52 protein-coding genes and 2 tRNA genes (1 of these 54 running past the window's edge) are annotated in these 57,671 nt (G+C 63.0%); 22 read left to right on the top strand and 32 right to left on the bottom strand.

What is annotated here, in order from left to right:
* Positions 1-104, top strand: part of the annotated coding region (locus QM609_RS25185) for a lyase family protein (protein ID WP_283337593.1) (this coding region is incomplete at its 5' end). 747 nt of the annotated region lie to the left of the window's left edge; 104 of its 851 annotated nt are in view.
* Positions 105-153: 49 nt separating this feature from the next.
* On the opposite strand, the gene QM609_RS25180 is transcribed toward QM609_RS25185, so the two are convergent.
* Both QM609_RS25180 and QM609_RS25175 read right to left on the bottom strand, forming a co-directional pair.
* Positions 154-873, bottom strand: a complete 720-nt coding sequence (locus QM609_RS25180; RefSeq protein WP_076948324.1) for an NADPH-dependent F420 reductase — start codon at positions 871-873, stop codon at positions 154-156.
* Positions 874-932: 59 nt separating this feature from the next.
* On the bottom strand, positions 933-1,388 hold the full coding sequence (locus QM609_RS25175) for a nitroreductase family deazaflavin-dependent oxidoreductase (RefSeq protein ID WP_042920867.1): 456 nt from the start codon (positions 1,386-1,388) through the stop codon (positions 933-935).
* A gap of 340 nt (positions 1,389-1,728) precedes the next feature.
* On the opposite strand from QM609_RS25175, the gene QM609_RS25170 reads away from it, so the two are divergent.
* The 5 genes from QM609_RS25170 to QM609_RS25150 all read left to right on the top strand — a co-directional run bounded on the left by QM609_RS25170 (position 1,729) and on the right by QM609_RS25150 (position 6,553).
* Positions 1,729-2,295, top strand: coding sequence for a TetR/AcrR family transcriptional regulator (locus QM609_RS25170; protein ID WP_003945239.1), 567 nt, complete (start codon positions 1,729-1,731; stop codon positions 2,293-2,295).
* A gap of 97 nt (positions 2,296-2,392) precedes the next feature.
* On the top strand, positions 2,393-3,964 hold the full coding sequence (locus QM609_RS25165; protein ID WP_050656893.1) for an MFS transporter: 1,572 nt from the start codon (positions 2,393-2,395) through the stop codon (positions 3,962-3,964).
* Positions 3,965-4,061: 97 nt separating this feature from the next.
* On the top strand, positions 4,062-5,675 hold the full coding sequence (locus QM609_RS25160) for a serine hydrolase (protein ID WP_050656894.1): 1,614 nt from the start codon (positions 4,062-4,064) through the stop codon (positions 5,673-5,675).
* A gap of 17 nt (positions 5,676-5,692) precedes the next feature.
* Entirely contained in the window at positions 5,693-6,118 is a 426-nt protein-coding gene (locus tag QM609_RS25155; RefSeq protein WP_007726363.1) for a limonene-1,2-epoxide hydrolase family protein, read from the top strand.
* 30 nt (positions 6,119-6,148) lie between these two features.
* The gene (locus QM609_RS25150) at positions 6,149-6,553 is read left to right on the top strand and encodes a carboxymuconolactone decarboxylase family protein (protein ID WP_003945227.1); all 405 of its coding nucleotides are present in this window, start codon (positions 6,149-6,151) and stop codon (positions 6,551-6,553) included.
* A gap of 60 nt (positions 6,554-6,613) precedes the next feature.
* On the opposite strand, the gene phoH2 is transcribed toward QM609_RS25150, so the two are convergent.
* The 5 genes from phoH2 to QM609_RS25125 form a co-directional block, all read right to left on the bottom strand.
* Positions 6,614-7,981, bottom strand: a complete 1,368-nt coding sequence (phoH2, locus tag QM609_RS25145) for an RNA 5'-3' helicase PhoH2 (protein ID WP_007726365.1) — start codon at positions 7,979-7,981, stop codon at positions 6,614-6,616.
* 275 nt (positions 7,982-8,256) lie between these two features.
* Positions 8,257-8,973 (bottom strand): helix-turn-helix transcriptional regulator, encoded by a 717-nt coding sequence (locus tag QM609_RS25140; protein ID WP_007726367.1) that lies wholly within the window; start codon positions 8,971-8,973, stop codon positions 8,257-8,259.
* A gap of 26 nt (positions 8,974-8,999) precedes the next feature.
* Positions 9,000-10,433 carry an amidase gene (locus QM609_RS25135; RefSeq protein WP_007726369.1) on the bottom strand — a complete coding sequence of 478 codons (1,434 nt, stop codon included), beginning with the start codon at positions 10,431-10,433 and terminating at the stop codon, positions 9,000-9,002.
* A gap of 152 nt (positions 10,434-10,585) precedes the next feature.
* On the bottom strand, positions 10,586-11,893 hold the full coding sequence (gene glyA, locus QM609_RS25130; RefSeq protein ID WP_003945195.1) for a serine hydroxymethyltransferase: 1,308 nt from the start codon (positions 11,891-11,893) through the stop codon (positions 10,586-10,588).
* A 76-nt stretch (positions 11,894-11,969) separates the two neighbouring features.
* On the bottom strand, positions 11,970-13,166 hold the full coding sequence (locus QM609_RS25125; RefSeq protein WP_007726370.1) for a hypothetical protein: 1,197 nt from the start codon (positions 13,164-13,166) through the stop codon (positions 11,970-11,972).
* 172 nt (positions 13,167-13,338) lie between these two features.
* Here QM609_RS25125 and coaA point away from each other — a divergent pair, with 172 nt between their 5' ends.
* A complete protein-coding gene (gene coaA / locus QM609_RS25120) occupies positions 13,339-14,271 on the top strand; it encodes a type I pantothenate kinase (protein WP_003945270.1) in 933 nt (310 codons plus the stop codon).
* A 6-nt stretch (positions 14,272-14,277) separates the two neighbouring features.
* Here the strand turns inward: coaA and QM609_RS25115 are convergent, their stop codons facing one another.
* Positions 14,278-15,045: an isoprenyl transferase gene (locus QM609_RS25115; protein ID WP_003945211.1), complete on the bottom strand. Its 768-nt coding sequence runs from the start codon at positions 15,043-15,045 to the stop codon at positions 14,278-14,280.
* Positions 15,046-15,217: 172 nt separating this feature from the next.
* Between QM609_RS25115 and trhA the strand changes: the two genes are divergently transcribed.
* A complete protein-coding gene (gene trhA, locus QM609_RS25110) occupies positions 15,218-15,886 on the top strand; it encodes a PAQR family membrane homeostasis protein TrhA (RefSeq protein WP_003945269.1) in 669 nt (222 codons plus the stop codon).
* Here trhA and QM609_RS25105 read toward each other — a convergent pair.
* Genes QM609_RS25105 through mca form a run of 3 tightly spaced genes read right to left on the bottom strand, consistent with a single transcriptional unit; the run spans position 15,853 to position 19,089 of the window.
* On the bottom strand, positions 15,853-17,880 hold the full coding sequence (locus tag QM609_RS25105; protein ID WP_149357645.1) for a thioredoxin domain-containing protein: 2,028 nt from the start codon (positions 17,878-17,880) through the stop codon (positions 15,853-15,855). The genes trhA and QM609_RS25105 overlap by 34 nt on opposite strands.
* 19 nt (positions 17,881-17,899) lie before the next feature.
* Positions 17,900-18,214, bottom strand: a complete 315-nt coding sequence (locus QM609_RS25100) for a hypothetical protein (RefSeq protein WP_007726381.1) — start codon at positions 18,212-18,214, stop codon at positions 17,900-17,902.
* Positions 18,211-19,089 (bottom strand): mycothiol conjugate amidase Mca, encoded by an 879-nt coding sequence (mca, locus tag QM609_RS25095; RefSeq protein WP_283337594.1) that lies wholly within the window; start codon positions 19,087-19,089, stop codon positions 18,211-18,213. The genes QM609_RS25100 and mca overlap by 4 nt, the downstream gene beginning before the upstream one ends.
* Before the next feature lie 303 nt (positions 19,090-19,392).
* On the opposite strand from mca, the gene QM609_RS25090 reads away from it, so the two are divergent.
* Positions 19,393-19,818, top strand: coding sequence for a DUF4307 domain-containing protein (locus tag QM609_RS25090; protein ID WP_007726384.1), 426 nt, complete (start codon positions 19,393-19,395; stop codon positions 19,816-19,818).
* Between the two features lie 227 nt (positions 19,819-20,045).
* Positions 20,046-20,540, top strand: a complete 495-nt coding sequence (greA, locus tag QM609_RS25085; RefSeq protein ID WP_007726385.1) for a transcription elongation factor GreA — start codon at positions 20,046-20,048, stop codon at positions 20,538-20,540.
* A gap of 88 nt (positions 20,541-20,628) precedes the next feature.
* On the opposite strand, the gene QM609_RS25080 is transcribed toward greA, so the two are convergent.
* Positions 20,629-21,729, bottom strand: coding sequence for a C40 family peptidase (locus QM609_RS25080; RefSeq protein WP_003943296.1), 1,101 nt, complete (start codon positions 21,727-21,729; stop codon positions 20,629-20,631).
* A gap of 205 nt (positions 21,730-21,934) precedes the next feature.
* On the opposite strand from QM609_RS25080, the gene QM609_RS25075 reads away from it, so the two are divergent.
* The gene (locus QM609_RS25075) at positions 21,935-22,180 is read left to right on the top strand and encodes a hypothetical protein (protein ID WP_153211881.1); all 246 of its coding nucleotides are present in this window, start codon (positions 21,935-21,937) and stop codon (positions 22,178-22,180) included.
* The gene (locus QM609_RS25070; protein ID WP_003943281.1) at positions 22,177-22,971 is read left to right on the top strand and encodes an FAD:protein FMN transferase; all 795 of its coding nucleotides are present in this window, start codon (positions 22,177-22,179) and stop codon (positions 22,969-22,971) included. The genes QM609_RS25075 and QM609_RS25070 overlap by 4 nt, the downstream gene beginning before the upstream one ends.
* A gap of 6 nt (positions 22,972-22,977) precedes the next feature.
* Here the strand turns inward: QM609_RS25070 and ilvA are convergent, their stop codons facing one another.
* From ilvA to QM609_RS25055, 3 genes are all read right to left on the bottom strand, one after another.
* Entirely contained in the window at positions 22,978-24,141 is a 1,164-nt protein-coding gene (gene ilvA / locus QM609_RS25065) for a threonine ammonia-lyase (RefSeq protein ID WP_223304414.1), read from the bottom strand.
* A gap of 135 nt (positions 24,142-24,276) precedes the next feature.
* The gene (locus QM609_RS25060) at positions 24,277-25,449 is read right to left on the bottom strand and encodes a cystathionine gamma-synthase (protein ID WP_007728802.1); all 1,173 of its coding nucleotides are present in this window, start codon (positions 25,447-25,449) and stop codon (positions 24,277-24,279) included.
* A gap of 44 nt (positions 25,450-25,493) precedes the next feature.
* Complete coding sequence (locus QM609_RS25055) at positions 25,494-26,879, bottom strand: cystathionine beta-synthase (protein WP_003943292.1); 1,386 nt, start codon at positions 26,877-26,879, stop codon at positions 25,494-25,496.
* A gap of 71 nt (positions 26,880-26,950) precedes the next feature.
* On the opposite strand from QM609_RS25055, the gene QM609_RS25050 reads away from it, so the two are divergent.
* Together QM609_RS25050 and QM609_RS25045 are read left to right on the top strand one after the other, a co-directional pair.
* Entirely contained in the window at positions 26,951-27,922 is a 972-nt protein-coding gene (locus QM609_RS25050; RefSeq protein WP_042448870.1) for an SGNH/GDSL hydrolase family protein, read from the top strand.
* A gap of 121 nt (positions 27,923-28,043) precedes the next feature.
* A complete protein-coding gene (locus QM609_RS25045; protein WP_050657059.1) occupies positions 28,044-29,261 on the top strand; it encodes an acetyl-CoA C-acetyltransferase in 1,218 nt (405 codons plus the stop codon).
* A gap of 66 nt (positions 29,262-29,327) precedes the next feature.
* Here the strand turns inward: QM609_RS25045 and QM609_RS25040 are convergent, their stop codons facing one another.
* From QM609_RS25040 to QM609_RS25005, 8 genes are all read right to left on the bottom strand, one after another.
* Positions 29,328-30,083 carry an enoyl-CoA hydratase/isomerase family protein gene (locus tag QM609_RS25040; RefSeq protein WP_076948329.1) on the bottom strand — a complete coding sequence of 252 codons (756 nt, stop codon included), beginning with the start codon at positions 30,081-30,083 and terminating at the stop codon, positions 29,328-29,330.
* Positions 30,084-30,203: 120 nt separating this feature from the next.
* Positions 30,204-31,052 (bottom strand): Bax inhibitor-1/YccA family protein, encoded by an 849-nt coding sequence (locus QM609_RS25035; RefSeq protein WP_020970268.1) that lies wholly within the window; start codon positions 31,050-31,052, stop codon positions 30,204-30,206.
* A gap of 194 nt (positions 31,053-31,246) precedes the next feature.
* Positions 31,247-32,383: a class I SAM-dependent methyltransferase gene (locus QM609_RS25030; RefSeq protein WP_050657063.1), complete on the bottom strand. Its 1,137-nt coding sequence runs from the start codon at positions 32,381-32,383 to the stop codon at positions 31,247-31,249.
* Positions 32,384-32,456: 73 nt separating this feature from the next.
* Positions 32,457-33,143 (bottom strand): nitroreductase, encoded by a 687-nt coding sequence (locus QM609_RS25025; RefSeq protein WP_003943290.1) that lies wholly within the window; start codon positions 33,141-33,143, stop codon positions 32,457-32,459.
* 68 nt (positions 33,144-33,211) lie between these two features.
* A complete protein-coding gene (locus QM609_RS25020) occupies positions 33,212-34,117 on the bottom strand; it encodes a TIGR03619 family F420-dependent LLM class oxidoreductase (RefSeq protein WP_050657062.1) in 906 nt (301 codons plus the stop codon).
* Between the two features lie 3 nt (positions 34,118-34,120).
* Positions 34,121-34,972: an SDR family NAD(P)-dependent oxidoreductase gene (locus tag QM609_RS25015; protein WP_030536264.1), complete on the bottom strand. Its 852-nt coding sequence runs from the start codon at positions 34,970-34,972 to the stop codon at positions 34,121-34,123.
* A gap of 46 nt (positions 34,973-35,018) precedes the next feature.
* The gene (locus tag QM609_RS25010) at positions 35,019-37,409 is read right to left on the bottom strand and encodes a putative bifunctional diguanylate cyclase/phosphodiesterase (protein WP_050654543.1); all 2,391 of its coding nucleotides are present in this window, start codon (positions 37,407-37,409) and stop codon (positions 35,019-35,021) included.
* Entirely contained in the window at positions 37,402-39,705 is a 2,304-nt protein-coding gene (locus tag QM609_RS25005; protein WP_225320105.1) for a putative bifunctional diguanylate cyclase/phosphodiesterase, read from the bottom strand. The genes QM609_RS25010 and QM609_RS25005 overlap by 8 nt, the downstream gene beginning before the upstream one ends.
* 300 nt (positions 39,706-40,005) lie before the next feature.
* Between QM609_RS25005 and QM609_RS25000 the strand changes: the two genes are divergently transcribed.
* From QM609_RS25000 to QM609_RS24990, 3 genes are all read left to right on the top strand, one after another.
* A complete protein-coding gene (locus QM609_RS25000) occupies positions 40,006-40,683 on the top strand; it encodes a TerD family protein (protein WP_007728823.1) in 678 nt (225 codons plus the stop codon).
* A gap of 289 nt (positions 40,684-40,972) precedes the next feature.
* Complete coding sequence (locus QM609_RS24995) at positions 40,973-41,167, top strand: hypothetical protein (RefSeq protein WP_050654542.1); 195 nt, start codon at positions 40,973-40,975, stop codon at positions 41,165-41,167.
* A gap of 944 nt (positions 41,168-42,111) precedes the next feature.
* A complete protein-coding gene (locus QM609_RS24990; protein WP_007728826.1) occupies positions 42,112-42,798 on the top strand; it encodes a DUF8020 domain-containing protein in 687 nt (228 codons plus the stop codon).
* Between the two features lie 93 nt (positions 42,799-42,891).
* Here QM609_RS24990 and QM609_RS24985 read toward each other — a convergent pair.
* From QM609_RS24985 to QM609_RS24945, 8 genes are all read right to left on the bottom strand, one after another.
* Positions 42,892-42,982, bottom strand: a tRNA-OTHER gene (locus tag QM609_RS24985).
* A 920-nt stretch (positions 42,983-43,902) separates the two neighbouring features.
* Positions 43,903-44,814 (bottom strand): hypothetical protein, encoded by a 912-nt coding sequence (locus QM609_RS24975; RefSeq protein WP_143541184.1) that lies wholly within the window; start codon positions 44,812-44,814, stop codon positions 43,903-43,905.
* Between the two features lie 141 nt (positions 44,815-44,955).
* A tRNA-Leu gene (locus tag QM609_RS24970) sits at positions 44,956-45,032 on the bottom strand.
* Positions 45,033-45,066: 34 nt separating this feature from the next.
* Positions 45,067-46,032, bottom strand: coding sequence for a Ppx/GppA phosphatase family protein (locus tag QM609_RS24965; protein ID WP_050654539.1), 966 nt, complete (start codon positions 46,030-46,032; stop codon positions 45,067-45,069).
* Positions 46,029-46,574: a DUF501 domain-containing protein gene (locus QM609_RS24960; protein WP_003946286.1), complete on the bottom strand. Its 546-nt coding sequence runs from the start codon at positions 46,572-46,574 to the stop codon at positions 46,029-46,031. Before QM609_RS24960 ends, QM609_RS24965 begins: the two co-directional genes overlap by 4 nt.
* Entirely contained in the window at positions 46,571-47,182 is a 612-nt protein-coding gene (locus tag QM609_RS24955) for an FtsB family cell division protein (protein WP_003946294.1), read from the bottom strand. Before QM609_RS24955 ends, QM609_RS24960 begins: the two co-directional genes overlap by 4 nt.
* Before the next feature lie 134 nt (positions 47,183-47,316).
* Positions 47,317-48,603 (bottom strand): phosphopyruvate hydratase, encoded by a 1,287-nt coding sequence (gene eno / locus QM609_RS24950; RefSeq protein WP_003946309.1) that lies wholly within the window; start codon positions 48,601-48,603, stop codon positions 47,317-47,319.
* A gap of 214 nt (positions 48,604-48,817) precedes the next feature.
* Positions 48,818-49,630, bottom strand: coding sequence for a lytic transglycosylase domain-containing protein (locus tag QM609_RS24945; protein ID WP_030536268.1), 813 nt, complete (start codon positions 49,628-49,630; stop codon positions 48,818-48,820).
* Positions 49,631-49,770: 140 nt separating this feature from the next.
* Between QM609_RS24945 and efeU the strand changes: the two genes are divergently transcribed.
* Genes efeU through efeB form a run of 3 tightly spaced genes read left to right on the top strand, consistent with a single transcriptional unit; the run spans position 49,771 to position 53,099 of the window.
* Entirely contained in the window at positions 49,771-50,673 is a 903-nt protein-coding gene (gene efeU / locus QM609_RS24940; RefSeq protein WP_003946279.1) for an iron uptake transporter permease EfeU, read from the top strand.
* 14 nt (positions 50,674-50,687) lie between these two features.
* Complete coding sequence (efeO, locus tag QM609_RS24935; RefSeq protein ID WP_003946291.1) at positions 50,688-51,818, top strand: iron uptake system protein EfeO; 1,131 nt, start codon at positions 50,688-50,690, stop codon at positions 51,816-51,818.
* Positions 51,819-53,099 (top strand): iron uptake transporter deferrochelatase/peroxidase subunit, encoded by a 1,281-nt coding sequence (efeB, locus tag QM609_RS24930; protein WP_050654537.1) that lies wholly within the window; start codon positions 51,819-51,821, stop codon positions 53,097-53,099.
* Positions 53,100-53,114: 15 nt separating this feature from the next.
* Here efeB and QM609_RS24925 read toward each other — a convergent pair whose 3' ends face one another.
* On the bottom strand, positions 53,115-54,359 hold the full coding sequence (locus QM609_RS24925; RefSeq protein ID WP_050654536.1) for a DUF7159 family protein: 1,245 nt from the start codon (positions 54,357-54,359) through the stop codon (positions 53,115-53,117).
* A 153-nt stretch (positions 54,360-54,512) separates the two neighbouring features.
* On the opposite strand from QM609_RS24925, the gene QM609_RS24920 reads away from it, so the two are divergent.
* Together QM609_RS24920 and QM609_RS24915 are read left to right on the top strand one after the other, a co-directional pair.
* Entirely contained in the window at positions 54,513-56,351 is a 1,839-nt protein-coding gene (locus QM609_RS24920; protein ID WP_283337592.1) for a serine aminopeptidase domain-containing protein, read from the top strand.
* A gap of 269 nt (positions 56,352-56,620) precedes the next feature.
* A complete protein-coding gene (locus QM609_RS24915) occupies positions 56,621-57,580 on the top strand; it encodes a lipase family protein (RefSeq protein ID WP_283337591.1) in 960 nt (319 codons plus the stop codon).
* Positions 57,581-57,671 lie beyond the last annotated feature (91 nt).

Here is a 57,671-nt window from a genome sequence, read left to right as displayed (position 1 = left end):
TCCGTCAGGTCGTCATCGAGCGCGGACTCGTCCCGGACAAGCTGAGCGAGGAAGAACTCGACAAGCGTCTCGACGTTCTGGCGATGGCGAAGGTCAAGGACTGAACAAACAAAAGAGTGGCGGTTTCCACTTCGGAAACCGCCACACTTTTCCCTACACCGTAGTGGTTGCCCGCCACTCGTCGGTGCGATCGGGGCTCGCCTCGGCCAATGCTTTCAGCGTCGCTTCGCGATCGAAATCCTTGCCGTACACGGGAGTTCCCGGCTGCTGACGCCAGGAATCGTCGATCGTTCCCGCATCGACGGGATCGAAGCCCAACTGATTGATCAGATCGAAGACGACCTGCTTGTTCGCGTCGTCGTCGCCGGCGACGGGTAGCGCAATGCGCCCCTCTGCACCTTCGGGAAGGCCCTTCTCTAGGAGATGCTTCCACCAGATTCCGTTGAACGCCTTGAACACCGGTACACCCAGGTGTTCCTGCACCCATCCGCTTTCGGTCTGTCCGTCCTCGATGGCGGCGATCAGACCGTCACGCTGTTGCGGGTAGTAGTTGTTGGTCTCGATGACCGGGGCACCGGCGACCGCACCGCTGAGAATCCCCGCCGGTAGATCAACCACGTTCTTCTGCGGAATGCTCACGATGACCAGCTCGGCACCCTCGGCGGCCTCGGTGCTGCGGACTGCCTTCGCACCCGTCTCGGCTTCCAGTTCTGCAAGCGTGTCCGGTGTCCGCGAGTTCGAGACGCGCACGTCGTGACCGAGCGCAGCGAGCCTACGTGTGAGCGTGCCACCGATCTGACCGGCTCCGATGATTCCGATGCGCATGACCCTGCTCCTTCGTCGTGTGCAGTGGCGATCGCGCCACCGCTGCATTCGTCAACGACGAGAACGCACCGGGTCATTCCGCACCGGCCATTTCAACTCCCGTTGATTCAATCGGTTGACGAATCGAGTGCGAGTTTGATGCGAACACTGACCGGGTCGGTCTGCAATCCGCGAAAGGCAGAGGCCGTCAGCGCCGATCTGATCTTCCCCGACGCAAATGTCTTCACCCGCGCCGGCACGTCGTCGTCCGGCATGATCTGGGCCTGTCCGTCCACCCACTCGCCGCGGCGACGGATCCGAACCTTCGGCGTCGCAGAGATATTGGCACCCCACCCCGTGCCGGTGCCATGCTGCGCAATGACCCACGCCTCGTCACCGTCGTAGGTGATCGCAACGGGCACTCGGCGGGTCAGACCGGTTCGGCGTCCAACCGTCTCGATCTCGGTCATCAACGACGGCATCAAACCGATCCGATTCAATCCGGTGACCAGCGGATTGGCGAAATACTTCCCGACTGCGACTTCGATTCTTCGTTTTCGTGCAACTGACGTCGGTACCGGCATGTCGTTTCCTCTCCTCCGAAGCTGGTGCTCGAAGCAACAGCTCTATACCGCACGATATAACCACTGTTCGGGGAGTTTTGCCACCAAGAATCTCCGTCGATACCCACCACCTGCACACAACACTTGACTGTGTCTGTCAGTTACATCTAGTCTCAGATTCGTTCCTATACCGATCGACATACTGGGAGGCAGTGATGAACACACCTCGAGACGCCTCGTTGCCATGACCGGCCCGCAGACGCGTTGTCCGATCGCCGCAGCGCGTCGCAAGTGGGGAGTACCAAGAGAATCAGCGGCACCAGATGATTCGAACAGCACTGCGATTGCATACGATGGCGGGATGGCCGACTCCGATTCCCGCACTCTGATGCTGGTCGGCGCCATCAATGCCTTCCGTGAACACGGGATCGCGACGACCTCGCTCACCGAGATCGTCGAACGCTCGGGAGCTCCCCGCGGGTCGGTGTACCACTACTTTCCCGAGGGCAAAGGACAGCTGGCCGGCGAAGCAGTTGCCTACTTCGGCCGGGGCGTCAGTGCCGCCATCAGTTCGATGATCGCTCAGTCTTCCCCACCGGAGATCATCGACGCGGTTGTCACGATATTTCGAAACAGCTTGGTAGAGAGCGATTTCACCTCCTCCTGTCCGGTCGCAGCCGCGGCAGTGGAGGGCGCGTCGACGCCGGCGGCATTAACTGCTGCGGGCGAATCCTTCACCTCGTGGGAATCGCTTCTCACATCGTTCTTCTGGCAGCAGGGACAGCCGTCCGAGACTGCAGCACAGTGGGCAACCGTCGTGATCGCGTCAATCGAAGGCGCGACGCTGATGGCAAAAGCTCAGCACACCACGGCGCCTCTCGATCGCATCGGCGCTCACCTCAAGGCTCTGGTCTCGGCCCCGAGCTGACCAACCCTCTTTCTTCCAACCGCTGCTGCCGTCCGCGCAGGAGCAGAGATGGCGTACAAACATGTCTCACACACTTGCACCGGCGCCCTCGGCGCCCATGATGACCAAGTCACGTCGATTCACTGCGCTGATCTTCATCTGCCTCGCCGAACTCCTTGTCGTGCTGGACAACACAGTGGTCAACGTCGCACTGCCGACGATGAGCGTCGACTTGTTCGCCAGCGTCAGCGACCTGCAGTGGATCGTCGACGCGTACACGTTGACCTTCGCCGGGTTCCTACTCACTTTCGGCCACCTGGGTGACCGCTTCGGACGCCGCCGAGTGATGATCATCGGCTTGATCGGCGTCGGTGCGATGTCGCTCGTCGGCGCCTTGGCTTCCAACCTCGAACAGGTGATCATGGCGCGAGCCGCCATGGGTGTCTTTGCCGCAGCGGTCTTTCCGGCTACATTGGCCATGATCACCAACATCTTCACCGACGCCAGAGAACGAGCCATCGCCATCGCGGCCTGGACCGCAATGGCCGGCTTCGCGATTGCCATCGGCCCGACTGCGGGCGGCTGGCTTCTCGAGCACTTCTCCTGGCACTCGGTGTTCTGGATGAACGTTCCGGCAGCATTGTTGGTCATCGTGGGTGTGCTGCTGGTTGTTCCGGAATCGAAGGCGCTCCACGTCGGCCGATTCGATTTCGTCGGAACAATCTTGTCGCTACTGGGCATCGTCATTCTGGTGTGGACCATCATCGACGCACCACATCGCGGATGGGTGTCGACATTCAGCATCACGGGATACCTCTCTGCGACAGTGTTGTTGGCCGCATTCGTCGCATGGGAACTGCGCACCGACGCGCCGATCCTGAACATGAATCTCTTCCGAATCCGGCGGTTTTCTTTCCCCGCCTTGGCTATTGCTGTCAGCTACTTCAGCATGTTCGGATTCTTGTTCCTGATCACGCAGTACTTCCAGGGCGTTCGGGAGTACTCGCCGCTCGAATTCGGCATCCACTCTTTGCCTTTCGCTGCAGCTGTCGCCGTGGGCGCCCCAGTCGCCACCTTGGCGGCACAGAAACTCGGCACGACTGCAGTGATGGTGTTCGGCCTCCTGGTACTCAGCGGCGGGATGTACCTGGCGGGTCGGACGACCGTCGAGACGCCCTACCTCGGACCCGTCGTGATCTCGATGGTCCTCATGGGTCTGGGCCTCGCAATTGTCCAGGGACCGGCGACCGACTCCATCATGTCCTCGGTGCCCCTCGACGAAGCGGGGGCAGGTTCGGCAGTCAACGACACGACGCGTGAGCTCGGCGGGACCCTGGGCGTCGCCGTCATCGGTTCGATCGTCGCCTCGTACTACACGTCCAAGGTGGCTCCGATCGTCGACGCCATTCCCGACGCCGTGATGTCGGCGCAGGAGAAAGGCTTCGCTCGTGAGTCCGTGCTCAGCGTCATCGAAATCCGCTCCCGCGACATCAGTCCGCTCTTCGAGCAGCAGAAGGACAGTCTGATCTACACGATGAAGACCGCATGCCTGGAAGGCTTCGCCATCGCGTCGTACTTCACGGTCGGAGCAGCATTGATCACCGCTCTGCTGGTCGCGTTGTTGCTCCCTTGGAAGCCGGTCACGGAAGGCTCCATTCTCGGCAGTCTGACAACCAAGACCCCGAAGTAGCTACAAGGTTTCCCGATTTGTCCCAATATCAGCCCGCCGTTCCCCGATACTGGATTGACCGAGTGGTACCGACGACAACCCTGCTAGGGAGAATCTCGTGTCCATCACCAGTAGAAACAGCTCGCGACTGTCGGCAGCGGCGGTTCCGGTAGTACTGACGGTCGCCCTGCTCGCCGGATGCTCGTCCGATTCAGACACCACCTCGGCGCCCGGGCCGGTCGTCAGCGACGCCAGCCCGGGTCTCGACGCCGGGGTGCCGATCCCGGACGGGCAAATCGACGACGCGGTCGGGAAGCTCGACGACCTCGCGAACGATCTCATGGCAAGTTCCGGTGTTCCCGGCATGGCGGTGGCCGTGGTGCACGGAGGTAAGACTGTGTACGCAAAGGGATTCGGGGTTCGCGAGTTGGGTAAGAGCGCCACCGTCGATGCCGACACCGTGTTCCAACTGGCATCGGTGTCGAAATCGGTCGGGGCCACGGTGGTCGCCCACGAAGTCGGAATCGGGACCGTCGACTGGGACACTCCGGTGATATCGAAACTGCCGGGGTTTGCGCTTGCCGATCCGTGGGTGACCGACCACCTCACGATCTCCGATCTCTACACGCATCGGTCGGGGTTACCGGACCACGCCGGCGACGGGCTGGAGGACCTGGGCTACAACCGGGCCCAGGTACTCGAAAAACTTCGCCAACTACCGCTCAATCCATTCCGAATCACATACGAGTACACGAACTTCGGCGTCACAGCCGGTGCGGAGGCCGTTGCAGCCGCGGCGGGCACCGATTGGGAAACGCTGTCGCAGAACACGATCTACGGTCCGCTCGGTATGACTTCGACGTCTTCGCGGTTTGCCGATTACCAAGCCCGAGAAAATCGAACAGTCGGCCATATCCTCGAAGACGGAAAGTACAAGGTAGGGCCGGTTCGGGACGCCGACGCCCAATCCCCCGCCGGTGGAGTCAGCTCCTCGGTGAACGACATGGCCAAGTGGTTGGACATGGTGCTGTCTGGCGGTCGGTATCAGGGGCAGCAGGTCGTTCAGACGGATGCGCTCGTGCCCGCAGTCAACCCGGAAATCGTCTCGCGCCATGCGCAGGAAATCGGGGAACGTTCCGGCTTCTACGGCTACGGGTTCAACGTTTCCGACAGCGCGGCAGGCCGTGTGACCGCCAGCCACTCCGGCGCCTTCCTGCTCGGTGCCGGGACCAATTTCGTGACGATTCCCTCCGCTGACGTCGGCATAGTCGTTCTGACCAACGGCACGCCCACCGGCGTCGCAGAGACTTTGACCGCCGAATTCGCCGATCTGGTGCAGTTCGGGAAGATCACCCGCGAGTGGCGCCCGCTGTACGAAGCGTCCTTTGCCTCACAGGCCGACCCTGAGGGCGAACTTGCCGGGAAGACGCCGCCGGCCTCCCCCGCTCCCGCGCCACCGACAGACCAATTGACCGGCGACTACGGCAATCCGTACTGGGGTCCCGCGCTCGTGACGCAGCAGAACGGTGCGCTGACCTTGACCATGGGTCCCGCGGCCGCGACGTACCCTCTGACCCACTGGGACGGAAACACCTTCACGTTCCCGCTCAGCGGCGAGAACGCACCGGCCGGGACGGTCTCGAAGGCCACCTTCGACGGAAACTCGCTAACCTTGGAGTACTTCGATCACGATCATCTCGGTACCTTCATCCGGGCAACACCGGCCGAATAATCAGCCAAGGACACCCCATGAGTAGTTCGACAGCCACGGTGAACGCAATGTTCGCGGCCCTCACCGATTTCGACGTGGACGCCGCAGCCGAATTGATGACAGACGACATCGTCTGGCAGAACGTCTCGCTCCCCACCCTGCGAGGCAAGAAGACCGTCGTGCGAGCGCTACGTCTGGTCACCAAGCCTTCACTGAAATTCGAGGCGGAGATGCACCACATCGTCGGCGACGAGTCCACGGTGCTCACCGAACGCACCGACATCCTCACCGTCGGACCGCTGCGCATCGAGTTCTGGGTATGCGGAACTTTCGAACTGCGCGACGGCAAGGTCTGCGTCTGGCGGGACTACTTCAGTCTGCGAGACGTCGCGTGGGGCGTGGTGACCGCGGTCGGCCGCGCAGTCGTCGGGACCGGGACACGAAGTAGGCTTGCTCCGGCCTGAAATCACCTGCCGAAAGCGAGCGAACCTGCCATGTCCGAAAACACCACGCCTGACTCCTTCGACGCCGGATTGGCTGTGCGCACCGAAGTCATGGGGGCCGATTTCGTCGACGCCGCCTTCGAGCGCACCCGGGGAACGGACAGCGAAGAACTGCAGAACTTCGTGACGGCCAACGTCTGGGGTTCGGTATGGACGCGTCCCGGACTCGATCGCCGCAGTCGCAGTCTGATCAATCTGGGGATGCTGATCGCGCTGCGCGCCGAGAACGAACTCAAAGGCCACGTACGTGGGGCATTGCGAAACGGCTTGACGCGCACCGAGATCGTCGAAACCGTGATCCACGCGAGCGCGTATTGCGGCGCTCCGGCCGGACTGGCGGCGATGCGTGTGGTGCAGGAAGTTCTCGACAACGAACTGGGACCGCTGCAAAACTGAACAACTTCAAACCCAGGCATCTCCCCGTGCAGACCGAAGTCCGCACGGGGAGATCACTTCTCAGGAAGTGGGGCCGAACTCCTCGAGCATGTCGGTCACCAACTCGGCGATCGGCGAACGCTCACTGCGCGTGAGTGTGATGTGCGCAAAAAGCGGGTGCCCCTTGAGCTTCTCGATGACGGCCGCAACTCCGTCGTGCCTGCCCACTCGCAGGTTGTCACGCTGCGCGACGTCGTGCGTGAGGACCACTCGCGAGCCGGTTCCCAGACGAGAAAGCACTGTCAGCAGAACATTTCGTTCGAGCGACTGCGCTTCGTCGACGATCACGAACGAATCGTGCAGCGACCGACCGCGAATATGCGTCAGCGGCAACACTTCCAGCATTCCGCGGGCGAGAACCTCCTCGAGAACCTCTGGCGAGGCCAACCCGTCGAGAGTGTCGAAAACGGCCTGAGCCCACGGGCCCATCTTCTCGCTCTCACTACCGGGAAGGTAGCCGAGTTCTTGTCCGCCAACGGCATACAACGGACGGAAGACGACAACCTTGCGCTGAGTGCGGCGCTCGAGAACCGCTTCCAGACCTGCCGTCAGAGCCAAGGCCGACTTACCGGTGCCCGCCTTACCACCGAGAGAGATGATGCCGATGCTCTCGTCCATGAGGAGATCGAGCGCAATGCGCTGCTCGGCGGAGCGGCCGTGCAACCCGAACGCCTCGCGCTCACCGCGCACCAACTGGATGCGCTTGTCGGGAGTCACCCGACCGAGGGCGCTCGACGAACCACCGAGCAGGCGAAGACCCGTGTGACACGGCAGATCTCGCGCTTCGTCGAGGTCCAGGAAACCCTCGTTGAACAGCTCGTCGATGTCCGTCGAGGCGACGTCCAGCTCAGTCATGCCCGTCCATCCGGATGGCACGACGTCGTGAGCGTGGTACTCGTCGGCAGGTAGTCCCACCGCGCCTGCCTTCACGCGAAGCGGAATGTCCTTGCTGACGAGGACTACATCCTTGCCCTCCGCAGCAAGATTCAGCGCACACGCCAGAATCCTCGAATCGTTACTGTCCGTGCGGAATCCGACGGGCAGCACCGCAGGGTCGGTGTGATTGAGTTCGACCTGCAGTGTCCCGTTCTCGGTGCCGATCGGCACCGGACGGTCGAGGCGGCTGTATTCGATCCGTAGATCGTCGAGCATGCGGAGCGATTCTCGGGCGAACCATCCCAGTTCGTGGTGGTGCCGTTTGCCTTCGAGTTCACTGATCACGACCAGTGGGAGTACCACGTGGTGTTCGGCGAATCGAGTGACAGCCCATGGATCGGACAGTAGTACCGAGGTATCCAAGACGTACGTGCGAAGTGCATCTCCCGAATGATTCCCGGCTGATTGATCAGCCCGGGCCGAGTGGGCAGAGACGGAGCGTGATGCAGTCACGTTGGGCTCCTAGGTCTGCGCGGCACCCGCGCAAACTCAGCTCGCTGGGCCGGACGGCTCTGGTGTCAGGTGACGCTGTGTCAGCTGAAACAAGGGCCGGGCGCCGGCCCTCTCGTACTGAGTGTTTCAGTCACGATCAGAACCTCCCGCACAAGTAACTTCTGGTTACTCGTTACTGCCGACGGTACTGCGGATCGGACACTCGCGCCACGGAACGAGCCGCACATCTGGTGAACGCCAGGTAACAAAATGCCACTCGTGTGATTCGGCGTCACTCAGGACTCGATCAGACCCCACTTGGCGGCGCGCACCGCTGCCTGAACCCGCGAATTGGTTCCGGTCTTGACGAAGATGTTCTCGAGGTGGGTGGCGACGGTGCGACGGCTGACGAACAACTCCTCGGCGATCTCGACATTGCCCGCGCCCCTGGCCACCAATTGCAGTACTTGGATCTCCCGTGGGCTCAGATGGACACGATCGAGCGCCACCTGGTCCCCCACGACGCGCGAGCAGGCCGCGCTGGACGCCGCCACCACCTCGCGCACGCGGTCGACGACGCCGGAATCCGCGAAGCTCATGTGCAGCAATCCGGTCACCTCACGGCCGGAGAACCCCAATGCGACCGACGCGCCCTCGGCGTACCCGGACGGCCGCAGAACATCGGTAACCATCTCGACCTGCTCGAATCGTGGCACGTCCTGCCAGAACACGGGCACGCCCGAAGCCTCGCGAATGATGCCGAAGAGATTGCGATCGGCGACGAAGTCGTCGAGCAGGAACTCGAGCACCCTGGCGTCGTATCCGGAACTCGCCAGAGCCCGATGCCGTCCGCTCGACGGGTCCCGGTACGTGACCGCCGCAGCCGAGTACGCGAGTCCACGTGCGCGGAGTTCTTCGGCGCACAGGCCGAGAATGCCGTATGCCCCGGCCGCCGGCGATCGCGGCGCGAACATGTCAGGTCCAGCGCCGCGATCAGGCAGTACAGACGTCATCACACCAATCTAGCCAATCGTGTGAGCTAGGCCACCACCAGTGAACCGGCCGGCTTCCTGTCCGCCCACGGACGCACCGCCTCGAAGTTCGCGGCAGTCCGCAGGACCAGTGCGTCCTGGCGGTGGCGTGCGGCGATCTGCAGCCCCACCGGTCGACCGTCGGCGGTGAATCCGGCCGGCACGGTGATCGCGGGGTTGTTGAGCATGTTGTACGGGTAGGTGAAGAGCCAATCGAGCAACTGCTCACGCAACGACGCACCTTCGAGCCACGACGGCGCGAACTGACTGAGCGGGAACGTGGCCGAAGCCAAGGTCGGCGAGACCAACACGTCGTAGTCGTTCATGAACGCGGTCCACGTGTCCCACATGACGCCGCGGAATGCGTCGGCCCGCCCGACGTCGACACCGGTGAGCCGCTCGGCCTCGTGCATGATCTCGATCAGGTTGTCGTCGACCTCGCCGCGCTGGTTCTCCCAGTCGAGCAAGTCGTATTCGGAAGCGAAACCGGGAACCCAGATGCCGTTCCACATCGACTCCGACGGATTTCCCCACTGCGGGGTCGCCTCGGTGATCCGGGCACCCAATTCCTCGAATGCCGACAACGCGTCGAGACACACCGCCAGCACCTCCGGATCAACATGGCCGAGACCGAGATTCGTCGACCACGCCACGCGAAGGCCCTTCACGTCGCCCTTCGAGGCTTCGACGTACGAGGTCTCGGCACGCTCGATCGAGAGCGGGTCCGCATTGTCCGGCCCGGCCATGATGTCGAGCATCAGCGCGTTGTCGGCAACAGTCCGGGTGATCGGACCGTGATACGCCCAGTTGTAGAAGCGCCCGGCCAGGATGGTCTGCGGGATGACGCCGGTGGTCGGCTTCAACCCGACGACCCCGCAGAGCGCCGACGGGATACGCACCGATCCCGCGCCGTCACTGCCCTCGGCGAGTGGCCCGAGGCCTGCAGCCACGGCAGCCGACGCACCGCCACTGGACCCGCCCGCGCTGTTGCCGAGCTTCCACGGGTTGTGCGTCGGCCCGTACAGGTGGTTGTCCGTGCCACCGTAGTAACCACTTTCGGGAGTGTTCGTCTTTCCCAGGAACAGTCCGCCGGCGCCTCGCAGCCTGTCCACGACGACGGCATTTCCCGTCGCGATGTTGTCGGCCATCGGCTTCATCCCGAACGTGGTCGGCAGCCCGTCGACTGCCGTCAGATCTTTGATCGTGAACGGAACGCCGTGCAGCGGGCCGAGTTTCTCGCCCGCTTCCTGTTGCCGTGAGAGTTCGGCCGCATCGCGCGTCACCTGCTCGCGATCGAACTGGACTATCGCGTTGATCGACGGATTGACGGCGTCGACGCGCTGGATCATCGCTTCGGCAATCTCGTTGGGCGAGAGACTGTTCGACGCGACCGACGCCGCCATCTCGGTAGCGGAGAGCCAATGCAGATTCTGTTCGGTCATGGGGTTTCCTTCGCCGGAGGGGTGATGCTCTCAGGCTAGGAAGCACCGAACTCGGCCACCATCGGTCATGTGACCGATGCCACAATCCGCGACTGGAAAAAAACCAGCGGCCCGGCCCCTCGAAAGGGACCGGGCCGTCGGTGAAGGAATTCCTAGACGTTCTTGCTGAGCAGGCCCCAGTTCTCGAGACCGTCGTACAGCGGAAGGTCGAGAGCGAGCTTGGCGACGCGCGCACGCAGCGCCGGCAGATCCGCGTTGCCGGCCAGAGCGGTACCGATGATGTCGGCGACCTCGGTGAACTCGGCATCACCGAATCCGCGAGTGGCCAACGCTGCGGTACCGATACGCAGACCGGAGGTGGTCATCGGCGGGCGGGGATCGAACGGAACAGCGTTGCGGTTGACCGTGATGCCGATTTCGTGCAGAAGGTCCTCACCCTGCTGGCCGTCGAGCTGCGAGTTACGCAGGTCCACGAGCACGAGGTGGACGTCAGTGCCGCCGGTCAGGACGCTGATGCCCTGGTCTGCGACGTCCTTGTTGCCCAGACGCTCGGCAAGGATGCGCGCACCGGAAAGGGTGCGTGCCTGACGATCCTTGAACTCTTCACCGGCAGCGATCTTGAAGGTGACTGCCTTGGCCGCGATGGCGTGCATGAGCGGTCCACCCTGCTGACCGGGGAAGACAGCGGAGTTGAGCTTCTTGGCCCACTCTTTCTTCGCCAGGATCAGGCCCGAACGCGGACCACCGAGGGTCTTGTGGACGGTCGAGGAGACGACGTCTGCGTACGGGACGGGCGACGGGTGCAGGCCTGCGGCAACCAGTCCGGCGAAGTGAGCCATGTCCACCCACAGGTACGCGCCGACCTCGTCGGCGATCGCACGGAACGCCGCGAAGTCCTGCTGACGCGGGTATGCGGACCAACCGGCAACGATGACCTTCGGCTTCTCGGCGAGGGCGATCGAGCGCACCTCGTCCATGTCGATGCGGTGATCTTCCTTGCTGACGCCGTAGGACGCGACGTCGTACAACTTGCCGGAGAAGTTGAGCTTCATGCCGTGTGTGAGGTGACCGCCGTGTGCAAGGTCGAGGCCGAGCAGCTTCTCACCCGGGTTCATCAGTGCCATCAGAACAGCAGCGTTGGCCTGTGCGCCCGAGTGCGGCTGAACGTTCGCGAACTCTGCACCGAAGAGTTCCTTCGCACGGTTGCGCGCCAGATCCTCGATGACGTCGACGTGCTCGCAACCGCCGTAGTAACGACGTCCCGGGTAGCCCTCGGCGTACTTGTTGGTCAGGACGCTGCCCTGAGCCTGCAGAACCGAGCGGGGAACGAAGTTCTCCGACGCGATCATCTCGAGCGTGTCGCGCTGACGAGCCAATTCACCAGCCATCGCCTCGGCGACTTCGGGGTCGAGTTCGGCGAGTGATGCAGAGTTGACGTCGGAGCCGGGCACAGCGGTCATCGAGGAATCTCCAAGCTGGATGCGGAAACGAATGCGTCCAGTCTACGAAGTTCGCTCCCGCCGTCTCCACCCGGCACTAGGCAGCACGCAGAGAGCTGGGGACCAGCGGCTCGTCGAGCAGCCTGCGGAAGCGTTCGGTGCGCTCCGCGCCCACCGGCACCTCGTCCAGCCAGCCCCCGAGCAGCCGGTATCCCTCGACATACGTGCTGGTGTATGCCCGCCACAGCGGCGAAGACAGGAACTTGAGCGATTGGCGAGCGCGTTCCGGCGTCGACAGCGACCACCGTTCGAGGAACAGCGCCACGTCGTCGAGGCTGCGCCCCTCGTCGTGCAACATCAGCGCCGCATCCTGCCGGACACTCAGCAGTTGCCCCGACGCGGCGGAGAGCCGTTGCGCCTTTTCCCCGTCGAAAGACAAGCCGAGATCGGCGTAGATGTCCTGCGCCCACAAACCCCAGTCCGGGCCGACAATCGCTTCCAGCGCCAAATCCGCGAGGCCTTCGGCCATGATGCACTGCGGCGTGTTGACCAGGAACAGTGTCTGCTCGAGCTGGCCCGAACCGACCAGACCGGCTTCCTTACGGCAATGCTCGGTGTGATGGCCGGGGTAGGACTCGTGCGCGATCAGCCGCGGCAGGTTGGCCATGAACTGCGGCAGATCCGAATTGATCGCAACCTTGGAGCGGTAGTCACCGAGGTAGTAGTTGAAGCCGGACCACGGCTTGTCCCCCACCACTTCGTATTCGACGGTTTCCGACGCGGGAAGCCCGAACGTGCCGCGGACCAGATCGCGCAGCGCACTCGACATTGCCTCGACGCATTCGTTCAGTTTCGCCGCGGGGATCTCGTCGGCCTTGCGATGGGCCTGCACCCGCTCGGCCAACGGTCCCGGACCGGGCAGAACTTCACCCATCAACCGGTGAGCGTCGCTGTAGGCGTCCTCGTTTCCCTTCTCGATTCGGACGTCGAAGTACGCCTCGACCTCGTCCACGAAGCCGATGTCCTCACCCGCGAACTTGCGCCCGGAGCATTCCAGGGCGCGAAGGTGTACGTCGACGAAGTGGGAGCGTTCGGCATTTAGACCACTTCCGGCCAACTCGCCCCGCAATTCACGTGCCGTGCGGGCAAGTTCACGCGGATCGGGCTTCGGGGCGCTCTCGATCTGCTTTCGCAGCGCCGGGTCACCGGTGAACGCGTCGACGAACCCGTCTTCGAGACGGTCGAAACCCAGTCCGAGCAGCAGGTATTGGCGAACAAGTGTGTCTGGATCCATAACGACCGAGCCTAGTCGCTCGCTCCGGAATGCCACCCGGCGAAAGTCCCGGACGTGGCACCGAGCACAATCCGACTATGCACTCGGATCGTGCGCACACGCGCCTGGCTTGCTCGCATAGCTGTTTCGTCCGCCGGGCCCCGGGTTCACTACGTGCCGGTGAGCTGGGCTGATGGCGCGCACCAACGAATCGAGTCCCTACGTCGAGTTCGACCGCAAGCAGTGGCGGACACTGCGTAAGTCGACGCCACTGGTGTTGACCGAGGACGAGTTGTACGGCCTGCGTGGTCTCGGCGAGCAGATCGATCTCGAAGAAGTTGCCGAGGTTTATCTCCCCCTCGCACGTCTGATCCACCTACAGGTAGCGGCACGCCAACGACTGTTCGCGGCCACCGCGACCTTCCTCGGCGAGAAGCATCCCGACCGTCAGGTGCCCTTCGTCATCGGTGTTGCCGGTTCGGTCGCGGTCGGAAAATCCACGACTGCTCGTGTGCTGCAAGCTCTCCTGGCCCGCTGGGATCACCATCCGCGCGTCGACCTCGTCACCACGGACGGATTCCTCTATCCGACCAGGGAACTCCAGCGTCGGGGCATCATGCACCGCAAGGGTTTTCCCGAAAGCTACGATCGCCGCAAGCTGTTGCGCTTCGTCACCGAAGTCAAGTCCGGGGCGGAAGAGGTAGCGGCACCGGTCTATTCGCACACGTCGTACGACATCATCCCGGGCCAGTACCACCTGATCCGCCAGCCCGACATCCTCATCATCGAGGGCCTCAACGTCCTGCAGACCGGCCCGCGTCTGATGGTCTCCGATCTGTTCGACTTCTCGATCTACGTCGACGCCCGCATCGAGGACATCGAAGCCTGGTACATCCAGCGGTTCCTCGCGCTACGCAACACGTCGTTCGCCGATCCGAACGCCCACTTTCACCACTACTCCGGCCTCTCCGACCGTGACGCGACCATCGCGGCGAAGGAGATCTGGAACTCGATCAATCACCCGAACCTGGTGGAGAACATTCTCCCCACCCGCCCCCGCGCAACCCTGGTGCTGCGCAAGGACGCCGATCACACGATCAACCGGCTGCGACTGCGCAAGCTCTGAGACGGCTCAGGCGCCGAACCGGCGGTGGCGCGCCGCGTAATCGCGCAAGGCTCGAAGAAAGTCGACTCGACGGAACTCGGGCCAGTACGCCTCGGTGAACCAGATCTCCGAATAGGCGCTCTGCCACAACAGGAATCCGGAGAGCCGCTGCTCACCGGAGGTGCGGATCACCAGATCGGGATCGGGCTGTCCCGACGTGTACAGATGCCCGTCGATGCCGTCGACCGTGACGGCCTGGATCAGTTCGTCTCCGCTCAGGCCCGCACCGATCTTGTCGCGCAGGAGCGATTGGACGGCGTCGGCGATCTCCTGACGCCCGCCGTATCCGATCGCGACGTTGACATGTGTCCCGGTTCGGCCGCTCGTCCCCGCCGCCGCTTCCCGCAAGCGCCTGGACTGCTCGGGAGGCAGAAGATCGAGAGCACCGACGATCTGCACACTCCAGTTCTTGCCGGGCCCGGAGATCTCTTCGACGACGTCGGTGATGATTTCGAGGAGGGTGTCGAGCTCTTCCGGCTCGCGGCGCAGGTTCTCGGTCGAGAGCAGGTAGATGGTTGCCATCTCGATTCCGGCGGCGTCGCACCACTCGAGCAATTCGGCAATTTTGAGCGCGCCCATGCGGTGCCCGTGACTGACATCGGTGAAGCCGTTCTCGCGAGCCCATCGCCGATTTCCGTCACACATCACGGCTACGTGCCGTGGGTGCGCGAGACCGTCGAGATGACTGAGGAGTCGTCGCTCGTAGATGCTGTACAGCAGTCCGCGCAGATTCACCGTGACATCACCATGGTGTCAAAGACTACGCCCGGCAGTGACAGCCACATGCGAGCGCCGTCACGCTTTTTGTACGCGTCGAAAACCCGCAGGTAGGTTATGCTACTGATGCGTAACCTACGGTACCGTAGGTTACGCGGTTCGCAACAGTACGGAACGAGAGGGGTTGCACATGACGGCATTCGGGCTCGACGAGCTTCCGGTCAAACCACGCATGCGCGGTTGGATCCATCTGTGGGCGCTCGGTGTCTCCGTCGTTGCGGGCATCGTTCTCGTCTCCGTAGCCGGCGCTCAGGTCGGCGCCAAAGCGGCTTGGGCAACCGCGATCTACAGCGTCACGATCTGCGGCCTCTTCGGCATCAGTGCGACGTATCACCGCATCCAGTGGCAGACGGTCAAGGGCCGTACGTGGATGAAGCGTGCGGACCATTCGATGATCTTTCTCTTCATCGCCGGCAGCTACACACCGTTCGCCATGCTCGGCCTCCCGACTCACACCGGCAAGATCATCCTCGCGATCGTGTGGGCAGGCGCGCTCGCCGGCGTCGCACTCAAGATGCTCTGGCCCACCGCCCCGAAATGGGTGGGAGTCCCGCTCTACCTGCTCCTCGGTTGGGCGATCGTTCCCGTGGTCGGTGAACTGACGCACCAGGTCGGTGTGGCGCCGATGGTGCTGCTGCTCGTCGGCGGAATCTTCTACAGCGTCGGCGCAATTCTGTACGCGACGAAATGGCCCAACCCGTGGCCCACGACGTTCGGGCATCACGAGTTCTTCCACGCCGCGACGGTCGTCGCAGCGATCTGCCACTACATCGCGGTATGGCTCGTCGTGTTCAACTGACTCGCCAGTTCCACCACCGTCGTCACCGGCCGATCACACACGAATCCCCGACAGATGTACGCGGCTTCACCTCCGTCGACGAGGGGTCGATCTGCAAGCAGCGGTGAAGAATCCGGCGCTCCGCCGACAACCACTGCACCACCCGGCGCAAGCCGGCGGGCATCGGCCAACAGCGAACCTTCCCCGACGACGGCCACCTGTATCGGACCACGCAACGACGCTTCCGCCACCGCGAGCCAGTGCCCCGCCGACCGAGGCGCACGCTCGAGCGGCAGCGTGGCCCTCGCCAGCGCGTCCGCCGCGGCCTGGGCATAACGAGAAGAGCGCTCGGCATCGGTCAACGCCGCTGCGGTCAACAGAGCCTCCGCGACGCTCGACGCACCGGACGGCGTCGCGCCGTCCAACGGGTCTCGGGGCCGAGTCACGAGCGACTCCGCGAAATCGGCCGTGTCGAACCAGCTTCCCGGCTCGGCCGGATCAGCGAAGTGGTCGACAGTGACGTCGAGCAACTGCTGCGCCGCATCGAGCCACCGCGCCAATCCCGTTGCCTGGTATAGAGCCAGGAGGCCGGTGGCCAACATTGCGTAATCCTCGAGCACGCCCGTCGGGGCGCCGACAGCCCCGCCGAGGGAAGCGCGACGCAAGTGACCGTCCACCAGGTGAAGGTCGAGAAGAGCGCCTGCGCACTCGGCCGCCGCGGTGATCCAGTCGGGTCGGTCCAGGGCAAGTCCGGCTTCCGTCAAAGCCGTGACGGTCAGCCCGTTCCAGGCCGTCACCACCTTGTCGTCGCGGCCGGGCTGTGGACGCTGAGCCCGGACGGCGCGTAGAGCGTCGCAGATCGTCTGCCAGCGCGACCAGTCGTCGGGGTCACGGAGCAACTGCAGTACCGACGCACCCTCTTCGAAGGTTCCGGTATCGGTGACCCGGAACAACTCCGACGCCCACTGCCCGTCCTCCGCGCCGAGAATCTCGACCAGCTGCGTCGGCGTCCATACGTACGTGAGGCCTTCGACGCCGTCGGTGTCGGCATCGAGAGCCGAAGCGAAGCAACCGTTCTCGGTCAGCAGATCGGAGAGCAGGAACCTTGCGGTCTCCTCGGTGACGCGAGTGGCGAGGTCCGATCCGGTGCGCCGCGCCCAGTGCGCGTAGAACCGCAGGAGCAGCGCATTGTCGTAGAGCATCTTCTCGAAGTGCGGAACCACCCACTCGGCATCGACCGAGTACCGCGAGAAACCGCCACCCAACTGGTCGTAGATCCCGCCACGTGCCATTGCTTCGGCGGTGCGCTCGATGCCGCCGAGGATCTCGCCCGAACCCGTTCGCTCGTACTGTCGGAGCAGCCCCTCCAGTAGTGCCGACGGTGGAAACTTCGGTGCCCCACCGAATCCCCCGCGCGGGACGTCCTCGTCGCCGAGGATCGACCGGCCCGCCGCGTTCAGCAGCTCGGCGTCGATGGGTGCTCCGCCGTACGGAATCCCGCCCGACGCGTGCTGAAGTTCCGTGACGATCGACTGTGCCGCGTTGTCGACCTCGTCGCGCCGATTCGTGAAGGTGTCGACTATCGCTTCGAGAAGCTGTGTGAACGAGGGCATTCCGCCGCGAGGCGTCGGCGGGTAGTACGTGCCGCAGTAGAACGGTGAACCGTCGGGAGTCAGGAAACAGGTCATGGGCCAGCCGCCCTGGCCGGTCATCGCAACCGTCGCATTCATGTAGACGGCGTCGATGTCGGGACGTTCTTCTCGGTCCACCTTCACACAGACGAAGTTCGCGTTCATGACGGCCGCGATCTCGTCGTTCTCGAACGACTCGTGCGCCATGACGTGGCACCAGTGGCACGCCGAGTATCCGATCGAGAGGAGAATCGGCACGTTGCGCTCGCGCGCCCACTCCATCGCTTCTTCGCCCCACTGTTGCCAGTGGACCGGATTGTCGGCGTGCTGACGCAGGTAAGGGCTCGAGGACCCACCCAGGTTGTTCCGCATCCGTGGGTCCATCGCCGCTACCTCGTTCGTCTCAGGATTCTTGCTTGGGCTTCTTCTCGGTAGAGACGTTGGGTTCCGCCGGACTCGGAGCAGTGATCGCTCCCCGGTCGGTGCCTTCGTCTGCCTGCTGATCGAGTTCGGGATGATCCGGTTCGAACGTCTCCGGCAGCTTCTTGAGCTGGCGGTTCATCGACCGAACCAGGAGGATCACACCGATGAGCAGCGCAAGAATCACCAGCAGGCCGACCGGAGAGGACTTTCCGAACTCCGGGCCGGATGGGTTACTCGGGGTCTGAGCAAGAAATTGTGTGGTGCCGAGAACTACCTCGGCGGACAGAGCATTCACTTCTGAGCGTCCTCTTCGAGACCTGCGAACAGGTCGGTTTCCGGAATGGACGTGGTGACCCGCGTCTTGGCGAGCTCGAATTCCTCGGTGGGCCAGATCTTCTGCTGAATGTCGAGCGGCACAGCGAAGAACGAACCGTTGGGATCGATCTGCGTCGCGTGTGTGCGCAGAGCATCGTCACGCTGGGGAAAGTAGTCGCCGCACGTGACCTGAGTGGTCACCCGGACCATCATGTCGCCGCGTTCGGTCTTCCACTTCTTGAGCCAGTCCGCCATCGGGAACGGCTCTCCGCGACGCTCGTACTCCTCCTGGAAGAGTTCGAGGCGCTTACGGATGAATCCGTGCGAGTAGTAGACCTTCTTGATTTCCCACGGCTGACCGTCCTCGGGGAAGTACTCGGGATCGGCGGCGGCTTCGTAGGCTGCCATCGTCACCTCGTGGCACCGGATGTGATCCGGGTGCGGGTATCCGCCGTTCTCGTCGTACGTCGTGACGACGTGGGGACGGAACTCGCGAATCACCTTGACCAGAGCGCGCGTCGACTCTTCGAGCGGAACGAGGGCGAAGCACCCTTCGGGCAGCGGCGGAAGAGGGTCGCCCTCGGGAAGCCCGGAATCGACGAAACCGAGCCAGCGCTGCTTCACGCCCAGGATGCGAGCGGCCTCGGCCATCTCCTCCTGGCGAACTTCGCTGATTCGATCGCGGACACCGGGAACGTCCATGGCCGGGTTGAGAATGTCGCCACGCTCACCCCCGGTGAGCGTCAGGACCATCACTTCGTGGCCTTCGGCTGCATAACGGGCGGTGGTGGCCGCACCCTTGCTCGACTCGTCGTCGGGATGGGCATGGACGGCCATGAGCCGGAATCCGCTCACGTGTTCGTTCACCTCAACTTCACCTGTAGCCGTTGCCGGCAGTTCACCTGTAGCCGTCACCGGCAGTTCACCTGTAGCCGTCACCGGCAGTCTTCGAATCACACGCTGTGCACCGCTCGGATTACTCCGGGCCGTTGCCGTCAAACGTACCGACTGCCGACAAACCTACCGACGGCGCGACGGGATACGTCCTCTATAGTTCCACCCGAGAGTTCCTGGCGCAGCCGTGACCCCTTCGGTAATCCGGCGGGACACAGTCAGTTGCTGCACGACACGCGAACTCGAGTCTTCGAGAGCAGAGTGATGAGCAAACCGCTTCCCCAAGATCGGTACCCGAGCACAACTCGCACGGGCAGTCCCCGCAAGTGGATGGTGTGGGCTCTGACCGCTCTCGTCATCGTCGTAGGCGGCGGAATCGCGTACTACGCGTACGGAAAATTTGCGGTCAAGGAAATCGAGACCGAGACCATCTCGTTCGACATCGCCAACGACTCCACGGTGAAGATCCGTTTCACCGTCACACGCGACGACTCGTCGCGTGAAGCGATGTGCATCGTGCGCGCACGCTCGAAGGACGGCTCCGAAACCGGTCGACGTGAGGTCTACGTCCCGTCGTCGGAACATCAGACCCTCGAGTTCAACACCGAGGTCAAGACGTCCCAGCCGCCAGGCATGGCCGACGTCTACGGCTGCAGCTTCGACGTTCCGGAGTACCTGACCAAGAGCTGACCTCGGGACGCACCCACCCTGCCGGACGTTTGACGCCGGACAGGGCGGGTAGTCATGCGTGATAGAATTGCCCGATACACGGTTCCGGGTGGAACCGTGTATTGCTGCATTGACGCAAGGTTTGACGGCAAGGTTGCATCCCTGGTGGTGCTTCTGTGTCGTTGTTCGCTGCTGTTGCAGCGATCGTCGAGGGAGCCCCCGGCTCCGACTACTAGGGAGTGATCGAGATGACCGAGACCCAGGTGACCTGGCTTACCCAGGAATCACATGACAGGCTCAAGAACGAACTCGACCAGCTCATCGCCAATCGCCCGGTCATCGCCGCCGAGATCAACGAGCGCCGCGAAGAGGGCGACCTGAAGGAGAACGGCGGCTACCACGCTGCCCGCGAAGAGCAGGGTCAGCAGGAAGCCCGCATTCGCCAGCTCCAGGAGCTGCTGAACAGCGCAAAGGTCGGCGAGGCCCCCACTCAGTCCGGTGTCGCACTGCCCGGATCCGTAGTCAAGGTCTACTACGACGGCGACGAGAGTGACACCGAGACGTTCCTGATCGCTACCCGCGAAGAAGGCGCACGTGACGCCAAGCTCGAGGTCTACTCGCCGAACTCACCGCTGGGCGGCGCGCTGCTCGAAGCCAAGGTCGGCGACACGCGTGAGTACAACCTGCCCAACGGCAGCACCATGAAGGTCACGCTGCTGAGCGCGGAGCCTTACCACAGCTGATCGGCTGTACCAGCTCTGAAAAGAAGCGCCACCCGACTCGGTCGGGTGGCGTTTCTTGCTCTGTCGGCGCTCGCCGTTTCCTGCCCACTCACACCACGCGGCGAGCCTTCATGCCGGCGAAGATCGGGCCGACCTTCACCACGTCGCCGAACGTGGGTGCGTGAAGCATCTGACCGTTGCCGACGTAGATCGCCACGTGGCCGGGGCCGCCTGCCTGCCAGTTGCCGAACAACAGGTCACCGGGCTGCGCCTGATCCAGCGGGATCTCGACGCCGACACCCCACTGCGTCTCCGAGGTCCGGGGCAGAGTCACCCCGGTGGCCGCGTGAATCGCGTACGACGTCAGCCCCGAGCAGTCGAACCCGCCCATCGACGGCCCGTTGATGTTTCCGCCACCCCACACGTACGGCAATCCGAGAAACTTCAGACCGGCCTCGACGACGCCGCCCACCGCTGCGGCGAGGTTGTTGTAGTCGAAGGGCGCAAGCATCAGGGCGAACGAGTCCTGCAACGATTTGATCTGGGCGACAAACGGAGCGGCGACCGCCTGCTCCGCAGGAACCTCGCCCGACTTGTCTGCCGGAACGCCGCCCGCTTCGCGAACTGCGTCCGGCCCGACGTCGTAGGCAGCGAGCGCGAGGTCGACGGTATCGCCCTCGACCTCACCGGACTTCTGCCAGGACTGCGCTTGCTTCACGAGATCGCACAACCGGTATCCGGTTGTCATCACCGGATCGGCAACGCCCAGGATGTCCATCTTTCCGTCGCCGTCACCGTCCTTGCCGTATGCCGTCCACGCTGCGGTGGTGAAGCGGCCAGGCCCGCGCCCACCTTCCGGTGAGATGTCGGTATCGGGTCCGTACTTGAATCCGTTCTCGACCGAGTACAGCGAGGCGATCACCGCGGGCGTGATCTCCGAGCACAGAGCACCGGCCTTTTTGATCCACGGCGCGAACACTGCCACCGCTCCCACGGGCGCCAATGTCGCTCCCGGAAAGTTGGAGGGTACGGAAGGCACGATTCCCTCAGGTGTGTCCTGAGTTCGTGCCGGTCCGTTCCAGGCTGCAAGTGAGACTGCAGCATTCGAAGACTCGTTCTTCTCGACTTGTGCGGGCGCTCCGAGAGTTCCACTCATCACGCCCAGTGCGGTGCCGATCGACACAGCGATCGCCAGGACACCGACTGCCATCCGAACCTCCGATAAACCTCTGAAAATCCATGTACGTGGTCGTACCCGAAACTTGTCGGTGCGAACATCTACTCTTTCGAACATGCATTCGACACGGCTCAGTCTCGCGACTCCTGTAACCAATGTCTCATCTATCTCGGCGGGCGTTACGCAAATGACTACAGACGCCAAGGCTTTTCTCAGGTTCGGCGTGCAAGCTGAGTCCATGAGCGACGATCGGCCACGACCCGCCCGGGGACGCACTACGGTGTATCGACCCGTTCGCCTCGCCCTCGCAGCCACGGCTGTGGCGGGAGCACTCGCAAGCGGCGGACTTTCACTCGTTTCTTCTCCCACTGCCACGGCACTCGCGCCGGACACGTCGGCTTCTCACACCAAGAATCCCGTAGCGAAGCGGCCCGTCGTGGTCGCCGGATTCGGAACCCCGGACGCCGTCTCCAACGGTTCGTGAGTACTCCGCGCTCGGCCTCCGAGTGGCTCACGTGGGGGGTTCAGGCCCGGGTCGTCGTCACCGACCCTGAAGTCCTTCCCTCCGCGGCCAGCCTGGTTCGCGGGTACCTCACCGCTGCCGACGCCGCCACCAATCGAGATCGTGCCGACTCCGAGATTCGTACCTATGTCAGCGCCGCGAGCAACGTCGACGGCGTCGCCGTGACCCCGATGTTCGCGCACTTCCTCGAAGACGCGTTGGCTGTCGCACGACTGACCGACGGCAAACTCACGCCGACGGCCGGGTCGGCAGACCCTCACTCCTGGTGGAAGATTCGCGTCGAGAACAACCGCGTGTACAGCCCGGACGACGTCGTTCTCGATCTGTCCGCGACGGCCCGCGCCAGTTCAGCGGACCACTGTGCCGCGTCCACTGCGACTCTTCTCGGGTGTGGCGTGCTGGTCGGCCTCGGCGGGGACATCGCGGTTGCCGGCCCGGCGCCGGAAGACGGCTGGCAGATTCAGGTGCAAGACCTGCCCGGCGACCCGACCTGCCAGGTAGCACTTCCTTCCGACTGCGGGATCGCCACGGCCAGCACCGTCAAGCCACTGCACCGCGAATCGACGGCGACGCCGATGTGGCGCACGGTGTCGGTGATTGCATCTTCCTGCGCCCAGGCCGCCGCATTCAGTCGGGTTGCGGTCGGCATGGGCGGTTCGGCCATCGACTGGCTACATCAACTCGACGTACCCGCCAGGCTGGTCGACCAGGAGTATCGCGTGACGGTTCTGGGCGGCTGGCCTGACGAGTAACTCGCCTCAGTTCTGCAGTCGTACTGCGTAACCGGCGCGGTCGAAGGCCGTCAGAAGTTCCGCCTTGTTGTCCGGACCACGCGTCTCGACGGTGAGGAAGACTTCCACTTCGTCGAGTGCAAGTTCGCCACCGGTACGGGAATGGATGACATCGACCACGCTGGCGCCGTTCGCTCGAACCACTTCGAGCAACGAGACCAGTGCGCCCGGCCGATCGTCGATGGTGATGTGAACGCCGAGGAACCGTCCGGCCGCTCGCAGACCGTGCGAGATGACGTGCGTGAGAAGTAGCGGATCGATGTTGCCGCCGGAAAGCACGGCGCACACCGGCCCTGTCAGTCCCAGCTCCTCCGGAGTACAGGTCATCAAGGCCGCGACGGCCGCGACGCCGGCCGGTTCGACGATGAGCTTGGCGCGTTCGAGGCACAGCAGGAGCGCCTTGGACAGCGCTTCCTCGCTGACCGTCACCACGGCGTCGACATGGGCGGCAACTTCGGCGAACGGAACCTCGCCCGGGCAGCCAACGGCGATACCGTCTGCCATCGTGGACATCGACGCCAAGGCGGTCGGCTTCCCGGCTGCCAACGACGCCGGCCAGGCAGCCGCGGTCTCGGCCTGCACTCCGACGATGCGGACCTGCGGGCGCACAGCTTTGACGGCTGCAGCCACTCCCGCGATCAAACCGCCGCCGCCGGTGGGAACGAGGATCGTGCCGACCTCAGGCAGTTGCTCGAGGATTTCGAGCCCCACAGTCCCCTGCCCCGCCACGACGTCCTCGTGGTCGAACGGGTGGACCAGAACTGCTCCGGTTCGGTCCGCGAATTCGCGAGCGGCCACGAGCGCTTCGTCGACAGTCGAACCGTGCAGGTGGACCTGAGCTCCATATGCCTTGGTGGCCACCAACTTCGGCAGCGGCGCACCCGTCGGCATGAAGACGGTCGACTTGATTCCCAATTCTGTTGCAGACCAGGCAACTCCCTGCGCATGGTTACCGGCACTGGCCGCCACCACGCCCGCTGCCCGTTCCTCTGCGGAAAGATTGGCAATGCGGTTGTACGCACCGCGCGGTTTGAAAGAGCCGGTGCGCTGCAGATTTTCACATTTCAAACTCACGGCGAAGCCGGTGGTTTCGGACAACACTCGCGAGGCCACGACCGGGGTGCGTCGCATGACCGGGGCGAGCAGTTGCTGTGCAGCCTTTATCTGTTCGAGATTCACGCATGCCTCCAGAAAGTGCGCCTCCACACCCTCGTGAGGTGTGAAGGCGCACTGCAGATTCGAAGTCGAATTACTGTAGAGCGAAGATCAGGACAGCGCTTGCTCGATGTCGCCGACCAGATCGGAGGCGTCTTCGATGCCGACCGACAGGCGAACCAGATCGTCGGGAACCTCGAGAGCGGAACCGGCCGTCGAGGCGTGGGTCATCGCACCGGGGAATTCGATGAGGGATTCGACTCCGCCGAGAGATTCTGCCAGCGTGAAGATCTCGGTGCGCGAGCACAGGTCGAGAGCTGCCGCCTTGCCGCCCTTGAGACGGACGGAGATCATGCCGCCGAAGCGTCGCATCTGCTTGGCCGCGACCTTGTGCGACGGATGCGAAGCCAGTCCGGGGTAGATGACGCTGGCAACCGCGGGGTGGCCGTCGAGCAATTCGACGACCTTCTCCGCGTTGTCACTGTGACGCTCCATGCGCAGCGCCAGTGTCTTGATTCCGCGCAACGTCAGGAACGCGTCGAAGGGGCCGGGAACGCCGCCGGATCCGTTCTGCAGGAAGGCAAACGCGGTGTCCAGTTCTTCGTCGTTGCAGACGAGAGCGCCACCGACCACGTCGGAGTGTCCGCCGATGTACTTGGTCGTGGAGTGCAGCGCGATGTCGGCACCGAGCTGCAGCGGCTGCTGCAGGTACGGCGAGGCGAAGGTGTTGTCCACCACGATCTTTGCGTTGCCCTCGTGGGCGACCTCGGCAAGGAGCTCGATGTCACCGATATTGAGCAGCGGGTTCGTGGGCGTCTCGACCCAGACCAGCTTGGTGTTGGACTTCATCGCCGCGCGCACCGCATCGACGTCGGACACCGGAGCCGGGGTGTACTCGATCCCCCACTGCGTGAACACCTTGTCGATGAGACGGAAGGTTCCGCCGTACGCGTCGTCGGGGATGACCAGGTGATCGCCGGGTCGAAGTACCGAACGGAGCAGGCAGTCGGTGGCCGCCATTCCCGAACTGAACGCTCGGCCGTAGGTTCCGGATTCGAGCGCGGCGAGGTTCGCCTCGAGTGGGCGACGGGTGGGGTTACCCGTTCGCGCGTACTCGAAGCCACTGCGCATTCCACCGACGCCGTCCTGGGCGAAGGTGGAACTCGCGTAGATCGGCACGTTGACCGCACCGGTCAGCGGATCGGGTTCGTAACCCGCATGCACCGCTTTCGTGGAGAAACCCTGCCAGCTGATGTTGTCGGCCTTGCTGCGTTGCTCACTCATGGTCCCCAGCCTAATGGCGCCGGTGCCGGCGCAGGAATCCGAACTCAGGAATCCGAACTCAGGAAACCCAGGAGATCGTGGCGCGTGATGACACCGACCGGCTTGCCGTCGTCGACGACCATGAGTGCGTCGGTGTCCCCGAGCGCCTTCGTGGCAGCCGAGACCGGCTCGCCGGAACCGATGAGCGGGAACGGCTTGCTCATGTGCTTCTCGACGGAATCCGCAAGGTGCGCACGGCCTTCGAAGACCGCGCTCAGCAGATCCCGCTCGGACACACTTCCGGCGACCTCGCCCGCCATGACCGGCGGTTCCGCACCCACGACGGGCATCTGGGACACGCCGTACTCGCGCAGGATCTCGATCGCGTCGCGCAGGGTCTCCGACGGGTGGGTGTGAACGAGGTCCGGCAGCTCGCCCGACTTGCCACGCAGAACGTCGCCGACGGTGGGGACGTTGGTCTTGCCGTCGAGTGGGGTGCGCAGGAATCCGTACGACGCCATCCACTGATCGTTGAAGATCTTGGACAGGTAGCCGCGGCCACCGTCCGGGAGGAGGACGACGATCAGGGCGTCGGGGCCCTCACGCTTGGCTACTTCGAGGGCAGCGACGACGGCCATACCGCAGGAACCGCCGACCAGCAGTCCCTCCTCGCGAGCGAGGCGACGCGTCATCTCGAAGGAATCGGCATCCGAGACGGCGATGATCTCGTCCGGGATGGACGGGTCGTATGCCGACGGCCAGAAGTCTTCGCCGACGCCTTCGACCAGATACGGACGACCGGTGCCGCCGGAGTAGACGGAGCCCTCGGGGTCTGCGCCGATGACCTTGACCTTGCCGCCCGAAACTTCCTTGAGGTAGCGGCCGGTGCCGGTGATGGTGCCGCCGGTGCCGACGCCCGCGACGAAGTGCGTGATCTTGCCGTCGGTGTCGGCCCAGATCTCGGGGCCGGTGGTCTCGTAGTGGCTCTCCGGTCCGCCCGGGTTGGAGTACTGGTTGGGCTTCCAGGCGCCGGGGATCTCACGGGTGAGACGGTCGGAGACGCTGTAGTAGCTGTTCGGGTTGTCCGGCGCGACGGCCGTGGGGCACACGACCACCTCGGCGCCGTAGGCGCGCAGGACGTTGCGCTTGTCTTCGCTGACCTTGTCTGGGCAGACGAAAACGCACTTGTATCCACGCTTTTGCGCCACGAGCGCCAAGCCGATTCCGGTGTTGCCCGAGGTCGGCTCGACGATGGTGCCGCCCGGCTTCAGTTCACCCGAAGCCTCGGCTGCGTCGATCATCTTGACGGCGATGCGGTCCTTGGAGCTACCGCCAGGGTTGAGGTATTCGACCTTGGCTGCCACCGTGCCGAAGTTTTCGCCCGTGACGGACGTGAGCTTGACGAGTGGGGTGTTGCCGATGAGGTCGACGACGTGTTCCGCGATGCGCATTCGTCCATGTTCCCAGATGAAAGAAAACGGTGCGCGCGGACGTCGGGCGAAGGTGGTGCAATCCGGCTAGATTGGCAAGTGTGAGTCGAACCGGACTGAAAGCGTCGGTGGCCACGGTGGTGGCCGGATCGAGTGCAGGCACGCTCTCCTGGTTGGGCTACAACTATCTGATGTCGCAGGCGGGGGCGGCCCGCGGGGTGATCGGTCGCAATATCGCCAAGCCACCCGAGGCGGACGGGGTGTACGCGCCCGGCGCCGACAACCCGGAACTCTGGTGGCGGGCCGTGCCCTTCGATCTCCACTTGATGATCTTCGGCGATTCGTCTGCGGCCGGCGTGGGCGCGCTGACGGCCTCGGAAGTTCCGGGTGTTCAGGTCGCGAAGCTGCTTGCGAGTGAAACCGGGAAGCGAATCCGTTTGAGCACCAAGGCCATCGGGGGCGCCACCTCCCGCGGGTTGAGTGGGCAGGTCGACGCCATGTTCGTCGCCGGTCCTCCCCCGGACGCTGCGGTGATCCTGATCGGCGCCAACGACGTCACCGCCAAGAACGCGATTCACGCGTCGGCTAAACGCCTCGGCGACGCGGTTCGACGCTTACGCGAGAGCGGCGCCGTCGTTGTTGTCGGCACCTGCCCGGATCTGGGGGTGGTCACGGCGATCCCGCAACCTCTGCGCTCCGTGGTGCGTGAATGGGGCCATCGCCTCGCACTCGCCCAGGCGGCCGCGACCAGAAACGCCGGGGGTCATCCCGTTCCACTGGCCGACCTGCTGGCCAAGGAATTCCTGGCCTCGCCCGACACGATGTTCTCGGCCGACCGTTTCCATCCGTCCGCGGCCGGATACGAACTCGCGGCGAAGCAGATCGTCCCGGTTCTCGCGTCGGCTCTGGGCGAGTGGCAGGGTGGCCCGCTACCCGAACTCCCCCACGTCTCGGAGGCGGCGCAAGCCCGCACCGTCGCGGCCCGACTGACGGCGGCGGCAACCCAGTGGAAAGCCTTCGCGAGACGCACCAAACCTGCAGGTCAGCGCCCCGACGTCAACTGAGTGAGACTGCGTGACCACCATCTGGGAGCGGCAACGTAAATTGTAAGTCGAAGCTGCATTCAACTTGCCCTGCTCGACGGCGTTTCAAGCCGCCCTCGAGCAGTACACAAAAGGAGTTTTCATGCCCGAGGCAGTAATCGTCTCAGCAGTACGGTCGCCCATCGGCCGCGCAATGAAGGGTTCGCTCAAGGACATCCGCCCGGATGACCTCGCAACTCAGATGGTTGCCGCCGCGTTGGCAAAGATCCCCGAGCTCGACCCCACCGAGATCGACGACCTCATGCTCGGTTGCGGCCAGCCCGCCGGTCAGTCGGGCTTCAACATCGCCCGCGTCGTCGCCGTCCAGCTCGGCTACGACTTCCTCCCCGGTGTCACGGTCAACCGTTACTGTTCCTCCTCGCTGCAGACCACCCGCATGGCTCTGCACGCCATCCGCGCAGGCGAGGGCGACGTCTTCATCTCCGCCGGCGTCGAGTCCGTCTCCAGCTTCATCACCGGTAACGCCGACGGCCTCCCCAACACCAAGAACCCGCTCTTCGACGCAGCGCAGGCCCGTAGCGCCAAGCTCGCCGAAGGTGGAGTCGCCTGGACCGATCCTCGCGAAGAGGGCCTGATCCCCGACGTGTACCTGGGCATGGGCCAGACCGCCGAGAACGTCGCTTCGGCCACCGGCATCACCCGCGAAGACCAGGACCGCTGGGCAGTTCGCAGCCAGAACCGCGCCGAGGAAGCCATCGCGCGCGGCTTCTTCGAGCGTGAGATCACGCCCGTCACGCTCGCCGACGGCACCGTCGTCTCCAAGGACGACGGCCCCCGCGCCGGCACCACCTACGAGGGCATCAGCGGCCTCAAGCCCGTCTTCCGCCCCGATGGCACCGTCACCGCCGGCAATGCCTGCCCGCTCAACGACGGCGCAGCCGCACTGGTGATCATGTCCGACACCAAGGCAAAGGCACTCGGCCTGACCCCGCTCGCTCGCATCGTCTCCACCGGCGTCTCGGGCCTGTCCCCCGAGATCATGGGCCTCGGCCCGATCCAGGCCGTCAAGAACGCGCTGAAGATCGCCGGCAAGTCGATCTCCGACATCGACCTGTTCGAGATCAACGAGGCATTCGCAGTGCAGGTCCTCGGATCCGCTCGCGAACTGGGCATCGAAGAGGACAAGCTCAACATCTCCGGTGGCGCGATCGCGCTGGGTCACCCCTTCGGTATGACCGGTGCCCGTATCACCAACACCCTGATCAACAACCTGCAGGAGCAGGACAAGACCGTCGGCGTCGAGACCATGTGTGTCGGCGGCGGACAGGGCATGGCAATGGTGATCGAGCGCCTCAGCTGATCCCCTGAGCACGTCGAAAGCGGCCGCCCGGCTTCTGCCGGGCGGCCGCTTTCGTGTGGTCGGGTTTCAGGTAGTCGTGAACTTCCGAGCAAAACTCCCCAACTCGCGAATCAACTCTCGCGCAGCGTCGTCCTCACGCTGCACGGCAGCGCGAGCTTCGTCCGCCCATCCGTGACGGAGCAGTCGTTTGGCGGCAAGGACTGCCGGTCCGACGTTGGCGGCAATCTGCTCGGCGCTCTCCCGAGCACGGCTGTGAACCTCTTCGGCCGGTACGGCCACGTTCGCCAGTCCGTAGTCGGCCGCTTCGACGCCGCTGAGCCACCGCGCCGACAGGATCAGCTCGGCGGCGCGCTGTGTTCCGATCACCTTGGGCAGCAACCAACTACTGGCAGCTTCGGGAGCGGTACCCAGCGAGGTGAACGGTGCACGCAGACGTGCGTCCTCGGCAACGTAGACGACGTCGCAGTAAAGCAGCATGGTCAGGCCGATGCCGACGGCAGCGCCGTGTACCGCGGCGATCAAAGGCTTCGGGAACTCCACCAGCGCGACGATCAGCGGCGCGAATGCGTGGCCGAAGTCGGCGTTGTCTGCGCCTGGTTCGGCGAGTGCGCGTAGGTCGACGCCACTGGAAAATGCCTTGCCTGCGCCCTCGACGATCACCACGGCCACGGCATCGTCCGACGCCGCGTCGTCGAGCGCCTTGGTGAACGCTCGAAAACCGGCTGCATCAAATGCGTTCAGGCGACTCGGATTATTGAAGGTCAGCGTTCGCACTGCTCCGGCATCCGCGACCAGGATGGGTTCAGAGGTGTTTGTCGACATTCGCTCCCCTTCGTTCCAAACCAAGCAGTTGCTAGGTATCCAAGCACCGTAACCGTCCACAGACGACAAAAGAAGGGCCCCTCGCGGGGCCCTTCTTCGTGTTACGGATCGACTCGAGAACTAGTCGTTGTTGAAGTAGCTCAGCAGACGCAGGATCTCGACGTACAGCCAGACCAAGGTGACGGTGAGGCCGAATGCGACGCCCCAGGCTGCCTTCTCGGGCGCCTGTGCGCGGATCAGCTGATCAGCGGCGTCGAAGTCGAGCAGGAAGCTGAAGGCTGCGATGCCGATGCAGACGAGGCTGAAGATGATGGCGACGGTTCCACCGTCACGCAGTCCCAGTCCGCCCTCGGTGAAGAAGCTCGCGACGAGGTTACCGAGCGCCAGAACGACAACACCGATCAACGCACCGATGATCATTCGCGTCAGACGAGGTGTCACCCGAATCGCACCGGTCTTGTAGACGACCAACATGCCGAAGAACACGCCGAAGGTTCCGAGGACCGCCTGCGCAATCAGCATCGACGCGTCAGCGCCTTGGAGTTGGAAGGTGAACATGAACGACAGCGCACCGAGGAACAGGCCCTCGGCCGCGGCGTACGCCAACACGATTGCCGGGTTGTCCATTTTGCGACCGAACGTCGCGACCAGAACCAGAACGAGGCCGACGAGACCGCCGCCGATGACCAGCGGGGCTGCGAGGTCGGCGTTGTTGTTGACCAGGAAGTACGACACCAGTGCCGAGATCGTCAGCACACCGAGCGTGATGCCCGTCTTGGTGACGACGTCGTCGATCGTCATGGCCCGCGAGGTGGGACCGGTCTGGTACGGCTCGGCCGGAGCGTACTGCGGCTGACCGAACTGCTGGGTTGCCTGCGAGGCGCCCGCCGTCGCAGATCCGAACGAGGCGTATCCGTTGCCCTCTTGCTTGGGCAGATTGCGGAACACCGGGTTGCTGGTGGTGCGCACCGTGATCATCCCTTCATCGTGGTGGCCTACGACGGGTGCGTCGCGGGTTCGCCGGACGGATCCGAGTTTCCGACACGGTCCGTGTACCTGACTAAAAGTAAAGCACTCGTAATTTACAACGTCGAAGCTTCGGTTGTAGTTCCCGGCGCATTTCCGGAAGATCAACACTCTTCGACACTCGTCCCTTTTCGATACTAGGACGGTTTGACCGACTTCATCACGATGAACTTCGCGTTCTTCGCCATCGCCTCGCTCGGACCCACCGCGGCTTTCAACGGTTCGCGATACCCCAGATGCGCGTTGTGAACAGTCCACAACTCGCCACCGGGACGCAGGACACGGCCGGCAGCTTCGAACATCTTGAGTGCTCCGCCGGTGTGGACCGCCGCGCCGACGTGGAACGGCGGGTTCAACAGAACCAGATCCGCGCTCGCACTGGGCAACGAACTCACGGCGTCGTCGCGCAGGCCGCTCACTCGATCGCCGACGCCATTTGCGGACGCGGTCGCCAGGGCCGAAGCGACGGCTGCCGAGGACTGATCCGTTGCGATCACGTGCACGTCCGGGAACTTCCGCGCAATCGCCGCCGCGAGAATGCCGCTGCCACAACCCAGATCGATCACGTCACTCAGCGGATCGACCGCAATCTTTCCGAGGTTCTCCAGGAGCAACCGGGTGCCGATGTCCAGGCTCGCACCGGCAAACACTGCGCCGTGAGCAACGACGTCGAGGTCGAATTCGTCGAGGCGTTCGGTCACCGGGAACGTGATAGCAACATCGGCCTTCGGTTCCGAAGCCTTGAGTACGCGGGACTTCTGACGCCCACGCGAGGCGCTGACGTCGGAAAACGATTCGCCGAGAACCTTGTTCATCGCCGGGGTGATGTGCTTGTCACGCCCACCGGCGAAGACACGAACCGCCGGGTCGGCGTGAAGCGCGATCAGCTGGGCGATCTCGGCAAGTTCGGCGAGGCTACGCGGCAATTGCATGAGCACGACGCGGGCGCCGCTGAGCAACTCCTCGTCCAGTCCGTGCGAGGTGAAGGCGTCACTGAATCCGAGTTCGCGCGCATTGTTCGCGAGGGCCAGCTCTCCGGTGAGCGGATCCTGGTGAACGCGCACGGCGGCGATTCCGTGCACGAGCGCAACACCGGCAGTCAGCGCACCGTAGTGATCGCCGATCACGACGACGGTGCCCGCCGGTGCCGCGGCAAGAGCGTCGGCGGCCTCGTCGAGGATCAGACGATCAGCCGCATCGACGGCAAAGAGATTGGGTGCCTCGACATCGGGGAATCGGCGCAGACGATCGAACAGTTCGGGTGTGTCGGACATGCCACCAGTCTTTCAGGTGGAACTACGCAACACTCAATCCCCCGACCAGCAGGTGATCAGTTCGACATCCCTGTCAGTTCGACATCCACTGCACGACGTTGTCGACGGTTTCGCGTTCGGTGCGGAATCCGTTCACCGGGTGGTCGGCGTCGGGGTATCCGAACGAGATCGCGCAGACAACCTTGCGAGTGTCGTCGATACCGAAATGCTCGTGAATGAACTTGGAGCTGCCCGCGAGCGCCGCCTGCGGGATCGTGGCGACCCCCAGACTCTGGGCCGCGAGCAGGAAGCTGTTCACGTACAACCCGCAGTCGACTGCGCCGTAGGTGCCCAATGCCTCGTCAGTGGTGATGATCGCGACGTGAGGAGCGCCGAAGAGCTCGAAATTCTTCATCGTCTGTGCCGCGGATCCGGCGCGGTCACCGTGCTCGATTCCGACGCTCGAATACAGCGCCATCGCGCAGTCGAACCGACGCGACTTGTAGATGCCCTGGTACGCGCGCGGGAACTCGAAGTCCGACTCCTGGGCGTTGGCCATCACGTACTCACCGAGGCCGGCGCGGAATCGCTCGGTGCCCTCCCCTTCGGTGATCGCGACCTGCCACGGTTGCGTGTTGCACCACGACGGCGTCTTCTGCGCCAGCCGAAGGATCTCCTCGATCACCTCACGTGGCACCTGACGGTCCTCGTAGGCGCGGCAGCTGATCCGGGCGTCGAGCAACGCTTCCAGGCTCGTATCCACGACGATGCTCTCGGTCATGTGTTCTCTCCTCGATCAGGCTGCACTACAACACTTCGCACGATAGAACTACCGCCTCGACGCAATCGTCAGCGGGTCACCTTTGCGAAGGCCGACACCAGCTCGCCGAACTCTGCCATCGCCGCATCCGGATCCGGATCTACTGCTGCCAGCGCAACCAGCACATCGGTGGCACCGGATTCGAGCAGCTGCTCGGCGCCGATCATCGTCGCCGGGAGGTCGATCGAACCGTCGGACCCGCGTACGACGGTCAGTCGCCCACGGACCTGCAATTCCGCTGGATCGCGTCCGAGATCCGCCATCGCTTTGCCGATGACGTCGATCCCTTCACGTAGGTCGTCGTCCGCGGCACCCATGATCGGAATCCACCCGTCACCCCAGGTCGCGACGCGTCGTACAACGGCCTTGGAGAGCGAACCGGACACCCAGATCGGGATTCCAGCGGCCGGACGGGGCGCGCAGTACACGTCGTCGAACTTCAGACGAGGGGTGTCGATGCTCGCCGGCGCCGAACTCCACAGGGCCCGGCACACTGCGAGAGCGTCGTCGAGCAGTGGTCCCCTTTTACCGAAGTCCATACCTGCCGCCTCGTATTCACGTTCCTGCCAACCGGTTCCGACGCCCAGGTCGAGTCGGCCCCCGGAGAGCAGATCGAGTGTCGCGGCCGTCTTGGCCAGTACCGCTCCCCCGCGCAGCGCCGCGATGACGATTCCGGTCCCCAAGCGAATTGTCTTCGTCTGTCCGGCAACAAAAGCCAGGACGGTCAGCGGCTCGAGCCAGTTGGCGTCGGGCTCGGTGGGGAACGCCGACCACGTGTACGCCGAGTTGTCCGAGCCCATCACCACGTGATCGGTGACGAGGACCCGGTCGAAGCCGGCAGCTTCCGCGTTCTGACAGACCTGCACGAGTTTCGCGTAGGAGTCCTCCGCGAGAGTGGTGCCGAAGTTGGGAACGTTCAGACTGAAAGTTGTCATGTGTCAAGCCTTTCGGGGCCGGTTGGTCCAGCCACCCTCTTCTGTGGGGAACCAGCCTCCGGCAGCGTGCGAGCCGCCGTCGACGTGGATCACGGTTCCGGTGATGTATCTCGCCAGGTCGGAAGCCAGGAACAGTGCGGGGCCGGCAATGTCGACCGGCTGGCCCGGTCCGCCCAACGGTGCCCACCCCGGCCACTTGTCCCAGTCGTCGGCAGGAACGATCGTGCGATACGGCACCTGTACCGACTCGATCAGATCCGGGGCAATGGCGTTGACGCGCACTCCGGTTCGACCGATCTCCACACCAAGGCTTCTGGTGAACTGTGTCAGCGCGGCCTTGTATGCCGAGTACATCGTGTGGCCCGGGATCGCTCGATGCGCCTCCACCGTCGTCAGGTTCACGATCGATCCACCCAAACCGCGGTCGATCATGCCGGGAAGCAGGGCATGGGTCAGACGCACGACGTGATCGAAATTGATGCTGCCGGCCTCGGACCAGAAACCTGGATCCGTACCGGTGAACTCTGTCGGCGGGTTCAGGAAATGACCCACGTTGTTCACCAGGACGTCCGGCGCGAACTCGGTCAACGCTACGGGGACTTCCCGCGTCCGCACGTCGTACTCGAGATAGTTGATCGAACCACCTGCAGCCGAGTCGAATTCGACGTCGCCAAGAGGAGCCACGTCGACAACCAGAACTGACGCGCCATGCGATGCAAATGCTCGAACAATCGCTGCGCCGATTCCCTGGGAACCGCCTGTGACCACTGCCTTCTTACCCACCAACATCGGCCCTGGGGAGTACGCCGATCCGACCACCACGAAGACACCCTTCTGCAGTTCGATGTGAAGCACTTCGGCGTACCGTCACACATCGATCGGCAAAACGGGCGCAAAGTTCTCACTCAGTGGTAGCCGCGACACCCCACCTGCTCGAACCGCCGAGTCGCCCATTCAAATAGTGCGGAATCTCGGCTGCCCGTATCGGCATTCCCTCGAGGTACCCCTGGATCACGTCACATCCGCACTCGGTCACTATCGCGCGCTGCCTCTCCGTCTCCACGCCCTCGGCGACGGTGTCCAGCCCCAGAGACTTGGCAATCGCGATGACGGCTCGCAAGACAGCGAACCTCGAATTCGAGGGATCCGCGTCCAGCGGTGCGACGAACGCCCGATCGATCTTCAACCGATCGAGCGGCAGCCGGGCCAAGCTGGCAACCGAGGAGAACCCTGTGCCGAAGTCGTCCATCGCAATGGCGATGCCGAGCGCCGAGAGCTGTACCAACACATCTCGGTCGGCGTCGTCGATGACCAACGATTCGGTCACCTCGATCTCGAGTCGGCTGGGGTGGAGGTTCACCTCGATCAGTGTCCGGCGTACCGAGTCGACGTATCGACTCGAACGCAGTTGCACCTGAGAAACGTTGACGGCAACCCGAATGTCCTCCGGCCACGTTGTCGCCGCCGTGCAGGCAGCCCTCAGAACACCTGCACCGATCGGCACGATCAAGCCGGTTTCCTCGGCGACCGAAATGAAGTCTCCCGGCGAGACGAGACCTGAAGTCGGATGGTTCCACCGCAGCAGAGCCTCGAACCCGACGACAACTCCCGTCGCGGCCGAGACCTGTGGCTGATAAACCAACTCGAACTCTTCGTCGATCAACGCACGACGAAGATCCAACAATGCCCTGGCCCTACCCGTCGCACGATCCCGCAAAGTCGCATCGAAGGCGCGAATCTGGTTCCGACCGCTCTCCTTTGCGTGGTAAAGCGCGAGGTCCGCGACAATCACCAGGTCTTCGAGGCTGTCGGCGTCGTCGGGCATCGAGCCGTACCCCAGACTGGCACGAATGCGAATCTGGTTGCCGACCAGTGAAAATGGTCGTTCGAATGAGTCGAGAATCGTTTGGAATCTCTTCTCCACCTCATCTGCACTCCCGATGTCGTCGAAGGCTACGTCGTCGAAGGCGATGGCGAACTCGTCACCCCCCAGTCGGCCACAGATCTCGTTCGATCGCAGAACGCTGTGCAGTCTGCCGGCAACATCGCGAAGCACGTCGTCTCCGATGTGGTGTCCCAACCGGTCGTTGATCGACTTGAAGTTGTCCAGATCCAGAATTGCCAGCCACACCCTGTGTCCGTCCCGAATCCGCGAAGACAGTTGAGCGTTGAAGCTGTACCGATTTCTGAGCCCGGTCAACGAATCGATCTCTGCCAATCGCAAGATGTTCTGGCGCTGGTGATACGAGTGCGTGATATCGGATCCGACACCGCGCCACCCGTAGGTCGCCCCATCGCCACTGCCCGGGTGACCTGACATCGACCACCAGCGAGTATCGCCCCGAACGACGACCTGCATGGTGAGGTCCCGAAACGCCGTCCCGGCTTGAAAATTCGCGGCGAGGAGATCAAGGGACTTCCTGCCCACATCTGTTCGGGACGCGCCGATCCCGATCAGGATCTCGTGCATTGTGCGGCCCCGAATCTGTGCTGCCGGCAAACCGACCTGCTCGGCGAATCGATACGACACGGTACTGGCGATACCGCGCGAATCGGTCTCCCAGAGCCAATCCTGTGCTCCGTCTTCGAGATCGTTGAGCAACAACTCGACGAGATCTCGTTCGTCCTCGGCTATGAGTTCGGCGCGTAGCCGTCTCTCGAAAAGTTTGGCCAACAGCAAAGTTCCGCTGTAGAGCGAACCTACAAAGACGACCAGCACCCCGATCAGCACGAAACGCGATGTGCCCGGTTCCGTCCAGAACGCCCCGGCCAACCCGACTCCCACCAGGCTGATCCAGACCACAGTGATTCCGCGAAACATCATGGTGGGAAACACGCCGACCGCGATCCCACCGATCAAGGTCGAGCTCAGTACCAACTCGTCACGAGGATCGAGCATCGGGAAGAGAACGAGAGCCAAGCACGCCAGGAGCACTCCCCAGACAATGATTTCGACTGTGAGTACCACCAGTTCGGTGGTCTGGGACTCGGAGACGCCGAGACGCGAGCGCCGGAGCCAATACACACTGAATCCAGCGCTCGACAACAGCATGACGCTCGACCAGGCGAAGGTGAACCATCCGGCATCCACCGGCAGAAGCACCACGATCGCTGACAAGGCAACCGCCGCGGTCAGAAACGACCACGGCAGTACGCGCGCGGTGAACCGCAGTCGTCGATCGAGTAGGCGACGGCGATCGTAATCCGAGAGGTGTTGTTCCGTGCCGCTGCGACCGAGTTTGCGCACCGACGTCCCGACGCGACGCCTACGGAGTACTGCCGGGTCACCCACGTCGGCCTGCTACCGCCGCTGCGACCGCGTCGACCGACATGGCTCCGCCGGCGATGTATCCCTGAACAGTCCTCACCCTTGCAGCGGCCACGGACTTCAAGTCTTCCTCACCGTCGACTCCCGAGACGACGACCTCCATTCCCAACGCGTCGACCAGATCCACGACAGCTTCGAGGATCGACCGTCCACCAGGCACTGCACCCGAAATGGAGCGCTCTATCCGGACTCGGGTGAACGGAAGGCCGGACAGTGATGCGAGCGAGGAGAATCCGGCGCCGAACTCGTCCACGGTCAGCGCGATTCCCATGTCCGCGATGGCGTGCAACGCAAACTTGGACTCGTCGGTGATCGCCGATGATTCGTTGAGTTGGAGCTCGAGCTGATGTGCACTGACACCTGATCGTCGAAGCGAGTCCCCTATCGCGACGACAAAGGAATCCGATTCGAGCTGACGCGTCGATACCGCGACGGCTACCCGCAGGTGATCAGGAAGGCGGGACGCCGCCTCGCAGGCCAACTCGAAGACGGTAGTCCCCAGTGAGTACGCCAAACCGGTGTCGTCTGCGACGCTCATGAATTCGGCGGACGTAACGGCACCGAGGCGGGCGTTGTGCCAGATCACGCGGACTTCCACGGCCACGATCTCGCGGGAAACCACGTCGATCCTGGGCAACAGCTCGAGTTCGAGGTCCTTCTCCGCGACAGTGTTTCCCAGATCTTCGAGCAGGCGGGCCCGCCGATCGGCCACGGACTTCATCGAGTCTCGATATTCACGTACGGCCCCGCGCCCGGATTCCTTTGCCGCGAACAAAGCCAGGTCCGCAGCGCCCATCATCTCGTCGGCGGAGGACGGCAGCTCGTCGGGGAGGTAGTACCCGATGCTGCATCCGATCTCCAACCGCGTACCAGCCACTGTGATCGGCTCGTGCAGAGTTTCGATGTAGCGGCCGAGCAGAGTACGAACTTGTGAGCTGTCACCCACATCGGTGAAAAGAACCGCGAACTCGTCTCCCCCCAGACGTGCGAACAACTGTGACACCCCGCCGGCTTCGGACAGGCGATCCGCGACCTCTCGCAGAACCGCGTCGCCAACGGTGTGTCCCAGTGTGTCGTTGACCGACTTGAAGTTGTCGAGGTCGAGCATGGCCAACGCGAGACCACTTTCGCTTGTGTACGGCTCGCGCAGCAGTCGCTCGAGCTCGGTCCAGAAGCTGTGCCGGTTCGGCATACCGGTGAGTGCGTCCACACGACCCATCCGCACGATCTCGTCACTCTGCAGTTTTACTTCCGTGACGTCGGAACCGACTCCTCGCCAGACGAACTCGTCGGGTGTACGGCCGGGGCGCGGGCGTCCGGAGATCTGCCACCACCGAATTTCACCGTGAACTCGGACCGGAACGAGCACGTCGACGAATGCGGTCTTCGTGTGGCGGGCCTGCTGCAACTCCATGAGCGCATCGATCCCGCCGGGGATCCGTAGGGTGCCCAACTCCATGAACAGGTCCTGCCACGCCGTTCCCTGCAACTCGGTGGAGTCCAGCCCCGCTTCGACCGCGAGCCGCGTCGGGATTCGGTTGAACTTGCCTTTCTGGTCCGTCTCCCACACGAAGTCCCCGGCGTTGCCTTCGAAGTCTTCGAGAAGCATCTGCACGACCGATCGTTCCGACGCGGCGCTCAATTCAGCTCGATAGCGAGATTCCAGGTTGCCCGAGACCACTATCGTGCCGCCGATCAGAGCCGCGCCATAGGCGATCATTCCAATGAGAATTCGTTCGAACTCGGGTCCCGGCTGAAGCCAGAATGCCACCCCGAGGATTATCAGATTGGACAGGACCCAGGTGACCCCCACCACTCGCAACATCGCGGTGGCCACGGCTCCGGCACCGGTGATCGATGTGGTGACCGCTATCAGGATCAGATCGCCGGAATCGTCCAGGATCGGGTACAGGACCAGGGCGAGCGAGGAATACAGGATCCCGACTACAGCAAATTCGACGATGAGAAACGCGTAGGACATCCGGTACGTGGGTGTGATCAGGTTGAAATGAATGGCGAGACCCACGCACATCCCCACCAACCCGATCACGCCGGACAGCAAGGGCCACACACGCGGCAGCGGTCCGCCGTCCGGGGGAATTACATACAACGTCAGCCCGAGTGTGACGACGAGGTGGACGGCAGCGGCCCATGGCAGCACGCCGAAGGTGACGGCTATCTGCTCACGAGTTACGTCATCACGTTGGGCGGGCGTCAGTCTTTCTCTCTGGCGGGGTTGCAGAAGCGACAGGACTGGCATCACTTACCTCCCGCTCCCACGACGCAATTGAATCGGACGTCCGACTCAGCAATTCTTCCGTAATTGGACGTTGCCGTGTCAACCAGTGCGTCCACCCTATTTCGGAGTCGCGCGCGTCTGCCCACAGACACAGTAATCAGCAAACTGCTGGTCTGCCGCAAGTTGGCGCCGCAAGTTTGATGCCCATGGGTTGAAATCAGACATGAGGGACAACGGCCGGAGATCGCCGATCACGTCGGTGGAGATTCCTCGACGGGTAACACGATCGGACTCATTCGAGTTCAGACAAGGACTATCACGATGGCAATCGACTACACCCGACGTTCCGGCGAGTCCACTCCGTCGCAAGCACCGGTCAGCCTGAGCAAGATCACGCTCACAAAATCGGCGCCGACGGTCAACCTCGCGAAGGCGGGTGAACGACAAGGCAATATGCGCGTGAACCTCAACTGGTCACAGGGGGCACCACCGAAGAAGACCGGTTTTCTCGCCAAGCTCGCCGGCGCAGGCTCTGGTGCGGTCGACCTGGACCTCGGATGCCTCTACGAACTTGCCGACGGGTCCAAGGGAGTAGTTCAGGCCTTGGGTAACAGTTTCGGTTCACTGACTTCTCCGCCCTACATCTCCCTCGACGGCGACGACCGCAGTGGTGCGAACACCGGCGGCGAGAACATGCACGTCAATCTTGGTGACCCAAGCGCTTTCCGGCGAATCCTGATCTTCGCGATGATCTACGACGGCGCTCCCAACTGGGCGGCGGTGGACGGCGTCGTCACCTTGTATCCCACCAACGGGCCGGAGGTGGAAGTGCGACTCGACTCCGCCAGCAACCAGGAGCGACTGTGCGCGATCGCTCTCATCCAGAGTTCAGGTCAGGGCGTGACGGTGACCCGTGAAGTTCAGTACATCAACGGCAGTCAGTCCGATCTCGATCGGGCCTACAACTGGGGAATGAAATGGGCTGCCGGACGAAAGTAGGGGCTGCGGACGGGATCTCCCCCATCCGAATGACAATGTCCGAATCATCCACAATGTCGCAAGTTACTGGATAGTGTCGAGAAGTGGGGTCGGACATGAGGGGTCACGCTCGACACCGATAGTGGGTCGGTGACGCTATGTGCTTGGCGACGCCGACGTTCGACCGGAAAGGCCCTCGATTTCCCCCGAGATCGAGGGCCTTTTCGTATCTTGCGTCACTGTTCGCACCCTTTCATTAGTTGATCGTTAAACTAGGCGTTCGTCCAACATGCACCGATGGAGAACGTGAATGTCCACGAATTCAGATCAACGCCCGCGCCTGCCCGTGAGAATCGCCTACCTCGCCGCAGGAGTTCTCTTTGTCGCCGCCATGCTCCTGTTGGCAAGCGTCGTCAACCCTGATCGGGACCGCGATTTCTCGATGAACCACGTCCCCGCGGGGACGTCGACGACCGCCTTCGCCGCAACGTCCGACCTCGGCTAACGAAGGTACCGGTACGTAAGTGGCGCACGTCACGAACTGTGGGTAGTTTCAACGCCGATGGTTCGCCGTAGGTCGGTATTGAGAGGGACGGCCAACCACTGCCCTGCCTGGTTGCCCCACCCAAGCAGGCAGGGCACCCCAGATCAGGCAGGCACCCCCGATAATTTAAGTCTCAAGTAACTGTTACTCGGGAAAGACTTGTATCAAACCGGGACGAATCGTACATTTCATCCGGCAGTCGGCCTTCGTCCGACGCCTTTGCCGTCAATGTCGACGGAACTTCTCTGAACACCACCACAAGTCGGCCACTTGTCGTGACCGCATTCGTCCTCGCGAAAGGCTCGCCCATGTTCGATTTCTTCGGCGCAATCTCCGGCTTCTTCGGCCTACTGTTCGGCACCGGCTCGTCGAGCGGGAGCTCGGGAGGAAGCAGCGACGCACCCGTCGCGCCGCCTACCTGATCCACAAGCCTCACCCGGCACCGATCCGCCGGGTGAGGCTCTCGCGAATCTCTTTGAAACACAACGTAACAGCACTTCAACTCCACCGACTTTTCTGCGGATTCACGCCGACACACTCCGGCGTCCGGACAGTTTCACCACATCGCCTGCAGTAATGGGTCCTGTGTCCGCCATTCTCCGCCGAGGCACACCCGCAGACCTCCCAACCGACAAGGCATGTGTTCGCCGTGAGCCGGTGTCCGTTGGGGCAGCAGTCCGGGGATTGCTCGGTCAACCGCATCTCCACATTTTCGCACACATGTTCGACAACTTGATACTGCACGCTGCACATTCGATTACACCGGCCGCTTCCGGTCGGCCCGAGCGCAACTATCCCTTCCGTCACTTCGGTCTGCTTTAATACGAAGGCTTTGTCGGGGGTTTACCAATGTCCGAAGTTGTCGAGTTTCTGCGAGCACACGCAGGCGAACACGGGGTTGAACTATGGGTTTCTTCAAGAAGGCGGCTGTGACTGCTCTAGCGGTCGCTGCAGTCGGAGCATCAACAGGGATCGCATCAGCTGATCCGTCGACCGACGTGAATTACGAAGCGAAGGTCGTCGACAAGTCGATCGTCACCACCATCGACGCCGGGCTGTTCAAGGTGTCCGGCGACGGCAAGTCCGTCGTCTTGCAGGACAGCAAGGGAGCCGACCTTGTTTCCCTGCCTCTCGCATACAACCTCGGGGATCTACAGTTCCCCTTCGATCGCACGATCAGTGAAGACGGTAAGACCCTCACGCTGACACCGATCACCGATTCGGCGAAGGCAACACCTCGACCCGAGAGTGCGCCTGCGGCAAAGGAATGGACGCCCGTCGCCTCGCCCGAGGAGAATGATCGGGCGATTGCGCACTTCCAGAGCCAACTCGGCCTCGGCACTCAGGTCGGCAGCCTGCTCGGCACCATCGTCGGCGCCGGAATCGGTTGCGCTGTCGGCGCTCCGCTGGGCTTGACCATCGTCGGACTCCCCGTCGCCGCGGCACTGTGCCTGGGTGGCCTCGCAACAGGCGCCGGAATCGGCGGTGTCGCCGGAACGATCCTCGGCGGCGGCGGCGCGGCTGTCGTAGCCGGCATCGATCTCGTCAACACGCTGAATGCTCCTGCCGGGACGACCGTCTGGGCTCAGTAGCCACTTGGTGGTCAGTCGCTGCTCCACGGAAAGCCCCGCCCGCCCGAAGAGGACGAGCGGGGTTTTTCGATTCAATGTGCAGGAGGATCTACGTGGTGCCCCCAGTCGGACTCGAACCGACACACCGCAACCCAGGTCGCCCAACTCAGCGGAGAGGTTGCGTCGATGTACCCGATTTACGGGCTAATGGTGAGCTTTCTGGCGTACAGCGGACTTCGCGCATCTGAGAACTCGGGGTTGGAGATTCGGGACCTCTCGTTTACGACCGGCCCAGCCAAGGCCGACGGCTCCCCCACTACGCGATGCGCAATCAGCGTCCTACGAACCAAGAACCGAAAGGAGGGTCGGTGGGAGTCGAGCACGCCGAAATCTAAGCGGTCCCGCAGGACCGTTCCGCTACCGACTTGGCTGGCTGAGCGCATGCGCGACTACCTCGCGGAAGAACACCCGAGGTCCACCGAGCCGACTGCTCCGCTGTGGCCGTCGAGGAAGAACGGCGGTGGCTTCCGGCCTGCGGGCGAGCGGCACGCGGTTCCGCTCGACTGGACCCAACCAAACGCAATGGGCGCGTTCTACGACACAATATTTCGTCCCGCGCTGGTGGTGGTCGGACTTCCCGCTAGCGCCCCAGCGACCACCGACCTTTCCGCCACTCGCGGAGTACGACTCCACGACCTCCGCCACACCTTCGCGACGATGCACCTTATGGCCGGCACCCACTTCATGCAGGTCTCAAAGTGGCTGGGGCACTCAACCTTTACGCTCACCCTCGACACCTACGGCGATTGGATACCAGAAGAGGATGGTGGCGCAGGCAATGATCTTCCCGAGCCTACCGCCGTCCTCACAACACCAGCCAATGGACTGTCGAACGTAGTGCCGCTGTTCGGTAAGCGATCTGCCGGGCAGCCCGGTCGGTCATACTCGAGAAGTTCTTGACCGATAAACCGTAGAAGAACTGGGCTTCCATCGGGACCGCAGGACATGCCGGTCGGAGCCATGTAATCCTTGAGATCAGTATCGATAGCTGCTTCAATCCGGACCCCCGAGGAGTTCAAGCCCAAGCGCCTCGCGCACGTTACTGGACCAGCCACTAAACAACTCTCAGTATCGTGTGCGCCAGTCGTCTATCGTGACCTGCAATCTTTCCGGGTAGTAATTTGTTCGGCTACCGTTCGGGTCTGTTGACTGTGCCTCATATAGTGACAACGCACACTCAGTGTTGATGAGTGCAAGATTGATAGAGTCCGCCATCATTCCAAAAGATTCCATCGGATTTCCGAGCAGATGGATTGGCCATGCATGCCCGTGGGTGAAACTAGAGCAAACCCTGTATCCCAGCTTAGAGACCGTCTGATAGTGCACCCCGGCCACGTCGGACGTGTGCTTTGGTGGATTGGCAGCGATCCAATTCGCGGCCTTCCGAACCATTTCCGAGTACTGTCGTGCGTTTGCAGGCTCAAGGGTTTCCAAGACCTCAAGCTCCTTGGTGTGGAACTCGAACCGATGCTTGTTCTGCGCATAGGCTTCGTCAGACATCGTTCGAAGCCCATTGTCGTGAGCGTTCTGTGTCTCTCCATGCCATTCTCGCGCGTGCTCAATTCCCACCTTTGCGAGACCAGCAGCTCTCTTGCGCCTTGCGTCTCGATCTTCGGAACTCATTATCCAAATAGCTTGCGCTGAGCACTCGACTGCTGTTCTGCACAGTGAAAGAAAAGCAGCAGGGTGATGGTTGAATGGAGCGTCTGCCTTCGCCTGTACAACCAATGCCCTTGTCGAAGCAATCGCGTCGATAGCATTCATGATCGGGTACATCACGGTGCCAGACAAGCCCTCTGGGATCTTCTCATAGTATCCATCCGCGTCGTCCTTAGCCATTGGCGTGCCGGGATCAGGACGATGGGGTTTCAGCCCCCATGCCTTGAGGGTCTGACCTCGCTCAGCCCGTTCCGAGACGCGACCGAGAGCGGGGTTCAACATTGCAGCGAGTGCATAACGCACGTCCGGTGGGTTCATGAGCTGAAACCATACCGACCGCCCCCGACACTCGCGCCTACGTCCGCCTGGGGTACGCCGCACGTCACGGCCTTTTCACGGCCCTGCAGGACCTGGGGCGCCATTCGATTTACAGGGAAGGCGTCGCGACCTGCGGCTACTTGGTGCCCCCAGTCGGACTCGAACCGACACTTGACGGATTTTAAGTCCGTTGCCTCTGCCAATTGGGCTATGGGGGCCTTGCCGCACCCGACGGGTCGGGTGCGGCAGGGATCAGACTATCGGGTCGGTCTGAGCTACCGACATCGCGATGCCGTCGAGTATGTCGTGTTCGCTGACAACCAGTTCGGTGATCCCGGCTTTGGCTTCGAACGCTTGAGCCAGCACCGTGGTGATGATCGCTCCGCCGCCGATGACGTCCACCCGCCCCGGATGCATCGGGCCGAAGGCAGCACGATCAACCCGAGGCATAGCAATGAGACGCTCGCACACGTCGAACAGTTGATTGAACGAAATCCTCGACAGGTGCACCTTCTCGGCGTCGTACTCCGGAAGATCCTGCGCGATCGCGGCCAGCGTCGTCATGGTTCCAGCGACACCCACCCACGTGTGCGCCTTCTCGACGGGTACGGCCTCGAACGCCTCGGCAAGTTTCGCGGTCGCGAAAGCCGTCGCCTCGGAAACCTGCTCTGCTGTAGGCGGATCCGACGGTAAGCACCGCTCCGTGACGCGCACACAGCCGATGTCGGTGGAGTACGCAGCCTGGACGCCGGACGCCTCGCCTAGGACAACTTCGGTGGATCCGCCGCCGAGATCGACCACCACGAAGGGGCCCTCCGACGGATCGAGTTCTCCCACAGCACCGCTGAACGAGAGGCGCGCCTCTTCGTCGCCGGTGATGACCTCTGCTCCGGATCCGGGAATCACCGCGCCGAGCACGTCCCGCGTCATCGTGAAGAATTCTTCCCGATTCGCAGCGTCGCGAGTAGCCGAGGTGGCGACCATGCGAACGGCGGTTGCTCCGGCATCGGCGATCATCGACGCGTACTCGACCAGCGCGATCCGGGTGCGTTCGATGGCCTCGGGCGCGAATGTCCCTGTCGCATCAACACCTTGACCGAGTCGCACGACGCGCATCTCGCGCCGGACATCCACCAGACGACCGTCGGCGCCGACGTCGGCGATCAGCAGTCGAATGGAGTTGGTACCGCAATCGACTGCGGCGACACGGCGAGTCACCGGTCGGTGTTGTCGGCATCGTCGATGCCAGGCCAGTCCGCGGGAATTGCAGTGCCGCGCAGCTTTCCGTGACCGGCCAACGCGACGGACTCGTCACCGAGCGGATTGACGCCGGGTCCCTTGGCAAGCGAATGTGCCATCAGCACGTGCAGGCACTTGACACGATCCGGCATCCCACCGCCGGCAAAGTCGGTTCCCAGAGATTCGATCGCGTCACGCTCGGCAAGGTACGACTCGTATGCCCGTCGATAGGCCGCGGCAAGTTCCGGATCCTGGGTCAGGCGTTCGGTCATTTCACGCATGACGCCGGCGGATTCCTGACGGCTCGCTTCGGCAGTCAGTCGCGGGTCCGTGAGGTAGTACAACGTCGGGAACGGTGTTCCGTCCGGAAGTTTGGGGGCGGTCTTGACCACGCCCGGCTGACCGTCCGGGCTGCGGTACGCGATCTCGATCACTCCGCGTGGCTCACGGCCCAATTGAGCGGCAACGGCGTCGAGATCCGCTTGTGAAACCTGTGGGGAATTTTCGGACGTGTTGCTCACCCGGTGGGTACTCCTTGTTCTTCTGGCTCTATCGGCGCCAACGGCATCGGGGCCGGTGTCGTCGTCTCGGGAACCACTGGCGGTTCCGAAATCGTTTGCCACAGATCGCGATACCACGGACCTGTGAGCGGTGTTTCCTTTTCCTGCTTCTTCTCGGGTTCCTTGTAGTCACCGGGAAGCTGAACCTGGAACGGGGTCTCGCCCGGTTTGACGTACCGAAGGCGTTCTCGTGCAAGAGCTTCGATGTACGCAGGGTCGTCGAAGCGCGCGTTCTGCCCTTGCAGCTTTCGCAGTTCTTCCTCGAGTACCTGACGTTCGGCCGCCACCTGCGCGGCATCCGAACGCTGGCTGATGTAAGTACGGAGCGGCACTGCCAGTGTCAGCGCCAGCATGAGCACAACCATCGCGAGCACAACTGCCCGACTGGTGGACAAGCCGAAAATGGTGTTGTCCGACTTCGGAAGCCGAGACCAGAACTTGTTGGTTCCGCTCTTCCCCCGGGCCGACTTCGACCCTCGCGCCGACGCTTTCTCGGCGGAGACCCCCGGTTGCGCGGGGTCTGTCACAGCGGAATCGACTGCTTCCGGATCTACCGAAGGTTCCGACACGCGTGCGCGTCGGGCACTGTCCCGACGCGCACGCGACGGTGTGTCCCCACGACGGGAACCACGACCCCCCGGACTTCCGCCGGGGGATCGTGGCTTACCGCGCTGTGCAGACACTACTGAATCTTAGATTTCCGTCAGGCCTCGAAAGCGAAGCGCGGGAACGCAACCTCGCCGGCGTAACGTGCTGCGTCGCCGAGGTTCTCCTCGATGCGCAGCAGCTGGTTGTACTTGGCAACGCGCTCGCTGCGTGCCGGAGCACCGGTCTTGATCTGGCCGCTGCCGACGGCAACCGCGAGGTCGGCGATGGTGGTGTCCTCGGTCTCGCCGGAACGGTGGCTCATCATCGTCTTGTAGCCGTTGCGGTGAGCGAGATCGACGGCATCGAGGGTCTCGGTCAGGGTGCCGATCTGGTTGACCTTCACCAGGAGTGCGTTGGCCGCACCCTTGACGATGCCTTCTTCGAGGCGCTCGGGGTTGGTGACGAAGAGGTCGTCGCCGACGAGCTGGATCTTGTTGCCGATCTGATCGGTGAGTGCGACCCAGCCGTCCCAGTCGTCTTCGTCGAGCGGATCCTCGATGGAAACGAGCGGGTAGGCGTCGATGAGCTCGGCGTAGAACGCCGCCATCTCGGCCGCGGTGCGGTTCTTGCCCTCGAACTTGTAGCCGGTGCCGTCGGTGTAGAACTCGGTGGCAGCGACGTCGAGAGCGAGCGCGACGTCGGTACCCAGCTTGAGGCCGGTCTTGTTCACGGCGATCGTGATGAGGTCGAGTGCTTCCTTGGTGCCTGCGACGTCGGGCGCGAATCCGCCTTCGTCGCCGAGACCGGTGGAGAGGCCCTTCTCCTTGAGAACCGACTTCAGGGAGTGGTAGACCTCGGCGCCCCAGCGCAGCGATTCCTTGAAGCTCGGTGCGCCGATGGGAGCAACCATGAACTCCTGGACGTCGACGCCGGTGTCTGCGTGCGCGCCACCGTTGAGGATGTTCATCATCGGGACAGGGAGAACGTGAGCGTTGGGGCCACCGACGTAGCGGAACAGCTCGAGGCCCGAGGACTCGGCGGCGGCGCGAGCCACGGCAAGCGAGGCACCGAGCAGAGCGTTTGCGCCGAGACGCGACTTGTCCGGGGTGCCGTCCGCGTCGAGCAGCGCCTGGTCGACCGTGCGCTGCTCGGTTGCGTCGATGCCGATGATGGCAGGAGCGATCTCGCCGAGCACAGCCTCCACGGCCTTCTCGACGCCCTTTCCGCCGTAGCGTGCGCCACCGTCGCGCAGTTCGACGGCTTCGTGCTCACCGGTCGAAGCGCCGGACGGCACCGCAGCCCTGGCGAAACTTCCGTCTTCGAGCAGAACCTCGACCTCAACCGTGGGGTTACCACGGGAATCAAGGATCTCGCGAGCTCCGACCTGCTCAATACTGGCCACTGTGTGGTTCTCCTTCGAATGGGCTTCGCATTGGGGCACGCTCTGCGTGCTTGACACTTGGGCTCCGACCCCTCCGGTCGAAAGAGGACCACGATCGCGGCTGGGCCTCTGCAGTGCCAGCACCTCTGTAGTGCCAGCACACAGCCTAACCGCACGGGCCGAAGGCTTCTTTATCGACGCGCGGTCACGGGTCCGACCTGCGGATCGATCACCGTCAGTCCGGCCGTACCCCGACTGAATACGCCGACGCACGATCACGAACGAGTGCGAGATAGTCGCCCGAGAGGTTGTACGCCATCAGTGCCTGCTGCCATCCGGCAGCGGAAGTGAGGTCTCCCCCGCGTGCACACAGGTAGCGGGCGGCCGTGAGGGCAGCGTCGTCGATGTTGTCGGGGTCCACCCGGCCGTCGCCGTTGGCGTCGACTCCCCATTTGAGCCACGTCTCGGGGATGAACTGCATGGGCCCCATCGCACGGTCGTGCACTGGATCGCCGTCCATCGCCCCGCCGTCGGTGTCGGGGATCTCGGCAACTCCCGGGCCACCGTCGAGAGGGATTCCCCGAATGATCGGAGCAACCTGGCCGAACGCGTCGACCGACGAGCCGTCGTAGGTCCCGTGGCGGCTCTCGACGCTGCCGATACCGGCCAAAGTTGTCCACCCGATTCCGCAGCCGGGAAGCGTCTCGGCCATCACCGCAGCGGCGTACCCGTAGGCCTCGAGTGCCGTCGTCCCGATCCCGATGTCGTCCGACAATCCCGCTGCCCAGTCGGCGAGTTGATCAGCACTGCGGCCGGGAGCATTGATGTCGATCGGCGGCGTCGGAGAGCCGGTACCTGGGGGTATGCCCTCCGGAATGGCTACTTTCGGTTCGTTCGATCCACAAGCCACGACGCCTGCGCCCAGCAAAGCTGTTCCGGCAGCTACTGCTGCTACGGCTCGCGAGAGACGCCGGGGACTTCTGCGGGCTGTGGGAGTTCGGTACACCCCTCCATCATCCACATGCGAGTGAACTACTCCCGAATCCATTGGTAAAGAACAGCAAAAGTACAGGTGAGAGCATGGTTCGCCGTCGATGATGGAGTATCTTCTTCTGAGTTAAGGCTGGCCTAGCCTCATGCGTTCGTCAGAAGCTGTTGCACTCACTCAGTCAGGAGTCGCCCGTGCCCGTGTCGGTACTCGCTGCCGCGAGCACACCATCAGTTGCCACCCAGCTATTCGGCAGTGGCCTGATCGGTCTGCGCGAAGGCCTCGAAGCGGGCATCGTGGTGATGATTCTCGCCGCCTACCTCGTGAAGGCCCAGCGCAAGGACGCACTGAAATGGGTGTGGCTCGGCGTCGCGATCGCCGTCGCGATGGTGGCGATCATCTTCTTCGCGATCCACTACGGAACGTCGACGGTCGACGGCCTGACCGCAGAGATCATCGCGGGCGTTGCCTCCCTGATCGCCGTCGTCATCGTCACGATCATGGTCTTGTGGATGCGCACGGCCGCCAAAAACATTTCCGGAGATCTGAAAGCGGGGATGGAGAAGGCGTTGATCGCCGGACCCGTCGCCATCTTGTCGCTGTCGTTCTTCGCGGTCGGTCGTGAAGGCGTCGAGACTGCGTTGCTCATGGTCGGTTACGCCGAGAACACCGCAGGCAGCTCCTGGCCGTTGGTCGGACTGCTCCTCGGAATTCTCCTGGCCGCCGTCTTGACCGTCGCCATGTACTTCGGCGCCCTCCGTCTCAACCTGACGACGTTCTTCCGGTACACGGCGATCTTCCTCATCGTCGTAGCCGCCGGAATCCTCTCGTACGGTGTTCGCGCTCTGCAGACCGGAAACGTCCTGCCGGGCGGTTCGAATCTCGCGTTCAACCTGACACCCGGCTACGACCCGTCGACCTGGTACGGCACCGTCCTCGCCGGAATCTTCAACTTCCGCCCGGACCCGACCGTCCTGCAAGCCGTCGCATGGGTCGTCTACCTCGTAGTCGTCCTCGCGCTCTTCCTACGTCCCCTTCCGTCGAGCCCATCGGAACCGACAACCCCGCCTGCGCACGACACACACGTTCCCGAAAAATCCTGAGAGGCATTGCCGACATGCGTAAATCCACCCTCGTACTGGCCACGGCCGCGGTACTTCCCTTCTCCCTCGCCGCATGCACCGAGAAGACGACCGCGAGCGACGGCGACATCGTCGTCACGGCCACCGACGATTCGTGTGACGTCAGTGCCACCACTGGAACCACTGGCAGTTCGACGTTCCAGGTGACGAACAACGGCTCGAAGGTCACCGAGTTCTACGTCTTCGCCGAGGGCGATCGAGCGATGGGCGAAGTCGAGAACATCGGCCCCGGCCTTACCCGGCAGCTGATCGTCTCCCTCCCCGAGGCTGCGACCTATCAACTCGCGTGCAAGCCGGGCATGGTCGGAACCGGCATCCGTCAGGACTTCGTCGTCACGGGCGATTCGCAGGCGGCCACCGACGAGAGCGGCCAACTCGCCGAAGCTGCCGACGGCTACCGGAGGTACATCCGCAGCCAGATCGTCGCGCTGCAGGACACCGCAGCTCAGTTCGTCGCCGCCGTCCAGTCCGGCAACGTCGACCAGGCGAAGGCACTCTTCCCGATCGCACGTACCTACTACGAGCGCATCGAACCCGAAGCCGAGAGCTTCGGCGAACTCGATCCCAAGCTGGACCTGCGCGAAGCGGATCTGGAGCCCGGTCAGGTCTGGACGGGATTCCACCGCCTCGAGAAGGATTTGTGGGTGACCGGGCTTCAGCCGGATACCAACGCGGTCGCCGATCAACTGCTCGAAGACATTCAGTATCTTGCCGACCAGCTGAATGCCGAGGATTACACGATCGATCCAACCAAGATCGCCGGCGACGCCCAAGGACTGCTCGACGAGATCTCGACTTCCAAGATCACCGGTGAGGAAGACATCTTCTCGCACACCGACCTGTGGGATTTCCAGGCCAACGTCGACGGCTCGCAAGCGGCGATCGCGGCACTGAACCCGATCCTGCAGGAACGTAATCCCGAGCTCGCCCAGCGCATCGCTGACCGATTCGCCGACCTCGACGCTGCGCTGGCGCAGTTCCGGGTCGGCGACGGATTCGTGTACTACGACACCGTCACCGAGGCGCAGCGTCAGGAACTCTCGCGTAAAATCGATGCACTGTCCGCCGAGGTCAGCCAGGTCCAGGAAGTAGTCGCGGGACAGTAGATGACTGATTCACCAGAAGGCACACCCGCTGCGGAAAACGCAGCACCGCACGCAGTCTCACGGCGCCGACTGTTCGGCGCCGTGGGGGCCGGCGCCGTCCTGGCCGGTGCCGGTGCCGTCATCGGGCGGGTGACCGCCGACGAGAGTTCCGGCGACGATCACGCAGACGTGGTCGCCTTTCGCGGCGAGCATCAGGCAGGCATCACGACGCCGGCCCAGGATCGTATGCACTTCGTCGCTTTCGATGTGACGACGAAGTCGCGCGACGAACTGATCACGCTGCTGCAGACGTGGACGGCGATGGCCGAACGAATGACGGCGGGTCAGGAAGCAACCGAGGACGGAGCGACCGGCGACGGTCCGTATGCACCACCGAGCGACACGGGTGAGGCACTCGATCTCGCGCCGTCGCAACTCACCCTGACCATCGGATTCGGACCGTCACTTTTCGACGACCGTTTCGGTCTCGCAAACAAGAAACCTGCTGCCCTGCTCGATCTCCCCCACTTCCGTGCGGACAACCTCGATCCGAATCGCAGCGGGGGCGACATCGCCATCCAAGCGTGCGCCAACGACCCCCAGGTTGCCGTCCATGCGATCCGCAACCTCGCGCGAGTCGCGTTCGGGACCGCGTCGGTCAAATGGTCGCAACTCGGGTTCGGACGAACATCCTCGACCTCGACGACGCAGGCGACACCACGAAATCTGTTCGGGTTCAAGGACGGAACAGCCAACATCAAGGCGGAAGATCCAAACGCACTCGCCCAGCACGTCTGGGTTGATCCCACTGACGATCAGGCCTGGATGGCAGGCGGATCATTCCTCGTCGCCAGACGAATCCGCATGCTGATCGAGCAGTGGGATCGCGCAGTACTCAAGGAACAGGAAGCCGTCATCGGCCGCTCCAAACGGAGCGGAGCGCCGCTCGGTGGCAAGGACGAGTTCGACGAGCTCGATCTCGATTCCAAAATGGGACACGACTTCGTCATCCCGGAGGATTCACACGTGCGCCTGGCCTCTGCCGAGGAACTCGGTGGGATTCAGATCTTGCGCCGCGGATACAACTTCACGGACGGCTCCGATGGCTTCGGCCACCTGGACGCGGGACTGTTCTTCGTTGCGTACTGCCGGAATCCGGTCGAGCAGTTTATTCCGATGCAGCAAAACCTTTCACGACACGATGCGCTGAACGAATACATCCAGCACGTCGGTTCTGCGGTCTTCGCTTGCCCCGGCGGTCTCGCCGACGGCAAGGACTGGAGTTCCCAACTGTTCACCTGACGCGAGTCTCTGTGTTCAGTACCTCCACGAACGCACCAAATTGACCGGTGCCCGATTCCGCTCGGTCAGTGGATCGATTGCTCTGGTCGTGGTCGGCGGCAGCAAGTCGGAGGTAGGTACCGGCGCGACAATTGCCGTTGTTTGCGCCTGCGGCGGTTCCGCCTGTGCAGGATCCGAAAACGGGCGCAGCACCGCCCACGCGAGGAAGCTGGTCAGCGCAACTATCGAGAACCCGACGCCCACAAGGATTTGCATCCTCCCAAGCCCACCAGCAGGTAGCGAATCCGATTCGGTGTCTTCTTCGGTTTCACCGACGCTGTGCACCACGGCCTGATCGGAAGACATTTCTACAGTATCCGTTGCGATTTCCGAGTCGGAGACTGCCGAAACCGCGACGTCCGAAACCGCGACTTCCGAGCTGGGGTGCTCCTGATGTAAGACCTCGGCTATCAATGCTGCGCCCTTGGCCGAGGCGAGCTCGGGCTCGGCCGGCCTGATCACCGGTACCGAAAACTCCCGCGCGAGTATCTTCTCCACCAGTGAAATTCGGGCGCCTCCTCCGACGAGAACCAAAGCGTCAGGGACACACCGAGCTCGTGCCGCAACTTCTCGAATCACCATCAGCGTGTCTTCGACTTCACGCTCGACAACCGAATCGAAACGGATGCACATGGATTCGGGAACGGGCATCACCTGCGCACGACGGGAGCCACTGGCGAGATACTCCTTGACTTCGCGGGCGTCGAACGCTGAATCAGCGTCGAGGGCTGCATCAACAGTGGTTGCCGGAAGTAACTCCGCGACAACCCCGTCGAGCCTGTCACCGGCGAGCGCCGTCGACCGCGTGGACGCGATGGTTGTCGCGGTCCCGATCTCGATCATCGAGACAGTCACTCCGGTTCGACCGATATCGAGAACTGTAAGTAACCGAAAACCTTCGGCCGCACCCGAAGTCCGTACCAACGCGACAACGGCAACCGCTTCCGGCACCGTGACAACGCCCTCGATACCTCGGGCACGCAGTTCTGATTCGAGCGCTACGTTCTGCCGCTCGTCGGGAACCGAAATGACCATCCGTGACGTGTCCCCGCGAACCGCAGCAACTAGGTGAATCGCGGCTGTCCGGACCGGAGAGGCGTCGTATGCATCTACAGTCCGAGTCAGGAATCGACCGCTCGTGGATCCGGTTTCCGGCTGGGGGTCGGCCCGAACAATACGAACCGAGGCAGCGCCCAACGACGCACCGAACACTGGATCCATCGCTGTACGCACCCCCATATCCAACTCTTGCACTGTTCATCCGCCGCAAAACATACTTGCGGTATGTTATCTGTAGCGGGAAGTTTACCGGATCCTCTGGAAACCGGAGAACTACGCGAAACTGGCAGGCCGAATCAATGTGTGGAGAGGTCCTTGAACAAATCGATGGCCAACATGACAACCGTGATGTCCGCACTACACGCACCCAACCCCACCCTGCTGGCGATCACCACCCGGCGCCTCCGCGACCGCCAGACACCGACCGGGATTCGCACGATCGACACGTGGATTCCGGGCCCTGGTGATGGGGCACTGTTCGCCTCGGTTCACCTGCCGTCGGATGCTGCCGTGCGCGGTGCCGTGGTCATATGTCCACCCCTCGCGAAGGAACACATCAGCGCTTATCGGGGACTGCGCCAACTCGCCCAAGAACTTGCCGAGCACGGATTCCTCGCTCTTCGTTTCGACTATGAGGGACAAGGAGATTCATCCGGTCGGCAGGATGACCCGCTAGCAGTTGCGCACTGGCAGGCCAGCGTGACAGCAGCCGTTTCGTACGTGCGGCGCACAGGTATCGATTCCGTTGCCGTCGCAGGTTTGCGTGCAGGGGCCCTACTGGCCGCGTCCACCGTAGATACACTTGGCGACCTACGTGCGATGGTCTTGTGGGATCCGGTCATATCCGGTAGGGCCTATGTTCGAGAACTGACGTCGCTGTACCGCGTTTCGGTCGACGACGACCCCCACCACGACGATTGCACATCGATCGTCGGCGGCCTGCTGGCTTCCGCAGCGGTGAATGACCTTTCCGGACTTGACCTCAGCACGTTCGATCCGAGTTCGTCGACAAAAGTCCTCGCCGCGATTCGCCCTGAATTCGCTGATTCGCCCCGCGTGGTACGGATGCTCGAGCGATCCGGTGCTGAACGCATATTCGTCGAACGCCAGAATCAGTTCGTTTCCCCCAGCAGTTTCGTACTCTCGGTGCCTACGCACGACATACAGCGGATTTCGAGTTGGGTGTCGCGACAATTCGGCGAGGACAAGACTTCCGTCGATCCAGAGATCACGTCGGCGGCGCATGTCGCGACGGCTGACGACGGCGAAGAAGTCTGGGAAATATTGGAACGACGGTCCACCGGATCACTATTTGCAATCTCCACCGCATCCCGCACGACCGCGAGCCACGCTGCCACAGCGATCTTTCACAGCACCGCGAACGAGCACCGGATCGGGCCGGCGAGACTGTGGGTCGAGTCCGCTCGAACTCTCGCCTCGCACGGTATTCGCTCGATTCGCTTCGACAGGATGGGCACAGGAGACAGCGGCACGGTCTGCACCGACGAGAGCACGCCCATCGTGTCTCCGGAAGCGCGCCGCAATGTGATGGATCTCGTCGACACTCTCGACGTGCCGCCGTCCCGCCGGATGCACGTCGGAATGTGTTCCGGCGCATGGATGGGCGCCTATGCAGCAAGCCAGCGCGGCGCAAGGTCCGTGGTGCTTCTCAACATAGTGAACTGGTCGATCAACAATCGCCGACCACCAGTGAAGAAAGCACACGTCGATGCAATGGAGTCTGACGTTGCAAACCGAATTTTCCTCGTGGCCAGAACAATTCGCAATTCCGGACGACGAGCTCAGCGGTACGTCCCCTACCCGGTGTGGCTCGGTCTCGGTTTCCTCGGATTGGTCAATGCCCCCGAGTCGATGCTTCGGACCTTGACCCGCCGCGGGACAAAAACTGCAGTGTCACTCTCGCCGGAAGACGAAGCGTGGTTCGAGGCGAACAGAGGCCGACGAGGTATAGCGCGTCTTTCGAGATCGAGGAATCCTCCACAGGTCTTGTTCTCAGGCTCCGGCGATCACAACCTGTTCCATCGCAGTTCGCGAGAACGCGTCCGCCGGTTGATAGTTGCCTCTGCACTCGATGCGTTCGGAGACCGAAAACTCGCCGTGTCGAAGCGCGATCAGGAGCGACTCGGAGCATGATGCGCACGTCTACCCGGGACGGAATTACAACGTCGTCCCAAGTATTTGTAGTCGTTGCAGCGACAACCGTGGCGCTTCTGACCGGTTGCACTGCCCACACAAGGCCCTCAAAACCGACTCCTACGTCCGTACCTCTTCCCTCGATCAGCGCCGACGCCGTCGCGGCCAGAGGCAAACTGGAAAGTGCGTCCGCGTTCGACGAAATCGATCCACTGATCGCCGACGTGGGCGCGACTGCCCACCAGATCACGTACCGATCAACTTCAGGTATGGACGGAAGCTCAACGGTCGTGTCTGGAGTCGTCTTCGTTCCGGAAGGCGATCCACCACCCGGCGGGCGGTCTGTTGTCACCGTCGGTCACGGCACAACGGGAGTGACTGCGGAGTGCGGACCTTCGATGTACCCGAATCTCCTGGGTTACGCGAGCACGATCGTCCCTTTGATGAAACTTGGGTTCGTCGCAGTCATGACCGACTACCAAGGATTGGGTCCGGCAGGCGGCATCAACCCGTACCTCGATCCGAACACCAGCGCATTCAACCTGATCGACGGAGTTCGCGCGGCGCGAGAAATGGTCCCGGACACGTCCGGGAAATGGGCAGGACTCGGCGTGTCGATCGGCGGGCAGGCGACATGGGCGGCGGCAGAGTTGTCCGGTTTCTACGCGCCCGAATTGAATTTTGTCGGATCGGTAGCGCTGGCTCCGGCGGCAGATCTTTCCAAGCTCGCCGACTTGGCCCAGTCGGAGTGGCTGACGCATGAACAGCAGATCATGATGTCGTACGTAGTATCTGGGCTGACCATCGCTCGACCCGGCACCGATCCAGGCAACTACCTACACGGCGCGCTGGCGAGCAACTCTGCGATGTGGCTGGCATGTGCGGGTCCGGTGTTGAAAGAACGCGGCGAACAAGCATCACGACTGAATCCCGCCGATACCCTGCCGAACTCCGACGAGGCCGGAGCAGTCTTGCGCGACTGGCTCATATCGATCGCCCTTCCGCAGCGTCCGGCCGGAGGACCACTCTTGGTCATCAACGGCGACGCTGATCAGACGATCCGCCCGCAGTGGGTGCAAGAGGCCGTCGACAATGCCTGTGCGTTCGGCGATTCGGTGCAGCACATCGTCAGGGCAGGCCAAACTCACAATAATCTGGATCCGGGGTCCGAGACCGCAGTCTGGCTCCAAGCGCGCTTCAGAGGCGAGTCACCGCCGTCGGACTGCTGATTATCGTCCAAAACTCGAATCGACCAGGTACTCCATGTTCTGAACCGCAGGAGTGGACACGACGTCTGAATGTGCCTTCGCCGAAGCCACT

Source organism: Rhodococcus sp. IEGM 1302, from assembly GCF_030056935.1.
In the GTDB taxonomy this organism is placed as follows: Bacteria; Actinomycetota; Actinomycetes; order Mycobacteriales; family Mycobacteriaceae; genus Rhodococcus_F; species Rhodococcus_F qingshengii.
Note: the sequence above shows the minus strand (reverse complement) of the source record. Positions and strands in the feature narration are given on the sequence as shown.

Coding starts and splice junctions, on each gene's coding strand:
- QM609_RS25000 (WP_007728823.1), top strand. CDS start 40,006: ATGGCAATCGACTACACCCGACGTTCCGGCGAGTCCACTCCGTCGCAA.
- QM609_RS25055 (WP_003943292.1), bottom strand. CDS start 26,879: ATGCGCATCGCGGAACACGTCGTCGACCTCATCGGCAACACCCCACTC.
- QM609_RS25025 (WP_003943290.1), bottom strand. CDS start 33,143: ATGACCGAGAGCATCGTCGTGGATACGAGCCTGGAAGCGTTGCTCGAC.
- QM609_RS25125 (WP_007726370.1), bottom strand. CDS start 13,166: ATGGATCCAGACACACTTGTTCGCCAATACCTGCTGCTCGGACTGGGT.
- efeO (WP_003946291.1), top strand. CDS start 50,688: ATGCGTAAATCCACCCTCGTACTGGCCACGGCCGCGGTACTTCCCTTC.
- QM609_RS24990 (WP_007728826.1), top strand. CDS start 42,112: ATGGGTTTCTTCAAGAAGGCGGCTGTGACTGCTCTAGCGGTCGCTGCA.
- QM609_RS25140 (WP_007726367.1), bottom strand. CDS start 8,973: ATGACGTCTGTACTGCCTGATCGCGGCGCTGGACCTGACATGTTCGCG.
- QM609_RS25045 (WP_050657059.1), top strand. CDS start 28,044: ATGCCCGAGGCAGTAATCGTCTCAGCAGTACGGTCGCCCATCGGCCGC.
- QM609_RS25060 (WP_007728802.1), bottom strand. CDS start 25,449: ATGAGTGAGCAACGCAGCAAGGCCGACAACATCAGCTGGCAGGGTTTC.
- QM609_RS24945 (WP_030536268.1), bottom strand. CDS start 49,630: ATGGATTCGGGAGTAGTTCACTCGCATGTGGATGATGGAGGGGTGTAC.
- greA (WP_007726385.1), top strand. CDS start 20,046: ATGACCGAGACCCAGGTGACCTGGCTTACCCAGGAATCACATGACAGG.
- QM609_RS24995 (WP_050654542.1), top strand. CDS start 40,973: ATGTCCACGAATTCAGATCAACGCCCGCGCCTGCCCGTGAGAATCGCC.
- QM609_RS25165 (WP_050656893.1), top strand. CDS start 2,393: ATGATGACCAAGTCACGTCGATTCACTGCGCTGATCTTCATCTGCCTC.
- QM609_RS25135 (WP_007726369.1), bottom strand. CDS start 10,433: ATGACCGAACAGAATCTGCATTGGCTCTCCGCTACCGAGATGGCGGCG.
- QM609_RS25105 (WP_149357645.1), bottom strand. CDS start 17,880: ATGGACCCACGGATGCGGAACAACCTGGGTGGGTCCTCGAGCCCTTAC.
- ilvA (WP_223304414.1), bottom strand. CDS start 24,141: ATGCGACGCACCCCGGTCGTGGCCTCGCGAGTGTTGTCCGAAACCACC.
- QM609_RS25155 (WP_007726363.1), top strand. CDS start 5,693: ATGAGTAGTTCGACAGCCACGGTGAACGCAATGTTCGCGGCCCTCACC.
- QM609_RS24915 (WP_283337591.1), top strand. CDS start 56,621: ATGGACGGAAGCTCAACGGTCGTGTCTGGAGTCGTCTTCGTTCCGGAA.
- efeB (WP_050654537.1), top strand. CDS start 51,819: ATGACTGATTCACCAGAAGGCACACCCGCTGCGGAAAACGCAGCACCG.
- QM609_RS25180 (WP_076948324.1), bottom strand. CDS start 873: ATGCAGCGGTGGCGCGATCGCCACTGCACACGACGAAGGAGCAGGGTC.
- glyA (WP_003945195.1), bottom strand. CDS start 11,893: ATGACCGCTGTGCCCGGCTCCGACGTCAACTCTGCATCACTCGCCGAA.
- QM609_RS25005 (WP_225320105.1), bottom strand. CDS start 39,705: ATGCCAGTCCTGTCGCTTCTGCAACCCCGCCAGAGAGAAAGACTGACG.
- QM609_RS25175 (WP_042920867.1), bottom strand. CDS start 1,388: ATGCCGGTACCGACGTCAGTTGCACGAAAACGAAGAATCGAAGTCGCA.
- QM609_RS25075 (WP_153211881.1), top strand. CDS start 21,935: ATGAGCGACGATCGGCCACGACCCGCCCGGGGACGCACTACGGTGTAT.
- QM609_RS25090 (WP_007726384.1), top strand. CDS start 19,393: ATGAGCAAACCGCTTCCCCAAGATCGGTACCCGAGCACAACTCGCACG.
- QM609_RS24925 (WP_050654536.1), bottom strand. CDS start 54,359: ATGGATCCAGTGTTCGGTGCGTCGTTGGGCGCTGCCTCGGTTCGTATT.
- QM609_RS25020 (WP_050657062.1), bottom strand. CDS start 34,117: ATGACAACTTTCAGTCTGAACGTTCCCAACTTCGGCACCACTCTCGCG.
- QM609_RS25170 (WP_003945239.1), top strand. CDS start 1,729: ATGGCCGACTCCGATTCCCGCACTCTGATGCTGGTCGGCGCCATCAAT.
- trhA (WP_003945269.1), top strand. CDS start 15,218: ATGACGGCATTCGGGCTCGACGAGCTTCCGGTCAAACCACGCATGCGC.
- QM609_RS25030 (WP_050657063.1), bottom strand. CDS start 32,383: ATGTCCGACACACCCGAACTGTTCGATCGTCTGCGCCGATTCCCCGAT.
- coaA (WP_003945270.1), top strand. CDS start 13,339: ATGGCGCGCACCAACGAATCGAGTCCCTACGTCGAGTTCGACCGCAAG.
- QM609_RS25080 (WP_003943296.1), bottom strand. CDS start 21,729: ATGGCAGTCGGTGTCCTGGCGATCGCTGTGTCGATCGGCACCGCACTG.
- QM609_RS24975 (WP_143541184.1), bottom strand. CDS start 44,814: ATGAACCCACCGGACGTGCGTTATGCACTCGCTGCAATGTTGAACCCC.
- QM609_RS25150 (WP_003945227.1), top strand. CDS start 6,149: ATGTCCGAAAACACCACGCCTGACTCCTTCGACGCCGGATTGGCTGTG.
- QM609_RS25040 (WP_076948329.1), bottom strand. CDS start 30,083: ATGTCGACAAACACCTCTGAACCCATCCTGGTCGCGGATGCCGGAGCA.